This is a genomic window from Rossellomorea sp. LJF3, from assembly GCF_037046045.1.
Taxonomy (GTDB): domain Bacteria; phylum Bacillota; class Bacilli; order Bacillales; family Bacillaceae_B; genus Rossellomorea.
Window position 1 is genome coordinate 1 of record NZ_JBANLY010000009.1, and the last position, 57,507, is coordinate 57,507.

General features: G+C 43.1%; 66 protein-coding genes and 1 riboswitch (1 of these 67 only partly in view). Of the genes, 6 read left to right on the forward strand and 60 right to left on the reverse strand.

Annotation, left to right across the window (positions count from 1 at the left end; translation table 11 throughout):
• Positions 1–164 precede the first annotated feature (164 nt).
• From V8G47_RS10395 to V8G47_RS10550, 32 genes are all read right to left on the reverse strand, one after another.
• Positions 165–845 carry a zinc metallopeptidase gene (locus V8G47_RS10395; RefSeq protein ID WP_336200054.1) on the reverse strand — a complete coding sequence of 227 codons (681 nt, stop codon included), beginning with the start codon at positions 843–845 and terminating at the stop codon, positions 165–167.
• Positions 846–905: 60 nt separating this feature from the next.
• Positions 906–1,697, reverse strand: coding sequence for a sporulation protein YpjB (gene ypjB / locus V8G47_RS10400; protein ID WP_336200055.1), 792 nt, complete (start codon positions 1,695–1,697; stop codon positions 906–908).
• 62 nt (positions 1,698–1,759) lie between these two features.
• Complete coding sequence (locus V8G47_RS10405; protein ID WP_336200056.1) at positions 1,760–2,359, reverse strand: DUF1405 domain-containing protein; 600 nt, start codon at positions 2,357–2,359, stop codon at positions 1,760–1,762.
• Between the two features lie 60 nt (positions 2,360–2,419).
• On the reverse strand, positions 2,420–3,190 hold the full coding sequence (locus V8G47_RS10410; protein WP_336200057.1) for a menaquinol-cytochrome c reductase cytochrome b/c subunit: 771 nt from the start codon (positions 3,188–3,190) through the stop codon (positions 2,420–2,422).
• A 44-nt stretch (positions 3,191–3,234) separates the two neighbouring features.
• Positions 3,235–3,909 (reverse strand): menaquinol-cytochrome c reductase cytochrome b subunit, encoded by a 675-nt coding sequence (gene qcrB, locus V8G47_RS10415; protein ID WP_032087896.1) that lies wholly within the window; start codon positions 3,907–3,909, stop codon positions 3,235–3,237.
• A gap of 13 nt (positions 3,910–3,922) precedes the next feature.
• On the reverse strand, positions 3,923–4,432 hold the full coding sequence (locus tag V8G47_RS10420) for a QcrA and Rieske domain-containing protein (protein ID WP_034758386.1): 510 nt from the start codon (positions 4,430–4,432) through the stop codon (positions 3,923–3,925).
• 140 nt (positions 4,433–4,572) lie between these two features.
• Positions 4,573–5,037 carry a YpiF family protein gene (locus V8G47_RS10425; protein ID WP_336200058.1) on the reverse strand — a complete coding sequence of 155 codons (465 nt, stop codon included), beginning with the start codon at positions 5,035–5,037 and terminating at the stop codon, positions 4,573–4,575.
• A gap of 272 nt (positions 5,038–5,309) precedes the next feature.
• Complete coding sequence (locus V8G47_RS10430) at positions 5,310–5,849, reverse strand: ReoY family proteolytic degradation factor (protein WP_060672350.1); 540 nt, start codon at positions 5,847–5,849, stop codon at positions 5,310–5,312.
• Between the two features lie 131 nt (positions 5,850–5,980).
• Positions 5,981–7,222: a tetratricopeptide repeat protein gene (locus V8G47_RS10435; protein WP_336200059.1), complete on the reverse strand. Its 1,242-nt coding sequence runs from the start codon at positions 7,220–7,222 to the stop codon at positions 5,981–5,983.
• A 52-nt stretch (positions 7,223–7,274) separates the two neighbouring features.
• On the reverse strand, positions 7,275–7,733 hold the full coding sequence (locus V8G47_RS10440; RefSeq protein WP_336200060.1) for a hypothetical protein: 459 nt from the start codon (positions 7,731–7,733) through the stop codon (positions 7,275–7,277).
• A 565-nt stretch (positions 7,734–8,298) separates the two neighbouring features.
• Positions 8,299–9,591 carry a 3-phosphoshikimate 1-carboxyvinyltransferase gene (gene aroA / locus V8G47_RS10445; protein WP_336200061.1) on the reverse strand — a complete coding sequence of 431 codons (1,293 nt, stop codon included), beginning with the start codon at positions 9,589–9,591 and terminating at the stop codon, positions 8,299–8,301.
• A 12-nt stretch (positions 9,592–9,603) separates the two neighbouring features.
• Entirely contained in the window at positions 9,604–10,707 is a 1,104-nt protein-coding gene (locus tag V8G47_RS10450) for a prephenate dehydrogenase (protein ID WP_336200062.1), read from the reverse strand.
• Between the two features lie 64 nt (positions 10,708–10,771).
• Complete coding sequence (hisC, locus tag V8G47_RS10455) at positions 10,772–11,872, reverse strand: histidinol-phosphate transaminase (RefSeq protein ID WP_336200063.1); 1,101 nt, start codon at positions 11,870–11,872, stop codon at positions 10,772–10,774.
• Between the two features lie 36 nt (positions 11,873–11,908).
• Positions 11,909–12,274 carry a chorismate mutase gene (gene aroH / locus V8G47_RS10460; RefSeq protein ID WP_336200064.1) on the reverse strand — a complete coding sequence of 122 codons (366 nt, stop codon included), beginning with the start codon at positions 12,272–12,274 and terminating at the stop codon, positions 11,909–11,911.
• 57 nt (positions 12,275–12,331) lie between these two features.
• Positions 12,332–13,414, reverse strand: coding sequence for a 3-dehydroquinate synthase (aroB, locus tag V8G47_RS10465; RefSeq protein ID WP_336200065.1), 1,083 nt, complete (start codon positions 13,412–13,414; stop codon positions 12,332–12,334).
• A gap of 4 nt (positions 13,415–13,418) precedes the next feature.
• On the reverse strand, positions 13,419–14,591 hold the full coding sequence (aroC, locus tag V8G47_RS10470; RefSeq protein ID WP_261750522.1) for a chorismate synthase: 1,173 nt from the start codon (positions 14,589–14,591) through the stop codon (positions 13,419–13,421).
• 217 nt (positions 14,592–14,808) lie between these two features.
• The gene (locus V8G47_RS10475; RefSeq protein ID WP_336200066.1) at positions 14,809–15,582 is read right to left on the reverse strand and encodes a CheR family methyltransferase; all 774 of its coding nucleotides are present in this window, start codon (positions 15,580–15,582) and stop codon (positions 14,809–14,811) included.
• 140 nt (positions 15,583–15,722) lie between these two features.
• Positions 15,723–16,169, reverse strand: coding sequence for a nucleoside-diphosphate kinase (ndk, locus tag V8G47_RS10480; RefSeq protein WP_034758349.1), 447 nt, complete (start codon positions 16,167–16,169; stop codon positions 15,723–15,725).
• A gap of 101 nt (positions 16,170–16,270) precedes the next feature.
• Entirely contained in the window at positions 16,271–17,233 is a 963-nt protein-coding gene (gene hepT / locus V8G47_RS10485) for a heptaprenyl diphosphate synthase component II (RefSeq protein WP_336200067.1), read from the reverse strand.
• 27 nt (positions 17,234–17,260) lie between these two features.
• A complete protein-coding gene (locus tag V8G47_RS10490; RefSeq protein ID WP_336200068.1) occupies positions 17,261–17,962 on the reverse strand; it encodes a demethylmenaquinone methyltransferase in 702 nt (233 codons plus the stop codon).
• A 6-nt stretch (positions 17,963–17,968) separates the two neighbouring features.
• A complete protein-coding gene (locus V8G47_RS10495; RefSeq protein ID WP_336200069.1) occupies positions 17,969–18,802 on the reverse strand; it encodes a heptaprenyl diphosphate synthase component 1 in 834 nt (277 codons plus the stop codon).
• Positions 18,803–19,001: 199 nt separating this feature from the next.
• Positions 19,002–19,223 (reverse strand): trp RNA-binding attenuation protein MtrB, encoded by a 222-nt coding sequence (gene mtrB / locus V8G47_RS10500; protein ID WP_034758340.1) that lies wholly within the window; start codon positions 19,221–19,223, stop codon positions 19,002–19,004.
• A gap of 12 nt (positions 19,224–19,235) precedes the next feature.
• A complete protein-coding gene (gene folE, locus V8G47_RS10505; protein ID WP_034758338.1) occupies positions 19,236–19,802 on the reverse strand; it encodes a GTP cyclohydrolase I FolE in 567 nt (188 codons plus the stop codon).
• Between the two features lie 229 nt (positions 19,803–20,031).
• Positions 20,032–20,304, reverse strand: coding sequence for an HU family DNA-binding protein (locus V8G47_RS10510; protein WP_034758336.1), 273 nt, complete (start codon positions 20,302–20,304; stop codon positions 20,032–20,034).
• A 594-nt stretch (positions 20,305–20,898) separates the two neighbouring features.
• Positions 20,899–22,377 carry a stage IV sporulation protein A gene (gene spoIVA, locus V8G47_RS10515; RefSeq protein WP_034758333.1) on the reverse strand — a complete coding sequence of 493 codons (1,479 nt, stop codon included), beginning with the start codon at positions 22,375–22,377 and terminating at the stop codon, positions 20,899–20,901.
• Positions 22,378–22,631: 254 nt separating this feature from the next.
• Positions 22,632–23,342: a hypothetical protein gene (locus V8G47_RS10520; protein WP_336200070.1), complete on the reverse strand. Its 711-nt coding sequence runs from the start codon at positions 23,340–23,342 to the stop codon at positions 22,632–22,634.
• 29 nt (positions 23,343–23,371) lie between these two features.
• Positions 23,372–23,560 carry a DUF2768 domain-containing protein gene (locus V8G47_RS10525; RefSeq protein ID WP_336200175.1) on the reverse strand — a complete coding sequence of 63 codons (189 nt, stop codon included), beginning with the start codon at positions 23,558–23,560 and terminating at the stop codon, positions 23,372–23,374.
• A gap of 337 nt (positions 23,561–23,897) precedes the next feature.
• Positions 23,898–24,944: an NAD(P)H-dependent glycerol-3-phosphate dehydrogenase gene (locus V8G47_RS10530; RefSeq protein WP_336200071.1), complete on the reverse strand. Its 1,047-nt coding sequence runs from the start codon at positions 24,942–24,944 to the stop codon at positions 23,898–23,900.
• 16 nt (positions 24,945–24,960) lie between these two features.
• Positions 24,961–26,271 (reverse strand): ribosome biogenesis GTPase Der, encoded by a 1,311-nt coding sequence (gene der / locus V8G47_RS10535; RefSeq protein WP_336200072.1) that lies wholly within the window; start codon positions 26,269–26,271, stop codon positions 24,961–24,963.
• A gap of 172 nt (positions 26,272–26,443) precedes the next feature.
• Positions 26,444–26,635, reverse strand: coding sequence for a capping complex subunit for YIEGIA (locus V8G47_RS10540; protein WP_034758320.1), 192 nt, complete (start codon positions 26,633–26,635; stop codon positions 26,444–26,446).
• On the reverse strand, positions 26,632–27,528 hold the full coding sequence (locus V8G47_RS10545; RefSeq protein WP_261750514.1) for a YIEGIA family protein: 897 nt from the start codon (positions 27,526–27,528) through the stop codon (positions 26,632–26,634). The genes V8G47_RS10540 and V8G47_RS10545 overlap by 4 nt, the downstream gene beginning before the upstream one ends.
• The gene (locus V8G47_RS10550; RefSeq protein ID WP_336200073.1) at positions 27,525–28,139 is read right to left on the reverse strand and encodes a YphA family membrane protein; all 615 of its coding nucleotides are present in this window, start codon (positions 28,137–28,139) and stop codon (positions 27,525–27,527) included. Before V8G47_RS10550 ends, V8G47_RS10545 begins: the two co-directional genes overlap by 4 nt.
• A gap of 107 nt (positions 28,140–28,246) precedes the next feature.
• Here V8G47_RS10550 and V8G47_RS10555 point away from each other — a divergent pair, with 107 nt between their 5' ends.
• Positions 28,247–28,369: a YpzI family protein gene (locus tag V8G47_RS10555; RefSeq protein WP_336200074.1), complete on the forward strand. Its 123-nt coding sequence runs from the start codon at positions 28,247–28,249 to the stop codon at positions 28,367–28,369.
• 284 nt (positions 28,370–28,653) lie between these two features.
• Here the strand turns inward: V8G47_RS10555 and fni are convergent, their stop codons facing one another.
• The 8 genes from fni to sleB all read right to left on the reverse strand — a co-directional run bounded on the left by fni (position 28,654) and on the right by sleB (position 35,534).
• Positions 28,654–29,706 (reverse strand): type 2 isopentenyl-diphosphate Delta-isomerase, encoded by a 1,053-nt coding sequence (gene fni / locus V8G47_RS10560; RefSeq protein ID WP_336200075.1) that lies wholly within the window; start codon positions 29,704–29,706, stop codon positions 28,654–28,656.
• Between the two features lie 12 nt (positions 29,707–29,718).
• Entirely contained in the window at positions 29,719–30,852 is a 1,134-nt protein-coding gene (gene rpsA, locus V8G47_RS10565) for a 30S ribosomal protein S1 (protein WP_336200176.1), read from the reverse strand.
• A 119-nt stretch (positions 30,853–30,971) separates the two neighbouring features.
• A complete protein-coding gene (locus V8G47_RS10570; RefSeq protein ID WP_336200076.1) occupies positions 30,972–31,553 on the reverse strand; it encodes a lysophospholipid acyltransferase family protein in 582 nt (193 codons plus the stop codon).
• Between the two features lies 1 nt (position 31,554).
• Complete coding sequence (cmk, locus tag V8G47_RS10575) at positions 31,555–32,223, reverse strand: (d)CMP kinase (RefSeq protein ID WP_442970826.1); 669 nt, start codon at positions 32,221–32,223, stop codon at positions 31,555–31,557.
• A 125-nt stretch (positions 32,224–32,348) separates the two neighbouring features.
• A complete protein-coding gene (locus V8G47_RS10580; RefSeq protein WP_336200078.1) occupies positions 32,349–32,525 on the reverse strand; it encodes a YpfB family protein in 177 nt (58 codons plus the stop codon).
• A 52-nt stretch (positions 32,526–32,577) separates the two neighbouring features.
• A complete protein-coding gene (locus V8G47_RS10585) occupies positions 32,578–33,225 on the reverse strand; it encodes a flagellar brake protein (RefSeq protein WP_336200079.1) in 648 nt (215 codons plus the stop codon).
• 147 nt (positions 33,226–33,372) lie between these two features.
• Entirely contained in the window at positions 33,373–34,719 is a 1,347-nt protein-coding gene (ypeB, locus tag V8G47_RS10590; protein ID WP_336200080.1) for a germination protein YpeB, read from the reverse strand.
• A 14-nt stretch (positions 34,720–34,733) separates the two neighbouring features.
• Positions 34,734–35,534 (reverse strand): spore cortex-lytic enzyme, encoded by an 801-nt coding sequence (gene sleB, locus V8G47_RS10595; protein WP_442970830.1) that lies wholly within the window; start codon positions 35,532–35,534, stop codon positions 34,734–34,736.
• A gap of 259 nt (positions 35,535–35,793) precedes the next feature.
• Between sleB and V8G47_RS10600 the strand changes: the two genes are divergently transcribed.
• Entirely contained in the window at positions 35,794–36,138 is a 345-nt protein-coding gene (locus V8G47_RS10600) for a hypothetical protein (RefSeq protein ID WP_034758298.1), read from the forward strand.
• A 68-nt stretch (positions 36,139–36,206) separates the two neighbouring features.
• Here the strand turns inward: V8G47_RS10600 and prsW are convergent, their stop codons facing one another.
• Entirely contained in the window at positions 36,207–36,890 is a 684-nt protein-coding gene (prsW, locus tag V8G47_RS10605) for a glutamic-type intramembrane protease PrsW (RefSeq protein WP_336200082.1), read from the reverse strand.
• Positions 36,891–36,976: 86 nt separating this feature from the next.
• Here prsW and V8G47_RS10610 point away from each other — a divergent pair, with 86 nt between their 5' ends.
• Entirely contained in the window at positions 36,977–37,954 is a 978-nt protein-coding gene (locus V8G47_RS10610; RefSeq protein ID WP_442970828.1) for an asparaginase, read from the forward strand.
• A 62-nt stretch (positions 37,955–38,016) separates the two neighbouring features.
• Here the strand turns inward: V8G47_RS10610 and V8G47_RS10615 are convergent, their stop codons facing one another.
• From V8G47_RS10615 to V8G47_RS10645, 7 genes are all read right to left on the reverse strand, one after another.
• Entirely contained in the window at positions 38,017–38,985 is a 969-nt protein-coding gene (locus V8G47_RS10615) for a YpdA family putative bacillithiol disulfide reductase (RefSeq protein WP_336200177.1), read from the reverse strand.
• A 230-nt stretch (positions 38,986–39,215) separates the two neighbouring features.
• Positions 39,216–40,493, reverse strand: coding sequence for a Glu/Leu/Phe/Val family dehydrogenase (locus tag V8G47_RS10620; protein ID WP_336200084.1), 1,278 nt, complete (start codon positions 40,491–40,493; stop codon positions 39,216–39,218).
• A 386-nt stretch (positions 40,494–40,879) separates the two neighbouring features.
• A complete protein-coding gene (locus V8G47_RS10625) occupies positions 40,880–41,464 on the reverse strand; it encodes an adaptor protein MecA (protein WP_336200086.1) in 585 nt (194 codons plus the stop codon).
• Between the two features lie 68 nt (positions 41,465–41,532).
• Positions 41,533–42,444 (reverse strand): MerR family transcriptional regulator, encoded by a 912-nt coding sequence (locus tag V8G47_RS10630; protein WP_336200088.1) that lies wholly within the window; start codon positions 42,442–42,444, stop codon positions 41,533–41,535.
• 103 nt (positions 42,445–42,547) lie between these two features.
• On the reverse strand, positions 42,548–43,306 hold the full coding sequence (locus V8G47_RS10635) for a metallophosphoesterase (RefSeq protein WP_336200089.1): 759 nt from the start codon (positions 43,304–43,306) through the stop codon (positions 42,548–42,550).
• Positions 43,299–43,667, reverse strand: a complete 369-nt coding sequence (locus tag V8G47_RS10640) for a hypothetical protein (protein WP_336200090.1) — start codon at positions 43,665–43,667, stop codon at positions 43,299–43,301. Before V8G47_RS10640 ends, V8G47_RS10635 begins: the two co-directional genes overlap by 8 nt.
• 74 nt (positions 43,668–43,741) lie before the next feature.
• On the reverse strand, positions 43,742–44,377 hold the full coding sequence (locus V8G47_RS10645) for a CBS domain-containing protein (RefSeq protein ID WP_336200091.1): 636 nt from the start codon (positions 44,375–44,377) through the stop codon (positions 43,742–43,744).
• Positions 44,378–44,528: 151 nt separating this feature from the next.
• Here V8G47_RS10645 and V8G47_RS10650 point away from each other — a divergent pair, with 151 nt between their 5' ends.
• The gene (locus tag V8G47_RS10650; protein WP_336200092.1) at positions 44,529–44,750 is read left to right on the forward strand and encodes a spore coat associated protein CotJA; all 222 of its coding nucleotides are present in this window, start codon (positions 44,529–44,531) and stop codon (positions 44,748–44,750) included.
• Positions 44,751–44,756: 6 nt separating this feature from the next.
• Positions 44,757–45,017: a spore coat protein CotJB gene (locus V8G47_RS10655; RefSeq protein WP_336200093.1), complete on the forward strand. Its 261-nt coding sequence runs from the start codon at positions 44,757–44,759 to the stop codon at positions 45,015–45,017.
• A gap of 55 nt (positions 45,018–45,072) precedes the next feature.
• Here the strand turns inward: V8G47_RS10655 and V8G47_RS10660 are convergent, their stop codons facing one another.
• The 7 genes from V8G47_RS10660 to V8G47_RS10690 form a co-directional block, all read right to left on the reverse strand.
• Positions 45,073–45,528, reverse strand: a complete 456-nt coding sequence (locus V8G47_RS10660; RefSeq protein WP_336200094.1) for a DUF2663 family protein — start codon at positions 45,526–45,528, stop codon at positions 45,073–45,075.
• A gap of 770 nt (positions 45,529–46,298) precedes the next feature.
• Entirely contained in the window at positions 46,299–47,444 is a 1,146-nt protein-coding gene (locus V8G47_RS10665; protein ID WP_336200095.1) for a glycosyltransferase family 4 protein, read from the reverse strand.
• Positions 47,445–47,495: 51 nt separating this feature from the next.
• Positions 47,496–48,017, reverse strand: a complete 522-nt coding sequence (locus tag V8G47_RS10670; protein WP_336200096.1) for a phosphatase PAP2 family protein — start codon at positions 48,015–48,017, stop codon at positions 47,496–47,498.
• A 157-nt stretch (positions 48,018–48,174) separates the two neighbouring features.
• Entirely contained in the window at positions 48,175–48,879 is a 705-nt protein-coding gene (locus V8G47_RS10675) for a LysM peptidoglycan-binding domain-containing protein (RefSeq protein WP_336200097.1), read from the reverse strand.
• Positions 48,872–49,471, reverse strand: coding sequence for a CPBP family intramembrane glutamic endopeptidase (locus tag V8G47_RS10680; protein WP_336200098.1), 600 nt, complete (start codon positions 49,469–49,471; stop codon positions 48,872–48,874). The genes V8G47_RS10675 and V8G47_RS10680 overlap by 8 nt, the downstream gene beginning before the upstream one ends.
• Positions 49,472–49,480: 9 nt before the next feature.
• Complete coding sequence (locus V8G47_RS10685) at positions 49,481–50,953, reverse strand: RecQ family ATP-dependent DNA helicase (RefSeq protein WP_336200099.1); 1,473 nt, start codon at positions 50,951–50,953, stop codon at positions 49,481–49,483.
• Complete coding sequence (locus tag V8G47_RS10690) at positions 50,931–51,995, reverse strand: helix-turn-helix domain-containing protein (protein ID WP_336200100.1); 1,065 nt, start codon at positions 51,993–51,995, stop codon at positions 50,931–50,933. Before V8G47_RS10690 ends, V8G47_RS10685 begins: the two co-directional genes overlap by 23 nt.
• Positions 51,996–52,218: 223 nt before the next feature.
• On the opposite strand from V8G47_RS10690, the gene V8G47_RS10695 reads away from it, so the two are divergent.
• Entirely contained in the window at positions 52,219–52,467 is a 249-nt protein-coding gene (locus V8G47_RS10695; protein WP_034758261.1) for a ferredoxin, read from the forward strand.
• A gap of 105 nt (positions 52,468–52,572) precedes the next feature.
• On the opposite strand, the gene V8G47_RS10700 is transcribed toward V8G47_RS10695, so the two are convergent.
• The 5 genes from V8G47_RS10700 to V8G47_RS10720 form a co-directional block, all read right to left on the reverse strand.
• Positions 52,573–53,142, reverse strand: coding sequence for an ECF transporter S component (locus tag V8G47_RS10700; protein ID WP_336200101.1), 570 nt, complete (start codon positions 53,140–53,142; stop codon positions 52,573–52,575).
• Between the two features lie 155 nt (positions 53,143–53,297).
• Positions 53,298–53,432: riboswitch (FMN riboswitch) on the reverse strand.
• Between the two features lie 114 nt (positions 53,433–53,546).
• Complete coding sequence (locus V8G47_RS10705; RefSeq protein ID WP_336200102.1) at positions 53,547–54,440, reverse strand: peptidoglycan DD-metalloendopeptidase family protein; 894 nt, start codon at positions 54,438–54,440, stop codon at positions 53,547–53,549.
• Between the two features lie 222 nt (positions 54,441–54,662).
• Positions 54,663–55,883, reverse strand: coding sequence for a hypothetical protein (locus V8G47_RS10710; RefSeq protein ID WP_336200103.1), 1,221 nt, complete (start codon positions 55,881–55,883; stop codon positions 54,663–54,665).
• Positions 55,855–56,409, reverse strand: a complete 555-nt coding sequence (sigX, locus tag V8G47_RS10715) for an RNA polymerase sigma factor SigX (RefSeq protein ID WP_336200104.1) — start codon at positions 56,407–56,409, stop codon at positions 55,855–55,857. Before sigX ends, V8G47_RS10710 begins: the two co-directional genes overlap by 29 nt.
• Positions 56,410–56,665: 256 nt before the next feature.
• Positions 56,666–57,507: the 3' portion of an ATP-binding protein gene (locus V8G47_RS10720; protein ID WP_336200105.1), read on the reverse strand. It continues 922 nt past the right edge of the window; the window shows 842 of its 1,764 coding nt (coding positions 923–1,764); its start codon lies off the right edge, out of view; the stop codon is at positions 56,666–56,668.

Sequence of the window (57,507 nt, forward strand, 5' to 3'; positions counted from 1 at the left end):
GTATCTCCAATCTATACTTGTTTCTCGACAACTCAAGTATAAAAGACTGGATGATTACGTGCATTTTTTATGTTCAAATTGTGTAAGAACCCCAACAAATATTATAGAACCAGAAAAAAGCAGCCGGACTCAGGATTCTGAGTCCGGCTGCTTTTATCGTATTCTTAATCGTCACCATTCATCCCGGTGAAAATAAGTACCAGTCTTAACAGTTCAATGATCGCTACTGCTGCAGCGGCTACATACGTCATTGCTGCTGCGTTCAGCACTTTTCTGGCATGACGCTCTTCTTCATTGCGGATCAATCCAAGGGAAACGATTTGATTCATCGCCCTTGAAGAAGCATTGAACTCAACGGGTAACGTGATCAATTGGAACACAACCCCTGCCGCCATTAAAATGATCCCGAGCAGGAACATACCGGATAATTGAGTGAAAATACCGATCATCAAGAAAATCCAGGACATATTAGAACCGATATTCGCTACCGGTACGAGAGCATGGCGGAAACGGAGAAACGCATAGCTTTCAGCGTCCTGTATGGCGTGGCCTACTTCATGGGCAGCCACTGCCGCCCCGGCTACGGAGTGCCCGTGGTAGTTATCAGGTGATAACGCAACCGTTTTGGTGATCGGATTATAGTGATCACTCAGAAAACCCCTGCCTTCCACGACTTTAACATTATGCAAACCATTTTCATCAAGAATCCTTCTTGCCATTTCCCTCCCGGTCATACCCGAAGTGGTTGCCACTCTTGAATATTTTTTAAACGTACTCTTTACTCGCATCTGTGCCCCTATCGGAATAAGAGCAATCAGTAAAAAGTAAATCAAAAATCCTGCCATTATCGCAAAAACCTCCAGATGTATAGATTACCTAAATTTTATAGCGCCATCATCGTACTGTCAATTTTTTTGACGTTCGGACTTTTTCACTTCACCCTGCCCCTTATATTTTCTCCAACCTACATAAGATAATGTAGAAACAATGATACTGCCCGTCGATATGATGACCCACCAAAGAGAAGGATCCGCTTCATCCTCTGTCATGTTCTCGAATAGTTTTTGGAGATCTGTTTCCAAAGCAGTAAGCTCGCTCATCGTTTGCTCCCCTTCCAGCACGTCCTGTCGATAATGATCCAAGTAAGTGATCCTCGCATCCAGGGATTGAGCCCGTTCAACTGGAATATCCAATTTAATACTCGGTTGAATGATATTATATTTTGATAAAAATACATTCAATGTCGTTTGGTATTCATCAACGTTACCCTTTTCCGCTGCAACCTTTACACCATTAATGGCCTCCATGATCGGGTCCTCCATTTCAACCCATAAAGGCTGATGCTGACTGTTTAATGCATCCATCACCAGGCGGAACTTTGTAACGGCATTCACCTTTTGCTCAAGAGCAAGAGAGGTTTGGTTGATACTTTCCAATGCAAGATTATGTGAAATGGTAAGGATTCTAAGCTCATCCATCGAGAAGGACTGCTGGGCACTCAAAGAGGCAAATTCTTCGGAGAAATAAACTAATAGATGCTTGGCTTCTTCATATCGGCCGGCCTTTGTCATCTGTAAAGCTTGATCCGATAGATCATCAAGCTCGTTGATTGGAGACGGAGATTCTACAGCGATTAATGGATGAGGTACTAAAATGAGAAATAAGAAAAGCGTGATAAAAAATTGGATTAATTTCATACTTGTCCCCCCTAAAACTACTAATAAAGTTTATGAAGGGGTGGACAAGAGTAGACCATAAATCAGTCAAACTTATAATCGAGGGAGAGACGATTTGTTTTCTGGGTGAAATAATACGCAATGGCGATGGAGATGATGCTTAGCCAGAAAGTGAAATATCCAATATCCTGAATATACATATAGAGTCTTGAATATACAGGAAACTGCATGAAAACATAATCGATGATATCATTATGTACGGTCCAGACGGCCCCTGCGACAATATGCCACAACTTCACCCGATAAAACGAGGAATAAAGGATACCCTGAACGGCCATTGCGCCGTGTGAAGCCATCAGCATATATCCTTCCCAAGGCAGATCACCCGAAACACAAAGGGTCAACAGATTCATGATCACTGCCCAAACACCGTATTTAAACAGGGTGATGATTGCAAGCACTTCGAAAATCGGCCAATTACGATTCAGTATAAATGCGATCAATACGAAACAAAAAAACAGACTGGCTGTCGGACTATCCGGGACAAACAGTAAAAACTGGGGAGGAGTATTTCGGAGTTGTGGAATATACCAAATGTATCCATAGACGGTGCCGAAAACATTCACTAAAAGCAGCAACCATAAAAATGTTTTATTTCTTAAAATCGTCATGAGCCAGAGCATGTTTGCACCTCACTTCCAAGTAGAAAAAAAGGGCCAACAGCTGCCGGCCCTTTTTCAACATTATTCTTCTAAACCAGCGATGAATTCAGAGAGTTTTTTCAACTCTTCATCTGTTCCTTTAAATAAACCTGCAGGCATGCCCGGCGGTTTACCGTTTTTAGCAATTTTCGCAATTTCTTCAGGTGCAAGACCCGTTCCGATTAGGGAAGGACCAGCCCCGCCTTGCAAATTCTCACCATGACAGTTGATACAGCCATTCTTCTGATCAGCAAAAATCTTATATCCTTCAGATTCTTTATCGATATCCACTTCGGCACGGATCTTCCCTTGTTCCTTAGCCGCTTCCCAGTCATGAGTCGCAACGGATTCCCAAGTAAGGAAGTACGTAGCTGCGAGTGCCAATAACATGAATCCAACGGCAAAAGGACGTTTTGTCGGACGACGTTCAGGTCCTTTATCAATGAATGGTGCAAGTAAAAGTGCCCCAAACGCGATACCAGGAATGACGAACGCTCCGATCACATTATAAGGTCCGGATGCATATGTGTACTTAAGTAATTGGTATAAGAATAAGAAATACCAGTCAGGTAATGGAATATATCCAGTATCTGTCGGATCGGCTATACGCTCTAACGGTGATGGATGAGCAACCGTTAAACAAAGATAACCGATAAGGAAAACAGCTCCCACCAGCCACTCCTTCAATAAGAAGTTCGGCCAGAAAGCTTCTGTTTTACCAGGGAACTCCGAATAGTCTTTCGGTATATTCGGCTTTCTGTCTGCAGGAACCCGGGAGTCCCCTACAAACTTCATCCCTTTTCCTCGATGCATAGTGTCCCCCTCCTTTTATTAGGTTAATCATTTACAATTGTTTCTTATAGTGGTCCGGAAATACCTTGCTTACGGATCATCAGGAAGTGAGCTCCCATCAAACCAAGCAGAGCAGCAGGCAGGAAGAATACGTGAATAGCGAAGAATCGAGTCAGAGTCTGTGCCCCGACGATATGAGCATCTCCCGCTAATAACATTTTCACCTGGTCTCCGATAAATGGAGTGGCCCCTGCGATTTCAAGACCTACTTTCGTCGCGAATAGCGCTTTCATATCCCACGGCAGTAAATAGCCGGTGAAACCAAGCCCCAGCATAACGAAGAAAATAAGAACCCCTACAACCCAGTTCAATTCACGAGGTTTTTTGTATGCACCTTGGAAGAAGACGCGTAGTGTATGTAAGAACATCATTACGATAACCAAACTGGCTCCCCAGTGATGCATTCCGCGGACAATTTGTCCAAATGCAACTTCATTTTGCAGATAATACACAGATTCCCAAGCGTTTTTAATATCTGGAACATAGTACATCGTTAAGAACATTCCGGATAAAATCTGGATGACGGTTACGAAGAATGTCAATCCTCCGAAGCAGTAAACGAACGCAGAAAAGTGATGCGCCGGGTTTACATGTTCAGGAACTTCGTGATCCGCGATATCGCGCCACAAAGGCGTAATGTCTAAACGCTCGTCAACCCAATCATAGATCTTGTTCAGCACAGATTACGCCCCCTTACTTAACAAATTTATTTGGTTCTGGTTGTCCAAGATAAAGAATTCCATCTTTTACTTTTGTCGGATATGAATCCAACGGTGCTGTCGGTGGTGTACCTGGTACATTCTCACCGTTCTTGTGATACATTCCACCATGACATGGGCAATAGAACATTTCTTTATGATCCGGATTCCCATTCCAGTTAACTGTACAACCGAGGTGCTTACAAACCGGTGAAAGAGCAATGATTTTGTCTTCTTTGTTCTTATATACCCAAGCGGTTTGTGTAACTTCTGATGTGTACCACGCATCTTTTTGCTCATATGAGAAATCGACACGTACTGGTTCATTCGATAATTCTGAAACCTTTTGCTTAGTCGCTCTAAAATCTCCCGCAGCTTCCGTTTTCAACACTGGATCCACTGCAAAGCGAACCATCGGCATTAACATTCCCGCCGCCATGAAACCGCCTACACCCGTAAGTGTATAGTTAAGGAATTGACGTCTAGATACACGATGTTTGCTCATCCTTTTCCCCCCTCTATCGTAAGGTAAGTCCGTCGGACATATTTCGCACAAATATAAAACTAGGACATAACTATGATATATTAAACTCTATACAAGGTCAATAACTCTCGTATCTAAAAGATGGAAACAATGTGAAGTTTTTATGAATTTTTTTGCCATTTTTGTACAATCACATTTAACAGCTGCTTCACCTGATCTTCCATGATCGAATGTTTATATTGCTCGTCCAGGTTTTCAAGCGGGATGGACGGGACCCAGATCAAGCCTTCACCGAGTTTATCCTCAACCTTCTTCCACCGGCTGTCTGAAGTCAGGAAGAAGACGTGCTTCACACCACTCCCGGTCAATTCTCCTGCCCATTGGGATAATTCGGATACCTCGCGCTCTTCGGATGATGACAATCGATATGTGAATGAAGGGGTCATCATCATTCTTCCTTTGAATTGCCTTTCCAGGTGCAGAGTGAGTAGATTGATAAACTCTGATTGTGCTGCCGAGACTCTTATATCCTTCCCGAAATCAACAGGGACAACGGGAATGACCGCCGTATCTACATATGCTTTTTCGGCTTCAAACACTTCAATATCTTTTACGTTCCAATTCATGTATAACCCTCACTTTTTTTCTTTCATTTTCCACTTCCCATCTTATCACTTTATATCATCTCATATAAAGCGATTTCACTTTTTATACAAGTGTTTTACATACAAACGCGCTTCCCTGTCAAATACTCCCCGGGATAGGTATACTTCAGGGGATACTCCGCTCAGGGTACAAAAAGAGCCTCGTTCATAGTATGCACCATTCTTAATCTTACTATCTAAAAAGACAATAAAAAAATCGAATGAAGAGATGGTGTTTCTCTTCATCCGATTTATCAGGTCAGGCTATTCAATTCTTTGGTCAATTTATTGAAAGCCTTTTTGTCACCGGTATCCAATGCTTGATCAATGGCCTTTAACAAGCGGTCTTTCCTGAAAGTCTGCAGGCTGTCCTCTAGAAACTGTTCAGCTACCATTCTGTCTTTTTCATTGATAAGTAAATATTTCGGCATAAACGGATTTTCTTCCAGTACGGCTGCAAATTGATAACTGGAATTTGCCTTACTGAAGTTTAGCTGAATGTAAATGTCTTCATCCTTGTTCAATCGGATATCATGAAATGACTTTTCTGCGTCCGTTGTCATGATATTCTCTTTGTAGAATCGGAATGGGACATCTTCGACACAATGAGTGGACATCACCAATCCTCTTGGACAGTACTGGGATTCTTCGACAAAGTGAACCTTTTTCATTAATTGGTCATGACTCATCAGATAATTTAAGATCCACACACATTCTCTTCGTTTTAATTGATATCGGTTCAAAAACCAGCGGATAAATTCTTTCTTCTCGTTGACAGAAACAGGGGTGGTCATGGTTTTCCCTCCTCTGCAGAATCCTTTTTAAAAGGTCCGTTTTTCTTTCTTCAAAAGTTCAAGTCACATTAATAAGCTCTTTGCCATATTCATTTTCAGACAACCAAATCCCTTTAACCCACCGTCACGGATCAGTCTTGTAATCTTTCAATCAGGTCCTGCCATTCGTCATTTGAAGGATCCATTTCAATCAGGTGTTTATATACTTCTACTGCTTCACCCCTGAGTCCTTCTTCTACTAGAAATTGCCCGAACTCTAGTAAAAACTCTTGATGATTCTTAAAGTAAGTATATGCAATACGGTATTGTTTTAATGCATGATTATATTGTTCAAGCCCTTCATAAGCCTTTGCCAGATCCCAGTTGATCTGAGGCTCTTCTTCTCCTTCAACCGTCAGCATCTGGGCGATTTCCAGAACATCTTCATACCGGTCCTGTGTAAAGAACAATTTATTAATGATAAGGGCAGCTTCCACATATCCGGGGTCAAGGGCCAGGGCTTCCCGAAGAAACGCTTCTGCTTCTTCTTCAAGTCCCATCTTCAATGAAATTTTGCCTCCGAATACATTCAGTTCTTTATTGTATTCATCCTGCTTAACCCCCGCCTGAACGGCTTCCAGGCTCTCTTGTAGCTTTTCTTCCCGCTCATACGACTTCGCCAGCAGTAAATAAACAGAATGATATTCAGGATCCAGTTCCTTGACGGATACGAATTTTTCAATCGCCTTTTCGTAATAGCCAGCCTGATAGGCAGTAAAGGCATAGCCGAACAGTGTATTGATTTCCAGATGTTCTTGAAGAGCTTTTTCATAATGGGTCAAAGCTTCTTCGAAGGCTCCTCCTACACTATAGGCCTCGGCCAATCTCTGATGCACATTGGTTCCGCCAAGTTCGGTCGTTCCCTTTTCAATGAGGATCTGATAATGCCTGATCGCTTCCAGGAATCTGCCCGTTTCAGAATACAATTCCCCCAGACCGAAATCGATGACGGGTTCATCAGGCAATAACCTCTTAGCTTGAAGAAGCTTTTGTTCACTTACTTCAAACAATCCCTGCATTTGATAAAGATCTGCTAAAAGAAGAAGTGACCTTGGATAGGTGGGGTCTTTCTCATCCAATTCTGCAAGCGTCTCGATGGCTTCCTCTTCTTTATCCATCTCCACCAGCACTTCCGCCAGTTCAATGAGAAGCTCACCCTCACCCGGATAATATTGAAGGAGATTCCCGTAAAGCTCTTTTGCTTCCTCCAGAAATCCCAAATGATGTAATTCTTCGGCAAGACTGAATTTTTCTTCATGACTTCCAAATTTCAGCACTTGATTATACTGTTTCTTTGCTTCTTCTAAATTACCTTCTTCTAAAGAAGATAACATTTGTTCTTTGTATGACATGGTCAATCCCTTTCTATAAAAAGCTTGTATTCAATTAAATAAAATATCCCGGGGTTTGTATGATCAGTTCTTCACCCGCTCCAGGATAAAAATGACCTCTATTATTTATATAATGATATTTCCCTTTGTTCATAGTACATTTTAGCACATGATGATCATATTGAAATGATAATGGCTCAGTACCCGACTCACCTTCAGGCTTCATATAGAGGTTATAACATATTTCTCCACCTACCAAAAAATTTCCTCTAAGGGGATATATTCCAATTTTCTTCAATATACTTAAATTCAGTGGCTCTTTTTCGGGAATTTCAGCGTGTATATGGGGAATACCCTCGCTTTTCATCGAATCCTGCCATATTTTAAGATGCTTCATTTTGGTTTTATTGTCTATGTTTGTCGTAAAAAAAGGGACAAAAGTAATAGGGTAATCATACAATAATCCTTTGATCCATCCCCACGGAATGTCTCTGAATCCACCTGCTTCATCCATGTCGATCCAGATGACAGGTACGTTATGCCGCTTACATGCCCGTATGACATTCGGGGTAATCAGATTCGCAGTTGTTTTCAACCCAATAGTATAATCAAGGGGACTGTTGAGCAAGGAGGTTCTCCGTTCATTCAATCGTGTATGAAATTCATACTCGTACTGTATTGAAAAAGCCGTTAAAACTGTGGTGCACCCTTTTTTAATAAATTCGTCAAGGTAATAGTTCTTTACGGAGATGAAGTCACTCCCTCGGGGTACCATTAAGTCACACATGACATGTCCGGGAGTCATTATAAAATGTGACACATCCATTTTCATGTACTTGTAGTACTGAAAGCTGTTCCTGATGGCTGAAACTCTTCCGTCTTTAACCAATAGTGAAGTATGAGTCAGCTTGGTATCCTTTACCCAATTGGCATTTTCAATAATATAGGTGCTCACCCCATCATCACCTTCCTTTATAGACAAGCTATGAAGGCAAGGATGAATTCATTCCACCCACTCATTAAAAAGAGAGGCGGATTTAGCCCAAAGACCAACCACCTCTCACATAATCGATTCAGTTTTATTTCATCAACAGTTTGTTGATATGTTCAAAGAAAGTCGGATACGAGATTTTCACGGCTTCTGCATCTTCTAAATATACATCAGAGTCAGTCAACAGGGAAGCGACAGCCAGTGTCATCCCAATCCGGTGATCCCCCCAGGAATGGACTTCTCCACCGTGTAAAGGGGTTTTCCCTTCGATGATCATCCCATCGTCCGTACCCTGTATGTTTGCACCAAGCTTTCCAAGCTCCTTCACAACGGCATCGATCCGATTGGTTTCCTTCACTTTCAATTCCTCGGCATCCTTGATGACTGTCTTCCCCTCCGCTTGTGAAGCTAAAAGAGCAATGATAGGAATTTCGTCGATCAAAGAAGGAATCAGGTCCCCTCCGATTTCAATTCCTGTAAGTTTGGACGTTTGCACGAGAATATCACCGATAGGTTCTCCTTCGTTTGATTGCTCCATGACCTCAATGGACGCCCCCATTTTCTCCATGACTTCCACAATGCCGGTTCGCGTTTCATTTAGCCCGACATTCTTCAACAGTACTCTACTATCTGGAACGATGGCTGCGGCCACCATAAAAAAGGCTGCTGAGGAAATATCTCCAGGTACATAGATTTCCGTTCCTTTCAATACCTGTCCTCCCTTTACTTTAATGGTATCCCCGTGCTTCTCAATCGTTCCCCCAAACTCGACGATCATCTTTTCTGTGTGGTTCCTCGTTTGCTCTCTTTCGACTATTTCAGTCATCCCTTCAGCCTGAAGCCCGGCCAGTATGAGTGCGGATTTCACTTGTGCACTCGCCACAGGTAAAGAATAATGGATCCCTTTCAGATTTCCGCCCCTGATGGATATTGGCGTGAAGTTTCCTCCTGAACGGCCATCTATCACTGTCCCGAATTGCTTTAAGGGCTCTGTCACCCTCTTCATGGGTCTTTTTGCAATCGAGGGATCACCTATCAGGACTGAATGAAAAGGTCTTCCTGCCAGAATTCCCATAATGAGACGGGTTGTGGTCCCTGAATTTCCCACATCAAGAATGTCAGCGGGTTCTTTCAAGTGGTCCCACCCTTTACCGTATACGATCACTGCGTCTTCAGAGACCTCGATCTCAACTCCTAATTTACGGAAGCAGGAAATCGTGCTTAAACAATCCTCCCCCATAAGAAAGTTATGTATAACCGTCTTGCCTTCAGCAACCGATCCAAACATAATGGAGCGGTGGGAGATCGATTTGTCTCCAGGTACGTGAAGCTCTCCATTCAGACCACTGTTTGGATTTGACAGTCTTTTCTTCGCTTCCATCCTTATCACCCTTTATCCTAAGAATAGTTCATAATTTGTTTGTTCTCTTAAGCAGTGCAAAGCTCTTTCCCTATCTTCCAGCGTTTGAAAGCTGATCGCCAGCACTCCGTATATATCTTCTCTCGTTTCCATTATTCTGATATTCGTCAAACTGATCTTCTCTTGTGCAAGATACCCTGTCACTTCCGAGATCACACCCGGATAATCCGGGACATCCACAAATAAATCATAGAATGAAGGTATGGCCCCTTTTTCCAGGATGGGGAGATTATCCCTGAATTCTTTCGCGTCATTAAAATAATCGTATATCTTCTGTGAATCATTCATTTCGATGAGCGATACGACCTCATCCATCTCTACTTTCCACTCCTTTAAGAGAGAAAGCAGGACCCCCCTGTTCTGCATGGTGATGTCTTTCCACATCGTTGGGTTGGATGAGGCTATTCGGGTGATATCACGAAAGCCCCCTGCAGCAAGCCTTCTCAAATAAGGGTGTTCAGTCGAAGAGCCCTTCGCCTGATGAACCAGTGAAGCCGCAACAATATGGGGAAAGTGGCTGATCATGCCCGTTAACTCATCATGTTCCCTTGGTTCTACTATTAAAAATTTCGCATGGGTTCCCCTCAGCCAGTCTTTAAGCCTATCGACGTTTTCCACTGCCACACCGGATCCCGGTGTAAGCATATAAAAGGCATTTTCAAATAGGATTTCTTTCGCAGCTGCTACGCCGCTCTTATGTGAGCCTGCCATTGGGTGGCCCCCGATAAATTGAATCCCGTTATGGGTCAGCCTTTCCGAAGATCTCATAATCTGTTCCTTTGTACTTCCTGTATCGGTGATTAGGACACTTTCTTTCAAGGAAAGGGATTCAAATTGTGCGATGATCTTTTCTGTTTGAAAAACTGGTGTAGAGATAACAATAAGATCCGCTTGTTCGGCGGCAGTCTGTAAAGAAAGGGACATCTCATCGATTACCCCCAGTGATTTCGCCAGCCTTAATTCTTTATGATTCACATCATGACCAATGATCTTGGCATGTGGGTGTTCTTTTTTTATGCAGAGGGAAAGGGATCCCCCGATCAGCCCCATCCCAATGATCAACACCGTTCCATTCATCGTTTCCCCTCCATCTTCCTATTTAAAAAAAGCCGGAAAGGACCAACGCCCCTCCGACCGCTCATCATTCTTGTTTCTGAAGTGCCAGAAATTCCGTCATTTTATCGATGACCTCATCATTTTGATCATGGGATCCGACTGTTATCCTGACAGAATGAGGGTATCCGAGTGCTTCTCCAGACCGGACGATATAGCCCTTGCTCATCAAGTATTGAAATACCTCGTCCCCACTTACGCCGAAGTCGATCAAGACGAAGTTCGCTTGGGATGGGACATAGGCAAGGCCGTGTTCCTCACAGAAGCGATAATACTGCTGAAGTCCTTTTCGGTTCTCTCTCCTGCATTCCTCGATGAAGGCCTGGTCTTCTATGGCCGCTGAAGCCGCTCCCTGGGCCAGTGTATTATTATTGAAAGGTTCACGAATCGGCTCCAGTTTCCCGATTACGTCCTTATTCCCGATCCCGAATCCCACTCTGAACCCTGCCAGTCCATATGCTTTTGAAAAGGTGCGTGTAATCAATAACTGAGGATAAGACTTCAACAATTCCAAAGAATCATAATAATCATCCGCCACTACATATTCATAATAAGCTTCGTCCAAAACGACAAGGACGTGGGAAGGGACAGCGTCCAAGAAGGAAATGAGTTCCCCGTTCCGGATATATTCCCCTGTTGGGTTATTGGGCGAACATAACCAGACGACTGAAGTGCTGTCATCTATTTCTCCCAGCATTTTGGCCAGTTGATGCTTTCCCTCCGCGTCCAGGGGAACTTCACGGACCTCTGCTCCCTCAACGATGGCATTATGCTTATATTGAGGGAAGGTAGGGGTTGCCATTACTGTGCTTTTACTTCTATCCAATAAAGCCCTTGCGATAATCTCGATCACTTCATCCGATCCATTTCCAAACAATAACTGTCCAGGTTCCACAGATAAATGTTCTGCCACCTTAAAACGTAACTCCTTCGCATAACCGTCAGGATAGAGCGCATGGGAAAGGGCACTGTTTTTCAGATATGTTTCAACGTTCCTGGAGCATCCAAAGGGATTTTCATTCGATGCAAGCTTCACTACTCTCTCAAGATTGAATAACTCTTTTACATCATCCATCGTTTTTCCAGGCTGGTATGCTTTAAGATTTTGAATCTGGGATTTCCACTTCATGTTTAACTTCCTTTCAGTCGTTTTCATAATGGCGGCTTATTTCTTCTTCAAGTCAGGACGAAGGCTGACTGCATTTTTCATATAAATATGTTGGATGTCACTCTGAGGTGTTGAGGTATTGTAGTGAATCATCACTCTGATGCAGCGCGACAGTCCATGGGGTACGTCCAATTCCTGCATGCACATAACGGGGACATATTTCCACTCTTCGAATCCCCTTAATGCTTTAGCCGGAAATACGCTCGTAATGTCATCTGTTGCAGAAATAAAAACGGATGCGACATTTTCTGCCGTAATATTATTATGTAAAATCATTTCTTTTAAGAGACTTTCAGTTGAAAGGAGAACTTCCTTTTCATTATCACGATCTGCTGTAGTGGCACCTCGAATTCCCCTGATCATTCTTCCACTCTCCCTTTTTCTTGATATTCTATACTATACTCTCTTTAGTGACGGGATCTATAACTGTCGAATGTATGCATCCGCCTGTTTTAAATCCTCCTCCGTAACGTCTGCCATCACGGGTTCACCGATATTCTTCAACAACACGAAAACCGGATTGCCGTTCAGGGACTTCTTATCACGCTTCATCCCCTCGTACAATATGTCAAAACCGATGTTGGAAGGAACCTTCAGATTGTACCCAAGAGACTTGATCCACCCTATGAACCCCTCCATGTCGAATGACAGGTTGCAGTAGCGTTCACTGAGATACAAAGCATAGACCATCCCGATCATGACCGACTCCCCGTGAGTCCGATTCCCATAGCCGCTTGCACTTTCAACTGCATGCCCGTAAGTGTGCCCGAAGTTCAGGAAAGCCCGAATATTTGACTCCCGTTCATCCTTTGATACGATGTCTCCCTTAACCTGTATTCCCCTGATCAGGCAATCTGTTAAAAAACTTTCATCCATGTTTTCAGGCGATTGGAAAGAGTGCATGAGATCCTGAAGGAACTCACGGTCAGATAAAAAGGCATGTTTGATCACTTCAGCGAATCCCGATAGTATTTCCGTTTTAGGGAGGCTCGAAAAATAATTCAAATCAAAGAATACGCCTTCCGGCTGATAAAACTGTCCGACCATATTTTTCCCCAGCGGGTGATTGATTGCCACTTTCCCTCCCACGGCACTGTCATGTGCAAGGATCGTGGTCGGAACACTGATGAAAGGGATTCCCCTCATATAGGTGGATGCGATAAAGCCCGCAAGATCACCTATGGCACCGCCACCGAAAGCAATCACGATGGATTTGCGGTCTACTCTATGCTTGAGTCCGTGTGTTATCGCTTCTTCATACGTGGCAAAGCTCTTCGCCTTTTCCCCTTTGGGAGCCTGATAAATGGTTATATCAAAGAACTGACGGAGATCTTCCGAGAACGCTTCTCCATGAAGCTTATAAACCGTTTCGTCGGCAATGAGCCATAGCTTTGATACATCAGGGAAGGACTTCTTAATAAAAGAAACTATCTCATTCGTCATTTCCACTCCAATATTCACGTCATATGTCCTGGAAGCAGTTTGAATGGTTACCTGTTTCATTTCACTAATACTCCTTGGAATCCTGGCGTTGTCTGTTGATATCCTGACGGAGTTTCTCAAATTGATCACTATTGAATTGTTCGACGATGCCAGCGGCAAGTTCCCATGCCACTACGGCTTCTGCTACTACGCTTGCAGCTGGAACCGCACAGCTATCCGACCTCTCGATGCTTGCTTTAAAGGGTTCCTTCGTTTCGATGTCCACACTCTGAAGAGGTTTGTACAGAGTAGGGATCGGCTTCATGACCCCTTTGACGCGGATCGGCATACCCGTTGTCATACCTCCTTCAAATCCTCCTAAACGATTCGTTTTCCGGTAGTACCCAAGCTCTTCACTCCATGCGATTTCATCATGCACTTCACTTCCCGGCTTTCTTGCCATTTCAAAGCCCAAGCCGAATTCGACTCCTTTGAATGCATTGATACTCATGACCGCCATAGCAATTTTCGCATCAAGCTTACGGTCATAATGAACATAACTTCCCACTCCTGCAGGCATCCCCTCAACGATGACTTCCACGACCCCGCCTATGGAATCCCCATTCTGCTTCGCTTCATCTATCAGGTTCATCATTTTCCCTGCAGCCTCTTCATCCAGGCAGCGGACAGGAGACTCTTCTGTGATCTCTCTCAGTTCATTTATCGAGTCATAATGAAGCTTTTCGGCTTTAATGCCTCCGATTTCAAGGACATGTCCCACAACTTCGATATCCAATAATTTCAATAGCTTCTTCGCAACAGCTCCTGCTGCCACCCTTACAGTCGTCTCCCTGGCAGACGAACGTTCCAGGACATTCCTAAGATCCCTATGTCCATATTTCATTCCGCCGACGAGGTCCGCGTGACCAGGTCTCGGCCTCGAGATCTTTCTCTTCACTTCTTCTTCTCCGCCCTCAAGAAGAGGCTCGATTCCCATTACCTTCGTCCAGTGAGTCCAGTCTTTATTCTCCACAACCAATCCTAAAGGAGAGCCAAGAGTATATCCATGTCTCACACCGCCGACAATCGAGGCACGGTCCTTTTCAATCTGCATTCTCCGTCCACGCCCATAGCCTTTCTGCCTTCTTGCCAGGTTTTCATTTATATCTTCAGCTTCAAGCGGCATTCCAGCCGGCAGCCCTTCAATGATGGTCGTTAACTGTGGTCCATGTGATTCTCCAGATGTTAAGTATCTCATTTACTTTCCCCCTTCAACTCGTTAAAGAATTATGTACCAATATAACATAGAATTTATATTCTTTCCTAGTCCCTATGTTTAAAAACTTTTCTAATATTCTATTTTCCTGAAAAATATAAAACGATGTGAATCCATCATATTTTGAGAGTCCACTTTTTCATCAGCCTATGGGAAGATGAAAGTGATTCTTGGATATGAAGATTGACATCGTCACTGTTTATATTTTTTTGTAGAAGAAGGTGTCTTCTGTTTCGAAGCCGTATTGTGAGGGGTTGAAGATTTGTTCTGTGCTGCCTACGAAGAGAACGCCGCCTGGCTTTAGTGAACTATTGAATTTATGGTAAAGAAGGTTTTTGGCCTCTTCTGTGAAATAGATCATTACATTTCTGCACACGATCAAGTCGTATTTCCCTTCGAAGGGGTCCGAAAGCAGGTTTTGCTGCTTAAAGCTCACCGTTCGCTTCACTTCATCCTTCAATTTAAATAAAGGTCCTTCCTTGGTGAAATGGCCATTTTTCATTTCTTCCGGGATTTCAGATAGTGACCTTTCCGGATAGACCCCGTTCATGGCCCGTTGAAGCGCATTTTTGTCTATATCCGTGGCGGTGATGGAACCGCCTGAGAGGTCAATATACTTCGATAGCATCATGGAAAGGGTGTAAGGTTCTTCGCCGGTTGAGCAAGCTGCGCTCCATACTTTCAACGTTGCATTCCCATCTAACAGTCTAGGGAGGATTTTCTTCTCCAGTATTTCCCAACGCTTGTAGTTACGAAAAAATTCTGACACGTTGATGGTCATACGATCCAGAAACCCTTCCATTTCTTCTCTATCCCGATTCAACGCACCAAAAAATTCCTGAAAACTTCCATACCCTTTCTTTTCATAAAGGGCAGTCAGCCTCCTCTTCATCTGTGCTTCTTTATAAAGGGAAAGATCAATACCCGTTTTTCGTTTAACCCCTTGAATAAATTCACTATAATCATTTGACATTTCGATCCACACTCTCTTTGCTGCGATAAAGGTATAAAGCTATATTATTTATATCGAACATTTCAGGGAAAAGTTAAACCTTTATGCATAGAAAAAAAGCAAGCCGCAAATCGCGACCTGCTTCTAAATAACAAAGGCTATTAGTAAACCCACTCGTTCATTAACTTAGAATATTCAACCAATTCTTCTTCTTTGAAAAATAGACCGATCTCTCTTACAGCGCTTTCAGCAGAGTCGGAACCGTGGATGATGTTCTTGCCTACAGTCAGACCGAAATCACCGCGGATCGTACCAAGAGCGGCATCCTTAGGATTTGTCGCCCCCATCATGCCACGAGCTGTCGTAATGACGTTTTCCCCCTGCCAAACCATTGCAAATACAGGTCCGGAAGTAATGAAGTCAACAAGCTCCCCAAAGAATGGTCTTTCTTTGTGCTCACCATAATGTTCTTCTGCAAGCTCGTTTGAAATGCTCATAAGCTTGGCACCTACTAATTGAAAGCCCTTTTTTTCGAAACGTGATACGATATCACCGATTAACCCTCTTTGTACGCCGTCCGGCTTTACCATTAAAAATGTCTTTTCCATCTTCCCCACTCCTAATATGTATGTATGGAATTCCTAAGGACATCCCACGAAAATAGTAACACTGATTGGGGGTTTTGGCAACGTTTCCATTTTAAATTTTCTTAATATTTTCTCTTGCCGATATAGTTTGCGATATTTTTTAGGCTTTTCTTTACCCGGTTATATGGAAGGTGCTCCAGATCTTTCAGGGCTCTATCCAGATACATCCTGCTGAGCTCATGGGACCGGTCGATGGCATCGGTTGCCAGGATGGAAGATATGACCTCTTTCATTTCGTCCGGGGTGGTATATTCCGTCACTCTTTCAATCTTGGATTTCAAATCCGGGTTTTCCATGGCGTACAGAATCGGAAGGGTGATATTCCCTTGCCACAAGTCACTTCCCGCCGGTTTCCCGAGTTCTTCCTCACTTGCTGTAAGGTCCAGGATATCATCCGTGATCTGAAAACTCATTCCAACATTGTAACCAAATCGGTAAAGACGCCTGTGAATCTCTTCAGGCGCTCCGGAAGAAATAGCACCGAGCTGGCAGCTTACGGCAATAAGCAAGGCGGTTTTCCTTTTAATACGTAAAAGATAATTCCGCAGGTTCTGATCAAATCGATATTTATCTTCGATTTGAGCGATTTCACCCTTACATAATTCCACCAATGTGTGTGATAAAATCTGATGTGCTTCAGGAACTTTAATAGATGTCATATATTCAAGGGCCCGAGCAAAAATATAATCCCCTGTATACATCGCGATACGATTATCCCATTGGGCTTTAATCGTCGGTTTACCTCTTCTCAACTCTGCATCGTCGATCACATCGTCGTGTACAAGGGAAGCCATGTGCATCAGCTCTAATGCTACCGCTACATTTTTCACAATATTAATATCGTATTGTCCGAATTTGGCAGACAGCAAAACAAACACCGGCCGGATCCTCTTCCCACCTGCTTGAAGAAGGTGAAGAGAGGCCTCTTGTAAAAGCAGGGATTCTGACTCGATCGCCACTTCCAATTCCTTTTCAATTTCATCTATATCCGCTTTAAGAAACGAATACATCCTGTTTAGCTTCATAGTTTTTCCACCTAATTTACGAATTTCTTACTTTCTGCCGGAATGCATAGCAGCAACCCCGCCACTATACGGCTTCACATGTATGTCTTTAAAGCCTGCTTCTTCAAACATCTGTGCAAGCTCCTTCATGCCCGGAAAATCCCTGGCAGATTCCTGAAGCCAGGAATATTCATTAAAGCTCTTGGCGAAGATCTTCCCGAACAGGGGCATCACAAAACGGAAATATGCGTAATACATCTGTTTGAATCCAAACATGGTAGGTTGGGAGGTTTCAAGGCAGACGGCCATCCCTCCAGGTTTCACTACCCGGTTCATTTCCTTCAGGACGTGGAGGTAGTCAGGGACATTTCGCAAACCGAAACCAATGGTCACATAATCAAACGTGTTATCGTCGAAAGGGAGCTCCATGGCGTTCCCATGAATGAGTTCGATATTGTTCAGGTGGGACTCTTTGACTTTCTCTTTACCGATCGAAAGCATATTTTGACTGAAATCAAGACCCACCACACTGCCGGACTCACCGACTTCTTCCCCCATGGCCAATGTCCAGTCCGCAGTACCACAGCAAACGTCAAGTGCCTTGGAGCCAGGCTTCACATTCATATGCTTCATGGTATCTTTTCTCCACTTTATATGCTGTTGGAAACTGATGACGGAGTTCATCTTATCATAATTGGAATAAATTTTTTCAAAAACTCCGTGAACTTTTTGTTCTTTCGACTGCTGCATGTTGTTTTACCCTTCTTCCGCGTATAATTTGGTCATTGGTTCAGGCTCCACATAAGGTAACAGCTCCACAATAAGCTTCTTAAAATATGGCGTGTCCGGCTCGATGGTCTCTAACTGCCCTTGGACCTTTCTCTTTGTCATTTCTATGAGTTCATCTATTTGAGATAGCACATGTCCCGTTTCTTTCTTTGTTAAATGGAAGTCCGGTGAAGTCTGATCTGTCCGTTTGGATAATGTCGTCAGGGCACGGATAAAGCTCGTATACTGCGAATGCCCGAGACTAATTTTCTCCTGAACGAGCTTCTTGTAAAGCAGGGCTTCTTCTACAATCTCGATCCATTGATTGTCTTCAAAGGAACGATAGAAGTTGGACACAATCGCTGATTCTCTGGTCTTTAACTTCTTCATGAGTTCAGCGATGCTTTTATGTTCGTCCTTGTATATGGAAATTTTGCTTTCATTTATTTCTTTGATCGCTTTTGCTAAATGTGAGATAAGTTCAACATCATCTGTTTCTGCGAGGATCTTATAATAGAGGCTGCTGAAGTACACTCCAGCGAGAACTGTCAGCTGCCTTTCCTTCAAGGAATCACGTTCAGAGATTGTAACCTTTTCATGTGTATCAAGGGCTATCTGCAATAACATGGCAGTCGAAATCCACTGTACAACTTCTTTACTCATCGTCCGTCCTTCGCTTACGAAAGGCAGGAGCAGAAAATAGATCCGGTCCCGGTCAATATACGGTTGATCGATATATCCCTTTAGATAAGAGTGATGCAACTGCTCTTCTATGTATTGATGAATGATATTCGCTTGATGGTTACAATCAATGAATTTCATACCCTGTAATCCCCATTTCTACTATGTATCGGTCTAAAAATTTCAGCATTAAATATTATACCATAAAATCCTCCACAATAGGGAGCATGAGTCTCATCCCCCTTAAGGAGATTATAACAAAGGGGACGACCACGAAGCTGAAAACTTCTTAGTCCGTCCCTCCTTTATTCTCTCTATCAGCCAAAAGCAGAATAGAAGATTATTTCTTATTATCACTCTCAACCTCGCCGTAACTGGTGACGATCGTCGCTTTCCCTCTTACCTTGATGGCAGAAGTGTGATCCGTAAATTGGGCAATCATCACTTCCCCTTTATCCAGCTTCTCTGAGTGATGAAACCTGGTGTCCGTCCCTCTTGTCAGTCCGATCACATTCACGCCGTCTTCAATTGCTTTGATGACAATATAATCATTTGAATTCATTCGTCGTCACTCCTAATTCTTTATAAAAGAAAGAACTTCACTGCGTGCCTGAGCGTCTTCTTTGAACGTACCCCTGACAGCTGTCGTCACTGTACTTGATCCCGGCTTCTTCACGCCTCTCATCGTCATGCACATATGCTCCGCTTCAACGACTACCATGGCACCGTGAGGAAGAAGGGTTTCCATGATCGTATCCGCCACTGTGGATGTGATTCTTTCTTGAAGCTGAGGGCGCTTGGCAACGGATTCAACTGCCCTTGCAAGTTTACTTAATCCTGCCACCTTACCATCCCTTGGAATATACGCAACATGTGCTTTTCCGAAGAAAGGGACAAGGTGATGCTCGCACATTGAATAGAATGGAATATCCTTTACCAGTACGAGTTCTTCATGTTCTTCACTGAATATGGTTTCAAAGTATTCTTTCGGATCATGATCGAGTCCAGAAAAAACTTCTGCATACATTTTCGCCACGCGTTTTGGCGTATCTAATAAGCCTTCTCTATTAGGATTCTCTCCAATAGCTTCTAATATTAATCGAACTGCTTCTTCTATTTGGCCATGATTGACTTGTGCCATAATGTTGTCCTCCTAAAATAACTTAAAGAAATAGTAACATTGTTAATATTAGCACAAGCCCATAATGTCATCAAAGACTAGTGCTTTAGAAGTTTTATAATAATATAAAACATACGATAATAGAAGAAAACTTCATACATAATTATCAGGAGGACGCTTCATACTATTAGAGAAAAAACAAAAAGGCCGCATAATTATGCGACCTTCCCGTTACGCTCAAAGTATGTAATTATTTTACAGCTTCTTTAAGCGCTTTACCTGGTTTGAAAGCAGGTACTTTGCTAGCTGAGATTTCGATCTCTTCACCTGTTTGTGGGTTGCGACCTTTACGGGCTGCACGCTCACGTACTTCGAAGTTACCGAATCCGATTAATTGTACTTTATCACCGTTTGCAAGTGAATTTTGAATTGTATCGAAAACAGCGTCAACCGCTTTAGTAGCGTCCTTCTTAGATAGCTCAGCAGCTTCTGCAACAGCATTGATAAGTTCTGTCTTGTTCATGCCATTCACCTCCTCCCAAGGAAATGTCTCAGTCATGATTCATTTACTTTAATATCATTAGTAAACAACTTTAGCGAATTCTATACATGATGTGTAGAAAAAACGCTTGAAAACGTTGCTGAATCAATATTCAACAACAATTCTGTTAAAAGATTATCACAATAGATTAACCTTAGCAAGAACAAATCAAGAAATAATGGGAATCTTTTCTTATTTGCAACACAAATGTAATAGAATCACCATCCATCCCTTTATTCTCGCACTCTAATCAACCTACCACTTCTTTCGGATGACTGCAACCGATACCCTCATCTGTCAGGTACTCTAACTTACTTCCCAACCTGGGAATGCCTTAAACATTGATATCCGTTTCTCACCCGGTATGCATACCTGAAAGGATGGCACCCCTCTAGAGTATTACCTTCCAGAAACCCATATATACCAAGTGTTCATAGCAAATGACGTCGTTTTGATACCCTTCTATCAGACTACTGAAAATTTATAATTATGCAATGTGAATATCTACAGTCCCAGGGGGATTTGCTTAAGAAAATAAAAACAAAAAAATGACCCTCCTAAGAAGGTCAAAGACATTTATAATATAATGGCGATCAATCCACCCGATCCTTCGTTGATGATTCTTTCTAATGTATCTTTTAGCTTATATCTTGCATTTTCAGGCATCAGGGAGAGTTTAGCCTGAATACCTTCTCTTACGATGGAACTCAGGCTTCTGCCGAAAATATCGGAGTTCCAGATGGAAAGCGGATCATCTTCGAAATCCTGCATCAGGTAGCGCACCAATTCTTCGCTCTGTTTCTCTGTCCCGATGATCGGTTCAAACTTGGACTGTACATCCACTTTGATCATGTGTATGGATGGAGCCACCGCTTTCAAGCTGACGCCGAATCTTGCCCCTTGCCTGATGATTTCAGGTTCATCCAGACTCATATCGTTCAATGAAGGAGCAGCTATGCCATATCCAGTTTGCTTCACCATTCTCAGCGCGTCTGAAATTTGATCATATTCGGCTTTTGCATGTGCGAAATCCTGCATTAATTCAAGTAAGTGATCTTTCCCCCGAATTTCCACCCCTACTATTTCCTTCAGGACTTCATCATACAGCTCATCCGGGGCGTACAGGTCGATTTCAGCAATCCCCTGGCCCATATCGATACCGGCAAGCCCCGCACGTTCGATATGATCGAATTCACTGAAGTAGTGGACAACCCGATCGACATCCCGGAGTCGCTTAATATCCTTGACCGTTTCTTTCACGGCTTCCTGGTAGTTCTGTCTTAACCAATGCTCTTCTTTCAGTACCATTACCCAGCTTGGAAGATTGACATTCACCTCAAGAACCGGGAATTCAAATAGCGCTTCTCTCAGGACGTTTAATACATCCGAGTCCCTCATACTTTCTACACTCATGGCGAGGACTGGTATGTCATATTTATCCTGAAGTTTCACTCTAAGGTCTTCTGTTTCAGGAGCATGCGGTCTCGCTGAGTTGATGACCATGATAAATGGTTTACCCACTTCTTTCAGTTCCTCTATGACCCTTTCTTCTGCCTCAATGTAGTCCCCTCTGCCAATTTCCCCGATGGAGCCGTCGGTTGTCACAACCACTCCGATCGTAGAATGTTCCTGGATGACTTTCCGCGTGCCGATCTCGGCTGCTTCATGGAATGGAATAGGCTCTTCATACCATGGTGTATTGATCATCCTGGGACCATTTTCATCTTCATACCCTTTGGCACCCGGGACCGTATATCCTACACAATCTACCAATCTTATATTTACTTCGAGGCCTTCATCGACGTGAACAGAGATGGCTTGATTCGGAACAAATTTCGGTTCAGTCGTCATGATCGTCCTGCCTGCCGCACTCTGAGGCAACTCATCCTGCGCCCTTGCACGTTCTGACTCACTTGCGATGTTAGGAAGGACGACAAGTTCCATGAACTTCTTGATGAATGTTGATTTTCCTGTTCTAACTGCTCCTACCACACCTAAATAGATATCTCCGCCTGTTCTTTCGGCAATGTCTTTAAATAGATCGACTCTTTCCAAGAGATTCCCTCCCATCTTATATTCCAGGGATGTTTCATCCGTGTATTCTGTGTCTCACATTCTATATTTATGATGTTGTCCCAATGACTTATGACTATTAATATGCTTTTTTTCCCTCCTTATGATGAAAAGTGAAAAATTTATTATGTCTTTAGCATTTATGATCATTTGTTTTGATGAAATAACCCTATAAAGGATGACATAAAAATAATAACCCTTCCCTTACAATATATTTTGCAAGAAAAGGGTTATGCCTATTTTGTCATAAAGACAGGTTCGTTATTTTCATCAACCGTATACGGTAAAGAATATGCAGGAACAAAGTATGTATCTTTTACTAGTAAATCCCGGATATCTTCACCTTTTTTAAATTCTTTATCCCCCGATTTGAGTTCTTCAAATAAATCCATTGAATAATCCACATAAATGTCTCCGTCCCCGTTGATGACAAGGGGAAGATTTTTGTTGGAATACGGGCTATTGACGTAGACTTCTTCGTCATAGCCAAGCTCCTTATAATTCAGTGTATAGACATTGTGTGCTACTTCTTTTTTGAACGGAGGATAGTCTTGTGCCTGGATCCTGATTTTCAATTCCCTTATCTGTTCAGCCATTCGAAGATCGAATATCTTGACTTCCGGCTTTTCTTCCACATTCACCAGAACATATTGAAAGATTCCGCCATTTTCAAAGGCATTCCCCGGGATTTCGGGTAAGTATCGGGGGGATAATTTCCTGAAATCAATCGGATATTTCTGATAGATGGGGGTATCCTGATCCCGGGTCTTGATCGGAAGCAGTCCACTATTGTCTTTCTGATAGGTTTCCACTGCCTCCTGTACAGCCTTCACCTGGGTTTCATAAGGAATCTGATTCTGACTTAACTCTTCATCCGGATACAAACAACCTGAAAGTATACTCATCGTCAGTATGAGGAGTAGTGCTGTTATACTATAGCGCTTCAATCTAAAACGTCCTTTCAATCGGGCGGATCCTAATTGGTAGGTCCGCTGAATACTATATAAATCATCATGAGCCCACCAGCGATCATCAGTATGTATGCCATGAAAGCTGTGATAAAACGCAGGAATTTCTGCTTAATCTTATACCTGCTGAAATAGATCGTTAATATGGCAAAAACCATGAATCCCATTGAGGCAAACGAAATCCACATCTTCATCATCGAATCCAAAGTACATCCCTCCTGTTATCGAATGTATTATATCATAAGATTTTTACTAAAGAATAGAAAAGAATGGTTGTTCAAGAATCTGTTACAACCATATTGGGGAGGATGGATGGAAATCAAAAAAAAGCTTCTCAAGTATTTCAACATCAAAGACGTCAACATACTAAGAGAAGCTCTAAATAAGGGAGACCTACCCATCCATAGGCAAAGCTGTATATATTCATGACAGTGTATGCAGAAAGATCAGTGTACGCATCCTCGAATGCCTATAAATCGAGGAATATTTGTGCATTATGCAAAAATAATCATTTTTACGTGCCTATTTTCCGGATCAGGTTAAGCGTTCATCCAGAATATTCACAAGGTCTTCCATTTCATTTGTTTTCACTCGACCCATCAGATGATCGACGGCTTCTTTCGCTTCAACTTTATTGAAGAGGACATCGTAAAGTGCATCCGTAATCGGCATATTCACTTCATATTTCAGAGCAAGCTGATGGGCTGCTTTCGTCGTGCGCACCCCTTCTACGACCATGCCCATGTTGGCCAGGACCTCATCCAGATTATGACCCTTACCGAGCATATTCCCGGCTCTCCAGTTTCTCGAGTGCACACTTGTACACGTCACGATGAGGTCACCGATTCCCGTTAACCCTGAAAACGTCAGGGGATTCGCACCCATCTTCGTTCCTAAACGGGCAATCTCAGCAAGTCCGCGTGTAATCAGAGCCGCTTTGGCGTTATCTCCGTACCCCAAGCCGTCTGTAATTCCGGCAGCAAGGGCAATGATATTCTTTAGTGCCCCACCAATTTCAACCCCCAGGAGATCCGGGTTTGTGTATACACGAAAATTCATGTTCATGAACATATCCTGAACTTCTTCGGCAGCCTTCATATCCTTAGACGAAACAGTCACGGTGGTCGGATGCCTTAAGCTCACTTCTTCAGCGTGGCTTGGTCCTGATAGTACCACTACTGTATGTAAATTCTCAGGTGCCATTTCATCTTCGATCAATTCCGAAATTCTGAGGAGGGAATCAGGTTCAATTCCCTTACTTACATGGACCACGGTCAATGGTGAACGTTGAACCTCTTGAATCTGCCCCAGGACCCCGCGGATCGCTTTCGTTGGAACAGCCAGAATGATGGTATCAACGCCATCCAATGACTCCCCAAGGTCGTGATAACCAATAATGGATTCAGGAAGTTCGATGTCTTTCAAATACTTTTGATTGGTATGCTTAGAGTTGATTTCATCGATTTGTTCTTTTTTGTGGCCCCATAACCTAACTTCCAGTCCATTATCAGCCAGTACCATCGCCAGGGCTGTGCCCCAGCTTCCTGCTCCGACTACCGTTACATTTTTTGAACTTTTCATTTTTACACCCACCTTATTATTTTCTAGCACGCGCAATAATACGAATAGGAGTTCCTTCAAATCCAAATGCATCACGGATTCTATTTTCCAAGAATCTTTCGTAAGAGAAGTGCATTAATTCAGGGTCATTGACGAACACAACGAAAGTAGGAGGCTTTACAGCCACTTGTGTCGCATAGTAAATCCGTAATCTCTTTCCATTATCCGTCGGTGTCGGATTCATGGCAACAGCATCCATGACCACTTCGTTCAGCACACTGGATTGTACACGCATGGCGTGATTTTCACTTGCCGTATTAATGATAGGCAGCAAGGTGTGAATGCGCTTCTTGGTTTTCGCAGAAAGGAAGACGATTGGAGCATAGTCCAGGAATTGAAAATGTTCCCTGATATTCTTTTCCCATTTATTCATCGTTTTCTCATCTTTGTCCACGACATCCCATTTATTCACGACAATGACGACAGCACGACCGGCATCATGTGCATACCCTGCGATTTTCTTATCCTGTTCGATGATTCCTTCTTCACCGTCTATGACTGATAGGACGACATCCGATCGCTCAATGGCTCTGAGAGCTCTTAACACACTGTACTTTTCAGTGGTTTCATACACTTTCCCTTTTTTCCTCATGCCCGCTGTGTCAATGATGACGTAATCCTGTCCATCATACGTATAGGAGGAGTCAATGGCATCCCGTGTCGTGCCTGCTACATTACTGACGATGACACGGTCTTCTCCTAATAAAGCGTTGACTAAAGAAGATTTCCCTACATTCGGACGACCGATCAAGGAAAATTTGATGACATCTTCCGCATAGTCCTCTTCCTCTTCCTGTTTGAAGTTCTTGACGACTTCGTCGAGTAGATCTCCCAGACCAAGTCCATGGGAACCTGAAATAGGATACGGTTCGCCAAATCCTAGAGAGTAGAAATCATAAATCATTTCCCTCATTTCAGGATTATCGATTTTGTTTATCCCTAATACGACCGGTTTCTTTGATCTGTAAAGAATTTTGGCAACAATTTCATCTGCGGCTGTGACGCCTTCACGGCCATTCGTCAAGAATACAATGACATCGGCTTCATCAATCGCAATTTCAGCCTGCTGTCTGATCTGATCCAGGAATGGTTCATTTCCCAGTTCAATCCCGCCTGTATCGATGATATTAAATTCATGCGTCAGCCATTCTGCAGAACTATATATACGGTCCCTTGTTACACCAGGTACATCTTCAACGATGGATATTCTTTCCCCAACAATTCTATTAAAGATCGTGGACTTCCCGACGTTCGGACGCCCTACGATTGCTACTACTGGTTTAGTCACGTTCATCACCCTTTCTGTAAGAAGTTGTTTCGTTCTTACATTTCCTCTTTTTAAGCCTGTTCAATCATTTTCATTAACTGGCACAAGAAGGACCGGCCCTTAAGGTAATGTTTCCTTATGGGACAGTCCCCCCTAACTTTACTATTTTATCAGTAAAAGAATAAACTGGCAATCAATGTTTTACAATGATGAACAGTCCCTCATCTAATTCATGGGCAATCCCGTCCAGAATGGCTTCCAGGTTTGCGCAGATTTTTTGTAATTCATCATCCGTTTTACAATAAAACACACTTGTGCCACTCGGTACTTTTTCAGGTGTCGTCGTTACGGTTGCAAGGATGAATTTCTGTATGGTCGTACTCATTTTAACTTACTCCCCTCCTGATTCGCTTTCGACTCAGACGGCATCCTTATGGCATTTTCGAGAGTTGGTACCTGCCCAAGAATGGCTATGGCCTTCTCTACGTCCTTTCGCTGAGGAAGGACAAATACCCCGACTCTTCCATCATCCAGATCCCTCTTGGCGAGCGGTGTCAAAGCAGGAGTTCCCGAATCCTTAAAAATCCCGAGGGAAGTGGACATATCATGGAGAATGGCCTGTCGCTGACCCAGATTGGCGAGTGTCGACCTTGCATCAAACGATTTGGGTGAAAGGATGAACCCCATCCCATATCGGAGGATCTCTTCCTGCCTTACTTTAAGCCCTATATTCATGATGTAAATATTATCAACATATAATCCTGCTCCATCAAAATGAGGCTTTACATATTCAATGTCAACGATATCCTTCAACCGCCCACCGGCCATTAATTTATGAGCAAGCACCATGCAGATCGCACTGATCCCTAAAGCGGCATATATATTAAAAACGATGTAGGCGATCGTAGCAAGAAGAGAGGTGAAAATAACCAAGTAATTTCGACTTTCAAATGCAATGGCTATCCCCTCAATGTAGGTAGCTCCTCTAGGGACAAGCTCATAAGCATCCAGTTCTGTCAACGTGTTTCTCTCCATATTTCTCACATCACGGAACTGAGAAGCCGCAACCGTCAAGAACGTTATCGCCGTGAAATTCTCCTCCAATAAAGCAGGGATTGCAATGGTGCCAAGTCCCGCCGCAATGAATCCAAGGGCTATATGTATGATCTTACCATGAAGATACGTTGGATATTGACGATAGTCAGTGCGAAGCATATAGATCCTTGTAAGGGTCCCCACCACCACGCCAAAGATCACCGGATACACATACACATTCATAGATTCTTCATTTCCCCCTTATTTGTTTGCGTCTTGATGTGAACAGCCTGATTTATTTCCACCACTATTTTCAAGGCTGATAAAAGCCCGATGGTTAAAGCAAGTACGTCCAGGTAAGCAGGACCTCCAATCGAATAGTAGAAACCAACCTTGTTTAATGGGATGCTCAGAAAAAAGTCACCGATCACACTGCTTAAAGCGACCGCAATGAGACGAAGCCTAAATTGGGAGGAGTGGCTGTAGAAAAGAACACCTACGAGTACCAACGACAAAGAAAGGATAATATTCCGATCTATAAACATAAGTACCGGGTCATAAATGGAAATCAATGCGATTCCCGCATAGAGCATCCCTATGGAGAGAACAGCTACGAGCATATATAACTTCTCTCTCAAGCTTAATTTTCGTATATAAACAATACAAATGAGTGCAAGTACAATAATTGGGAACGATACTTCTACAGAACCGGCCATCAATCCATGTGGAAATACACATATGAGCAATAAACACAGAAACGAATAACGAAAACGGTCCGGATGCGTTTTTCTCAATATAAATGTCGTATATACCCATATTCCCCACAGTAACCATAAATACAATATGCCATCCATCAGCACACTCTCCTTCCTATTATCTCCATTATGGAAAATCTTTATGTATCTCATTCATGTATGAATCAACTTTCCAAAGAAAAAATATAGAAAGGAGGTGTTTTCAAATGGGTAAAGACCGACAAGAGAAAAAGCTGAAACAAAGCAAGCGAGTGGAATCAGACCGTGACCAGGGCGTACATTACAACGGAGCGACAAGCCTCGAAGGACCGGAAAAAGCTAAACGCTAAAAGCATGAACGGATAGATTGAAAGCGAGAAGCCTAAACACTATCGAGGGCTCATATCCATCAATTGGTAGTAATCCGGCCGAAATGGCCAAAAATTCAGCCATTTTGAGTGGATATCCTGCGGAAATCGAACGGAATCCGGCCGTTTTGAGGGAAAATCCAGCCGTTTCATGTTGAAATCCAGCCATTTAACAAAAATATCCAAACAGAACGGATCAAAACCAACAAACTAAAACCCACGCAACAAAAAAAGAACGAATTCTCACTCATGAGAATTCGTTCTTTTTACATACACCTATTGCTGTACCCCCGGGGATTCAACCCTCTCGTTTCAAGCCAATGGTATACGTGGCCGGATAATACCATGGGTACCTTATGAAGATCGTCAATCCGTCTACATCCAAGCGCACTCATTAAAAACTGAATATCAGTATGAATTTGATTCACTTCATCAATGGTATCCTTCAAACCCGATTCCAGCAGCCGTTTGAGGATGACACCGGCCATTCCAACAGCAGATGCCCCTAAACCAAGGGACTTAACGATGTCCAGGCTGTTCTGGATGCCACCGGAAGCAAGGATCGGCTTATCTGAGACGCCATGGCTCTCAACAATCGATATCGCAGTGGGAATCCCCCATTCATCAAAGAAATCCAACATACGCTTTCTCCGTTGGTTCTCGATTTTCGAAAAGTTCGTTCCGCCGAATCCGCCTATATCGATGGCTGAAATCGTTGAGTTGGACAAGGATTCAGCAGCCTCTTTACTGATCCCAAAACCCGTCTCTTTCACAATCACAGGTACTGAAAGATTCTCAGCAATATGCTGTATCCTCTCCAAGGCCCCCCGGAAGTCACGGTCCCCTTCAGGCATCGTCAATTCCTGAATCACGTTCAAATGAATCTGCAGGGCGTCGGCTCTGATCATCTCAACGGCATCTCTTGCCTGTTGAACAGTGGCCTCACTCCCCAAATTCCCGAAAACCATCCCATCCCGGTTGTGCTTCCGAACGACTTCATACGTTTTTCGTTCAGCAGGGTCTTTAAGAGCTGACATTTGGGATCCTACCGCAATGGCCAGCCCCGTTTCCCTGGAAAGAATCGATAATTCCTGATTGATTTTTGTAGTGGATTCTCCACCTCCACCAGTCATAGCATTTATGAAAATTGGCGAACTCCATGTAAGTTCGCCAATTTCAGTCTGCAGATGAACCTCATCTACTGCTATATTCGGTAAGCTTTGGTGGACAAAAGCCACTTCATCGAAACCGGTCTTCCGTTGTTGACCGGTTGATAAAGCATAATTAATGTGGTCTTGCTTTCTTTGAGCTCTCGTCACAATTCATCACCATTACTTAAGATCTTTTAATTTGTCTCCAATCATTTCACCTAATTGGAACCCGGTGCTTTCTTCGGGCATTTCGTAATCCGTTACTTCTTCCTCTTTTTCCTCAAGAGCCTTGATGCTTAAAGATAAGCGTTGATCATTTTCATTCACGTCAAGCACCTTCACTTTTACATCCTGGTTCTCCTGAAGCACTTCATGCGGAGTACCGATATGTTTATGTGAAATTTGAGAGATATGAACAAGTCCTTCCACTCCAGGGAACACTTCTACAAATGCACCGTAAGATACAAGGCGTTTTACGACACCATCCAACACGCTTCCTTTAGGAGCCTTGCCTGTGATGTCACTCCATGGCCCAGGAAGGGTTTCTTTGATGGATAATGAAATCCGTTCGTTATCACGATCGACACTCAGGACCTTCACCTGTACTTTTTGTCCCTCAGTCACGACATCAGAAGGCTTCTCTACATGTTCGTGGGAGAGTTGGGAAATATGAACAAGTCCGTCCACTCCACCAATGTCTACGAATGCACCGAAATCCGTAATCCTCTGGACCGTCCCTTCAAGAACGGCACCCGATTCGATATCTGTCAGCAGCTGTTTCTTCTGTTGCTGCTTCTCTGCTTCAACCACAGCACGGTGGGACAGGATCAATCGATTCTTCTCCTGGTCCAGTTCAACGATCTTGAACGTTAACGTTTTATCTTTATAATCGGAGAAATCCTCGACATAGTAATCTTCCACCAATGATGCCGGTACAAATCCCCTTACTCCGAGATCAACGACAAGACCGCCTTTCACAACGTCCTTCACTTCAGCTTCGAAGACGTCTCCATTTTCAAAGCGGACCTTCATTTCTTCCCATGCTTTTTCGGCATCCACTTTACGCTTGGATAAAACCAGCAGTTCTTCTTCCACTTTAGTCACGATTAACTCAAGTACATCCCCTTCACTGACTACATCAGAAGCTTTTTCGATATGAAGGCTTGAGAGTTCACTAATTGGAATGATGCCATCCACTTTACTATCTTGAACGTCTACTAAGACTTGTTTTTCTTCAACCTTAGTGACTGTCCCCTTAACTTTTTCACCAATTTCAAGATTCTTCACTTCAATTCCATTCATGTCTTCCATTATGTACTCCTCCTTAATCCATGACTGCAAAGATTTTGATTATTGTGAGACTTCGCAATTTAAAATATTCTTTCTACTAACTTCTAATAAATACTACTTTTTGTCAAGCGGGAAACCTTATATTATTGATTCGCATGTATGAGGTCTTCAATATGACTCATGATGATTTCCGTCGTTTTCTCCGCATTTAATCTTTCTTCACGGATACTATCCATAGGGATCGGCGGTCCGAATACAACCTTCAATTTCCTGAATGGCTTGTATGGGCCGATGATGGCACAGGGTACGACATAAGCTTCAGATCTTAATGCAAAGAAGCCCGCTCCTGCCAATCCCTTGCCGATTTGCCCTGTCTTACTTCTAGTACCCTCTGGGAACAGTCCTAAAACATCTCCCTGCTTCAGGACCTTTAATCCTTTACGGAGTGCTTCCCGGTCGCTCATCCCTCTTTTCACGGGGAATGCTCGTAGATCAGGCAGCAATTTGCCTAATACGGGAACATTGAAGAGTTCTTCTTTCGCCATGAAAGACACTGGCCTTGGGGCTGAGATCCCTACAACGGGGGGATCCAGATTATCAATGTGGTTGGCGCATAGTAAAACACCCCCATCTTTCGGGAAATGCTCCAGCCCCTTCACCTCTATCCGGTACAAAGGGGAAAGGATCGACTTAACGAGACCTCTGGCAAAGGTATATAGGTTCACTTTAACCTTTCCTTTCTACTAAAAGCATGATTTGGTCCACCACTTCTGAAATGGAAAGGGAAGTGGTGTCTATTTCCGTTGCATCCTCGGCTTTTTTCAAAGGGGCCACTTCTCTTTCAGAATCGATCTTGTCACGGCGGGCGATTTCTCCTTTTAATTGCTCCAGATCACTCGGATATCCCTTCGAGAGATTCTCCTCGTGTCTCCTTTGGGCGCGTTCGTCCACACTCGCGAGTAAGAAAACCTTGATTTCCGCATCAGGTATGACGTGGGTGCCGATATCCCTTCCATCCATCACTACAGCGCCTTCTTTTGCAAGCAGCTGCTGTCTCTTCACCATTTCTTCCCTCACACCTGAATGAACGGCCACATGGGACACTGAATTGGTCACGGAAGCCTGACGGATTTCATCTGTTACATCGTTTCCGTCCAGGTATACAAGCTGTCCCACTTCAGAAGGTTCAAGTTCGATCGTCGTTTCGGACAATAATTGATTCAATTCATTCTCATCATGCAAGTCTACGTTGTTGCTCAAAGCTTTATACGTTAAAGAGCGGTACATCGCCCCGGTATCAATATAAAGATAAGATAATTTTCCTGCCACAATTTTTGCAACGGTACTTTTCCCTGCAGCCGCAGGACCATCGATTGCAATTCTTAATTTTTTCAATTCATCCACCTACTTAAGTTCCTAATAATTTTCTTACCCATTTTAACATAAATCTCGCTGTTCGTTTATAGATTCTTACTTTCGGAATGTTTTTCAAAAAAAAGAGCAGGGATTCAGCTCCTGCTCTAACGTGATAGGGTTTCTACGATTTCACTGTACTCCATTTTCTCCACTCCTTCGTAGAAAACGAGCTTATGAAGCTCGGGAAGGACATTCAGTTGATGAAATACAAACTGGACCGCTATTAATAATATGACATGGATGATGGCTAATTTAATTAAAATTCTTTCTACCGTTTTCACTGAGATCACCCTTTTTCTTTACTAAGAAAAAGTATGTGTACATTTTGGTTTTTTATTCAAGTAAGCCTTTTTTTCTTAAGTCGAGCTGTCTTTCGAAACAATATCTTAAAATATGCTGCCTCTGATTTTCAGTTAAATGAACAAACTCGATGCTCGCTATTTGTTTGTGCTCCTTTTCCCAGACCCGAATCACTTTTCCTTCGATTTCCGCATACCGGCACTCCCCTGTCTGCATGGGGAGGACGATGATGGTGGACAGCTTGACGCCACTTTTCAAATCCATTCCCTTCCTGACCACCACAGCACATCCTCCTGCACTTAGATCTTCCGTGATCGTCGGGTAAAACTGACCATTGATCTTTAATGAAACGTCAGTACTGGCTTCTACACGAACGAATTGCCTTCTTTGGACTTTCATTAACCCTTCATCTCCGGGATAGTGCAGGTGGATCATCGGTATCTTGGATAATTTACGGCCCATCACTTCCGTTTCAAACATCAGGACGGTCTGCTCATTGACGGTGAAGCTTGCTTTCATCTGTGTTCCATCAATTAAAAAAACGGCTTTCTCCGTTTTGGTATGGATGGGATAATCTATAAAGATCCCCTCCTCGGAAAGTTCGACCACCCTGCATCTATATCGATCAAATGTTTCATTATGTATAGGCTCCAATTGCAATGTGGTACCTGCTTTTATCATAGTCCGAAATTCCCACTTTCCCATATTATGTATCTATATTATGTCACGAGATCCCTCACCTTTCCATACCTTTTTTAACTCCATTCTGAATTTTCGAATAAGAAGAGAGGGACGGACCTCCAAGTAGGAGGTCCGTCCCTCTAAGTGCTAAACGACTTCTTCATAAATGGGCTCTGCTTTTTTGAGCCTTTCTACTTTTTCTTCTTCTCCTGTGTCTGCATTGACGAATATTCTGTAGGTATCTTTACCCAGCATGCCCATGAATTCATAGCAAAGCACTTCTTCGTTCAGGTCGTTTACGATCACTGCCTGGCGCTCTTCCATTATCTTCAGTTTGGGGTTCGTCGTTTCCTTCGCCTCTGCCTTTGTAATGGAAGCTTTAGGGATTTCTCTATCATGATTATTTTTTAAGTATTCTTCAGCAGCAAAACCGACAATCTGTCCATTATCCAGTGCTACTTTAATTTTGACTGAATCAGGATAAATCCTCACTCCATCCAGGACCGTCACGTATGTGAAAATACCGATGTTATCATATTGCGCACTCTCAAACATCTCAAGCTTCTGGAAATCATTTTCCTTCAGGAAAGCCGTCGCTTTTTCAGCTGCCTTGTTCAAGCTGATCTTTGGTTCCTTAATTTTACGATTATTGATATACCAGATCGGATACCCGCCTTTTTGGGTGATATCCATGCTCGCTTCGGTATTTCCATTTCCGATCGATACACTATAGAATTTGTAGTCGGCCCCTTTCCCGCTTTTTGATACTTTTGCATCTTTCGATTTAGGGATACCGGAATACCTCCTCAATATCTTGACTGCTTCCTCTTTGGAAATCTCTTTCCCTTTTAACTTTTTAAAGTTTTGATCTTTTTTCTCCGTGTTGACGAAGGTGGTCGTTCCAAAGTTCGCTTCATCATAACCAGAGACATTTTTTTCGACGGTCTTGAAGCCATCGATGATGGTATTGTCTGCCTGTTCATTCCCTGATGCCAAGGCAAGTTCAACGTCCATCCATCGTAAATTGTTCTCCATGACAAGATGCTGTACTTTTCTTAGCTGGTTCTGTATATCGGCACTTTGTTCATACAAATTTTCCAATGACTTATACTCTTTATCCGTTAATGGATTTTTATCTAAATCCCTTACAGCTACCCGATAACTGAAGTCACCGATATTACTCAGGAATTCCTCCGTCTTGTTAAACGGGAGCAGAGTTAAAGGAAGCTGTCCTACGTCACTGTGGGCCTGTGACGTTAATCTCCACACATCGGCTAGTGCGGGTGACAGCGATTTCCTTGAATTCATGGCAAGAGTGGAACCGATTTTGTCATGAAGCAGATCCACCTGGTAGGTTAACTCATGAAACGCACGTTGATAGTTATTTTCTGCATTGATCAGTATCGCATTCTTTTCCTGATGTTCCTGGTACCCCCAAAAAGCGGTCCCGGCTACACCGAGGACGAGCACCGTAATTAGAATGACACGTAGCAATTTACTTCACCTCTTTAACTACAGAATATGTGTTTACCAATTTTCTTGATTTGTGGACGCGACCATATCCACTTGCTTGTTGCTGTCGCAGGATTAAAGTAATATAGGGCACTGGACGAAGGATCCCAGCCATTTATTGCATCTAAAACCGCTTCTTTCGCCCTTTCATTAGGCGTCAGCCAGATTTGTCCATCCGCCACGGCTGTAAAGGCGCCAGGCTCAAAGATCACACCTGCTGCCGTATTCGGGAAAGCAGAGCTGTCTATCCGATTAAGAATGACTGCCGCAACAGCGACTTGCCCCTCATATGGTTCTCCACGGGATTCTCCATAGACTGCATTTGCCATCAGCTGAATGTCATTTTGGGAAAATCCATTCGGAGTATTCACCGCCGTAGGCTTAGAAGGGGCCGGCTTGTTTTGAGCAGGGGCCTTTCCTCCTCCCCCACCTGTCGAACCTTTTTGTTTATCTAAATCTGTTCCGCCGTAATGGCTGAAGTCATTGCCTTTTTCAATTTGATTTTTCACATATTCCTTATTGTACTTTGATGCCTTCACAAGTTTTTCTTTTGTTTTCGCACCGGCAAGGCCATCGATCGGAAGACCGAACTCATATTGAAAGTTTCGGAGTGCCCAATAGGTCCCCCATCCAAATACACCATCAATATCGCCGTTATAATATCCGATATATTGAAGTCTGGATTGAAGCTCGATTACATCCTCACCCGTTGCGCCATGCTGAATTACCTGGTTCGTAAAAGCGTCTGCCTTCTCCCCTTCAGAAGAGATCATAAGAAGAGAACACATAAGCACCATGACGACTGAAGTAGAAACCCATTTGAAACGACTATTCATAATGCCTTAACCTCCATATCTTCAATTAACATTAACTCTAGTTTTTGTAGAGGCTCCCATTTTATACAAGTGGAATCATTAAAAATTTGAAAACAGGAAAAAGCACCTGCACAAGTGAAGCACTTTGATAAGACACTGTAATGTCTCAGCAAAAAGGATGTAAACAAGTAAGGTTATAATGAGTGAGGGATACTTCATTAATTCAAACAGGAGGGTCATGATGGAGGACTATTTAGCGAAATCTTTGGATGAATGGAAAGAGGATATTTCGGAGGTATTGGATCAAATCAATACAGATTATGAGGAAGTAAAAAAAGAACTGAAGGTCTATTCCTATAAATACGGAATTACAAAGCAGGTCATTCAGTCCACGGTGAATGAAGAAATCATTGAAAATATCAGGGAAATGTATCATAAGCCATTTGAAGAAAAGTATAGTGAACTGAAAGAATACATACGCGACTTGGATGAAAAACGAAAAGTATTTCAGATGTTTGTGAACAAAATTGATGAAGTGAAGCGGAAAGAATCCCCAAAAACTGATCTTGCTGCTGCCTATAAATAAATTGAACCCCCGCATTTAGCGGGGGTTCTTCTAATTCAATGGAAAAGACGCCCTTATCGTGAGCGTCTTTAAATGACTTCTTTCTTCAATTCCCTTTTGTACTTCTTCTCTGTAAGCTGGTGGGCACTCTTCACTTTCTTTAATCCCAGCCACCATAAGAAAAACATAAAAGGAACCATATAGTAAACCCAGTTTTTCTCAGAAAGGAAAATATAATTGTAGGTTCCATGTAACAAGATTGGCACCGAAATGGCCAGAAAGAGCCATTTATGCCTTTCTTCTTGGGATGAGAACTTGGCTTTCCCTAAATAATATCCCATGATGACCCCGAAAAGGGCATGACTCGAAACAGGGAGTACCGCCCTCCCAAATGCGTGCTCAACGCCATTGGCGATCAAATATAATATATTTTCTACTGTAGCGAATCCAAGAGAAACACTGGCACCATACACAATCCCGTCATATGGTTCGTTAAAGTCCACGTGCTGGAAGATGGCAAACATTAAAATAAACCACTTAAAAAACTCTTCGAGGAACCCGGAGGAAATGAAGGCTGTAGACCAATTGGAATCAATAATCCCTTCCACTTCCAGGACATATTGTAAAAACATAATCGGAAAGGTAATAAGGGCCCCGAACATAAACGTTTTAAACACCAATGTAATGGGTTCGGCATCGTATTGATCCCGTAAATAAAAGTAACTTAACAATGCTAATCCTGGTGCTATACCCGCTGATAAAATCACCAGCATAAAAAGTCCTCTTTTCTTTCGGTTTTCTTAATCGTATCATGTTAGTGTAGGATTGGAAATAGGAATTTAAACGGTTGGAGGAATGAATGATGAAGAAAGATATTTTAGTCATACATACAGGCGGCACCATCTCGATGATGGAAGACGAACAGACAGGAGCCGTTTCACCGGGAAAAGAAAACCCGCTCTCTGTGCAGACATCGATCGTTTCGAGTCTGGCGAATCTGAGTGTAGTAGAAGCATTCCATCTGCCCTCCCCTCATATTACGCCTCTGCATATGCAGCAGTTGAAAGAGATCATCGAAGAAAAGTTTCAGGAAAAGCCCTTCCACGGGGTCGTGATTACCCACGGAACAGATACATTGGAAGAAACAGCCTATTTCTTAGACTTGACCCTCTCCCTCCCCATCTCGATCGTGGTGACAGGGGCAATGAGATCAAGCAATGAAATAGGTGCTGACGGCTTATATAACCTGATTTCATCTGTACGGGTAGCAGCGGACGACAAATCCATGAACAAAGGGGTTTTGGTTGTCCTGAATGATGAGATCCATTCTGCGAAAAATGTGACCAAAACCCATACGAGCAATGTATCCACTTTTCAAAGCCCACAGTATGGACCGATTGGGATCGTGACGAAAAGAGGGGTCCTCTTTCATCACCAGCCAACCTCCAACGAGCACTACGAGGTGTGTGACATTTCCAAGAGGGTGACCCTCATCAAGGCATACGCAGGAATGGATTCAGGCTTACTGAGGGCGATAAAGGATCTTCAGTACGACGGGGTCGTCATCGAAGCATTGGGTCAGGGGAATTTACCTCCGGAAACGGTTACGGGCATCGAGGAACTGTTAGAAGCGAATATTCCCGTCGTATTGGTTTCCAGATGCTTCAACGGGATTGTCCAGGACATTTACGGATATTCAGGTGGAGGAAAACAACTGAAGGAAAAAGGGGTCATCTTCTCTAACGGCCTAAATGGACAAAAGGCCAGGATCAAGCTTGTTGTCGCCCTTTCCCAAATCCTTGACATGAAAGAACTGGAAGCGATTTTCAAAAACTAGTAAACGGCTAAGAGTAAATAGACGAAAGAAAGAGGCTCCTCTGTGAGCCTCTTTCTCATTCTTTATTCTTTTTTCGTTTCCATGATGGATCCGGCAATCAGCCCTCCATGCAAACGACCGTTTTCTATGAAGATTTCATTGGCGTTGTTTCCTGCCGCAATGACCCCTGCGATATAAACTCCGGCTACATTTGTTTCCATCGTTTCGGGATTGTGGGCAGGACGCCCGGTTTCCTTATCGATTTCTATCCCCATCTTCGTCAGGAAGCTGTGATCGGGATGGTAGCCGGTCATGGCAAACACAAAATCACTCTTAACTTCTTTCTTTACTCCATTAACGTTGTAAAGAACCGAATCCCCGGTTATCTCATCCACACATGCCTGAAACTCCATCGTGACCTCACCGTTTCTTACAAGGGCAGCAAAATTCGGTAGGATCCAGGGCTTGACACTTTTGGAATATTCACTTCCACGGTATAAAACCGTGACCCTTGCCCCCGCTTTATTCAGTTCGAGTGCTGCATCAACCGCGGAGTTTTTCCCTCCGATGACCACCACATCTGTATCAAAAAAAGGATGGGCTTCTTTAAAATAATGAAACACATTCTCTTGTTCCTCTCCCGGGATATCCATATAATTCGGGTTATCGTAGTATCCGGTAGCGATGACAATCGACTTACTTTCGTATTGGCCTTTAGAAGTCGTCACCGTAAAGCTCCCGTCGTGCTTCTCTACTTTATGGACGGTTTCAAACCGGTTGATCCTCAGCTTTTTACGCTTTGCCACTTCGCGATAATACACCAACGCCTGATTCCTTCTTGGCTTATGTTCTTCAATGACAAAAGGCACATCACCGATCTCAAGCTTCTCACTCGATGAAAAGAAGGTTTGATGGGTAGGGTAGTGGTAAATCGCATTGACGATATTCCCTTTTTCGATGATCAAAGGATTGATTCCTTTTTCTTTCAGACTAATGGCAGCAGACAACCCGCACGGTCCTCCGCCTACAATTATGCATTCTTCCATTTTCAAATTCAGACACTCCTTCAATTCCTCTATCTGAATGATCAAGTTCATCCGTACACTTCAGATTTTTAAAAAGTCTTTACTCAGTTATTATGGAATAAGATTGCGTCCAGGTCAAAAAGGAGCCCTCGGTCTCCCGGGTCCACACTCATATTATTGTTTCACGGATAGCAATGGATGTGATTCCAATAGAAAAAAGGGTAGATGCCATGCACCCCACCCTTTTTAATATATCGCTAAATCCACCCTCTGAACCTGCAGGCTTCCGCCATTTTCCTTACCCCAACCATATAGGCGGCGAGCCTCATATCCACTCTTCTTGTTTGTGACGTTTCATACACATTATTAAAAGAGCTGACCAGGATCTTTTCCAGTTTCTCTTCCACTTCTTCTTCTGTCCAGTAATACCCTTGATTGTTCTGAACCCACTCGAAGTACGAAACCGTCACTCCTCCTGAGGACGCTAACACATCTGGTACCAATAGAATACCGCGTTCCGTCAAGATCTTCGTCGCATCCAGTGTTGTCGGTCCGTTGGCCGCTTCGACGACGATGCTAGCCCTGATATTGTGGGCATTCTTGTCCGTGATTTGATTTTCAATGGCAGCAGGGACTAGAATATCACAATCCAGCTCCAGTAGTTCTTCATTTGTGATCGTATTATTGAACAACTTCGTAACCGTCCCAAAGCTGTCGCGTCTGTCCAGCAAGTAATCGATGTCCAAGCCGTCCTCATCGTGCAGGCCGCCGTAGGCATCGGATATCCCGATCACCTTCGCACCGGCATCATGCATGAATTTGGCAAGGAAGCTTCCGGCATTTCCGAAGCCCTGAACGACCACCCGTGCCCCTTCGAGTTTGATCCCCTTTTTCTTCGCCGCTTCATGGATACAGATTGTCACCCCTTTGGCAGTGGCCGTTTCACGGCCGTGGGATCCTCCCAGCACCAGTGGTTTCCCGGTAATGAATCCTGGAGAATTGTATTCATCAATCCGACTGTATTCATCCATCATCCACGCCATGATTTGCGAGTTAGTGAAAACATCCGGTGCCGGAATGTCTTTGGAAGGTCCGACAATTTGGCTGATGGCACGCACATATCCACGGCTTAATCGCTCTAACTCCCTAAATGACATATCCCGGGGGTCACAGATGATCCCGCCTTTACCTCCCCCATATGGAAGATCGACAATTCCGCATTTCAAGCTCATCCAAATGGAAAGCGCTTTAACTTCCTTCTCCGAAACGTTCGGATGAAAGCGGATCCCGCCCTTTGTCGGTCCGACCGCGTCATTATGCTGGGCACGATAGCCCGTGAACACCTTTACTTTTCCATCGTCCATCCGGACTGGTATTTTAACCGTTAACATACGAATTGGTTCTTTCAATAATTCATAAACTTCTTCTGAATACCCTAATTTATCGAGTGCAAGATGAATAACCGTTTGTGTAGATTTCAGCACATCATGCTGCTCTGAACTTTGATGATTTTCTTTCCCCTTATCGGCTACCATATATGTAAACCTCCCAGTATCCTTCACTGTTTAGCAGAACCTCGTCCGCTTTCATGACATAGTATACACGTTTGATTTCCACTTGCAAAGAAGGAAAATTCAATATAGGGCATTTTTTTGAAAACGCTGTCATTAAAGAAAAGCGGAGGCGGCTTGGTCAGGCCCGACAAACATAAGGCGAAGCGGACAGAAAGACGTTCTTTGCCTTTTTGGCCGGTTTGACTTATGACCTCGAGCCTCTAGCCACCGGAGCTGGACACATCGAAAACCAAATCAAAAAGCACCCCCAGGATTGACCCTGAGAGTGCAAAAAACAATTTCCTTATAAGATCCAGCATAAAACATATATTCAAAGGGGGTAAAGATTCAATACCTGGAGCAACGAGTCAAAAATACTGCAATATCTTTTTAATGGAATCCCTTAGTAACACAACTCGGCCATATTCCATCAGGATATGCTTTGTGATCGTCGAGTGTTGACCATATTCGGCGCAAATCGCTTCAAGGACGAAGCTGTCGCTTTCAAGCAAATTCTCTATAAGTACGTAATACTTTTTTTCATAGTGAAAAATACTGCATTGAATGAGGGAATGGCTCAGCTTTCCTATCTCATTGAGGCGTCTGAGAAGGTTGAGTAAGTCCTCGAAATCATTGAAATACACGAGAACATCGTGATCGTTCATGGATTTCATCATCTCGGTACCTTCTTCCCAGTCGGAAAAGTCGTCTTCTGACTCCAACGTGAGGATCAGACAGATTTCCTGATCATCAAATGATTCGATTTCCACTGTGATTTCCATTTGCGTTTCGATGCCGAACTTACCTTGTACTTCATCTAACATGTCTTCGAACAGATCATGCCACATATAGGAATCTTTCCATTGGTCCTGTTCAAATAACCCTTTTTGTTCCAACTCTTCTACACTAATGGAAAATTTTATTTTATTGTCCGAAATTCTTTCGAGCTTCATCTTCGTACCCCCTAGAGTGTGACGATTTATCATCATACTATGTAAGGGGCAAAAAACAGTGCATGCTCTTATAATTTACTTTTGAGCCAATGTTCCCATTCCGATTTGGTTTGTCCCACGATGTGTTCATCAAATTCTGCTTTTACGTCTTTGGGCAGATGATCGATGGCGAATCCGCCCATGCCGATTACGAGATCCTTCCGCTCGTTCTTTAAGGATGTAACGAGTGAAAGGAGGTTATCAACATTGTCAAGCAGTGTGCAAGAGAAGAATAAAAACTTCGGATCCACTTCATCCAGTACGATGTCAATATCATTCTCTTTTATGCTCGATCCCAGATAGATGACTTCAAACCCCTTTCTTCGTACGTAAAGGGTGAAGATCAATAACCCTAATTCATGCCACTCCCCAGGGCCGCAGACAGCCACTACCTTGGGCAATATCCCGTTATGGGGGAATGAATGCATGATGATACCGATACGGGACCTGAGGATGGAAGTGGCAAAATGCTCATGGGCCGTGGTGATTTCATCGTTTTCCCATAAATCCCCGATCCTTACCAGGAGGCTGCCGAGAATGTCGATGACCACCTTGTCGATGGTATACACCGAAAACGACTGGTTGATCAATTCATGAGCTTTCGTTTCATCAAAACTCAATAAAGCCTTTAAGAGATCATCGGAAATCGTTTGGGTGCGATCCTTCTGTTCAGAAGATGCCGTTTCATTCTCTTCCAGTTCCTGTTTGTCCAGTAACGCAACGGCCTGGCTGATGGTAAATCCTTGATCGACCTTTTCAACAAGCCACTTCAATATATTTAAATGCTGTTCGGTATACAAACGGTGCCCGGATTCATTCCGCACCGGCGCAATGATCTGATACCTTCTCTCCCAGGCCCTCAATGTTCCCGGTTGAATCCCTAAAATGGTAGAGACAGCCTTAATGTTGTATTTGCCTTCCAACTTCTTTTCATTGCTCATAAATAGTCCCCCAAGTATTTCTCATCTCTCTAAAATTATAACCCGAGAAACCTCATTGTGTAAAATTTGTATAGGCAATGGATAACATTTGTTCATTCCATCCTTAATGCATCACCAACAAATGGGTTTCAGCCGGGGCACCCAGCCGCAAAGGAATGGCGGTGGTTCCGTAGCCATTGCTCACTAATAGGGTGGTCTCCGGGAGAGTTTCAAGTCTTCCTTTTTTATACATCCCCCAACCGAACAGACGAATCTGCCCCCCATGTGTATGACCGCTTATCATGAAGTCGATTCCGTGGTTTTTCTGAACCTGATTCACAAGTCTTGGATCATGACTGATCAAAAGATTGAATTCATGAGGGTGCACCCTTTCAAGTGAAGCCTCATAATTTGCACGTTGGGTACTTGCGTCATCCACTCCTATTAAGTTCATGACACCGTTGTGAATCTTTACCTTCACTGAAGAATTGACGATTTCGACGATGCCTTTTTTCTTGAATATCTGTTTTAACCTGCTTGTATTCACTTCATAATCATTATTTCCCCATACGAAGTAAACGTTCCCCAATGTCAGGAGTTTGTCAAGATTTCGTTCAACCCTTGAAAAAGGCACCCCTTTTTCCAAGAGGTCCCCGCCGATGATGACCAAATCCGCTTTCCCCTTCACTTCTTCGATGATCTCATTCGAAATTTCCCGTTTATGTATATCGGAAATAAAAAAAAGGGAGAAGGGCTTCATGTGCTGGGGATAGTGAGGCAGCTTAACCTTTTCAATCTTTACGACGTTGCGTCGTGCTTCATATAACATATAAAAGAGGAGGCTGACTCCCCCTGCCAATAAAATAATACTAAACTCAAGCATTGTGGCCTCCTTGACGGCGAAAATCTATTGAAATGATACCATAAAAAATGGCTGAACAGGAAAAAATCATGGTTTGCCATATGCCATATCCGCTTAACACGTAGATCACCGCTAAGTGAAATGGAATGAGGATTGATTCTTTTTGTAGTTTTCCATTCCATAATTGAAGGATAGAAAAGATTTCAGCTTTCAGAACATTCACCTGAACCAATATTCCCATCATAAAAGCAATGGACGCAGCGAAGAACTGTACCGGATTGAGGACCATCTCCACAATGAATTCTGGATTTGTAAATCGTTCGGATGCCGGAAACCACGTAATGAATAGATACCCTAATAAAAACGTAATTATCAGTTTCATGAAATGATTGATCAAAAAAATCCCTCCCATAAATCTTATGAGGGGGATTTTTTTTCATACAGGGATTTATTCAATTATTCATCTTCATGTATATCGAGAATCCGGAATCCCGATTTCTCTAACTTATTAAGGAATTTATCCATATTATCCTTCTTTTCCACCTTCAGGACAATACGGCGTAATAATTTATCGGATTCATCGAACGTTACAAGTGATATCACAGATTCTGAATATTGTTGGATGATGTCACCGAGCCTCGCGATCCGTCCTTCCGTTTCTACAGAAGAGAAAGCGATGCGGACTCCTTTCTGATCCATGCCGAATGCACTTCTGAATTGATCCAGGACGTCAAAGCGCGTAACGAGTCCCAGGAATTTATTATTTTCGCCTACCACCGGGAGGATCGGCGAATCCTTTAATTCGATCAATGCATTTTCAAATACATCCTTTTCAGTCATATATTTGTCCGAATCTGTTATGATATCACTGACCTTTTTCTCTTTGAGAAAGGTTTCCTTGTCCATTCCGGAAAGGAAGAAGCTTTGATAGATATTGTAACGGGTTGCTACGCCTTTAAACTCTTCATTCGAAAGGACAGGTACCCCGTCGATTTTATGGTGTTCGAGCACCGTCAGCGTCTTTTCAACTGAATCGTTTACGTCCACTACATAGCATTTGTGTTTCGGTATCATGGCATTTTTAACAAACATTTGACCACCTCATCATTAATTTCCTACACATTATGTATTCAACATTTCCCTTGTATTTCCCTTCATTCTTATGAATTTATATAAAATAACATGTTCCCTTTCCTTCTATCATATGTTGTTACGAAGGAATTCATTTAAAGGAGGTATCCGTATGCATGAGTTCTATAAAGCTTATTACCCGTATATAAGTCCCAATGATCCGTGTAAACCGATTACACGAAAGGTATATTCGACTCCCCCAAACCTGTATCTTGGATTCCAGCCCCCTAATTTAGAACAGTATACACCTAAAGAAGCTTTGCAGAAGGGTACATTGTGGAAAGTATTTTATGATCCGTATTACAGTCCCTACGAAAAAGCGAAGGGAGAGTGATCCCATATGAAACAGCTTCCCACCCATTATTATGACATGTTGGAAGAACTGCAGGCGGTCGATTTCGTCATTGTTGATCTGACTTTGTACCTTGATACCCACCCGGAAGATTATGAGGCCATCTCACAGTACAATATGTATGTAAAAACCCGAAAACAAATTAAAAAGAAATTTGAAAAGGAGTTCGGTCCACTGACGCATTTTGGGTACAGCTACTCCAATTACCCGTGGGCTTGGAAGGAAGCACCCTGGCCATGGCAAGTGTGAGAGAAGTGCATGTCTGTAAAATTCACTCCCAGTGGTTCCCTGAAACACTGGGTTCTCATTTACTCCCATGGAACAGATTGATATCCCATTCTTTTTTCATTTTATCGTATACATGATGCCTCTTTTTCCAGGCTTCTTCTTTCCATAAATCTTTACTGCGATCGATGATTTCACATCTTAATGCATGAAATTCTTTTTCTTTTTTTTCCTTCTTTTCATATAATATTTTCGCAGCTCCGAATAGCACAACTAGAAAAAGGGCCATGAATAAATGAATGGAATCTGCTACAAAGCTGGAGAACATTGCAGCAAACGAGTATGAATATGGGCCTAACACGAACTTCGTCAAATAATATAGAAAAAAGAAAGATGCAAACATTGCCCCCCATATTGTATATAGGTGAAGGGCCTTCGCCCTATCAAATTTTTGTTTTTTTTCAATCAGGTTATAGAGCATTTGCTCGGTGGCCTGATCTGTCCACTCCCCAAATTCCTTTCCTCCCCGTTCCATCCTTATCCACTCCTCCCCTCCCTATAGTATATGAGCATGTCCAGGGAGATAGAATCAGCACCTGAAAAAGAGGTTGGGACAAGGTGTTTAGTTAAATGAAAATCCGAACGATCAACGAAATTCTTTTGAAAATCGAAATCGTTCGGATTTATCATATAGCTGTTTACGTAAATACTTTGCTTTTGGATGTAGTAAGTAGAGGTTGATTTCCGCTCCAGTTGCTCGCTTTCCGCGGGGCTGGCGGTGAGCCTCCTCGGGCAAAAGCCCTGTAGGGTCTCACCTGTCCAGCGTTTCCCGCAGGAGTCGAGCAACTTCCTCTCCAATCAACTATCCAATCGTAAGGGTTTCACTATATTGTAATGTCGAGATTCCTCCACCATAGCATACAACAACTCTTATTCTACTAGTTGCTATTGCCGATGACCGTTACTTATACAAATACTCTTTCTTACCTGATGTGAATGACTCATTCTGCTCCGACACACCCCAAGTGACCGAACACTCGAACACTATAGTGGGTGTATGAATAACGAATAACAACAACCTGGGTGAAATTGCCCTTTCATTATTATTGCTAAAGCATACACACTATATAAAGCAGGGTCTAGCTTTTGATTGGAGTGCAAGATGAAGACTCCTTCCGCCCGAGGAAAGCGTAGTCTTGCACGGAAATCAATAGCGGTGCAACAAGTGATCCCAACTAATTTTTTGATTGTTCGTTTTTGAGGAAATGGATTTAGAAATGTCTCAACCTTTTCATGAATATTTTTTCAGCCGTACCGCTGCGTTTGGGTATGGAAGGAACTCATTTCCCTGAATTCAGTTATGAGTCCTTCAAAGATAGCATCCCAGGATTGACTTTCTGCCATTTGGAGTGCTTTTCGTTTCATGTAGATCAGCCGGCTTTCATCCAGCGATTCAATGATATGGTGGATGAAGGATTGATATCGATGAGCTTCTGCAACCCTGCCCGTATGACCATGCTCGACGATATTCGTCACGCCTCCCCTGTCTGCGACTACGGCAGGCAACCCTGATGCCAGTGCTTCCAGTACGACATTCCCAAATGTTTCAGAAGCTGAAGGGAAGACAAATAAATCGGAGGAGGCATACGTTTCTGCAAGTTCTTCCCCTGTCAGATAGCCTGTGAAGATGACATTTTCACCCTGGGTCTTATCCATGAGCTCTTTCTTTAGTGGCCCATCGCCGACGATGAGCCATTGGACTCGATCCTTCACTTCCCCAGGAAGGTGTTTGACCGTTTTTTCAAGTGTATCCAAGTCTTTCTCTGGTGCCAGCCTCCCTACGTAAAGGAGGATATATTTCTTATCAATCTTGAATTTTTCCTTAAGGGAGGAGTTTCGCTTCTTGGGTGAAAACGTCGCACAATCGACCCCTCTCCCCCATATGGACAAGTCGGTAAAGCCCTGCTTCATCAGATGCATCCTCGTTTCTTCAGAAGGGACGAGGATTCGGTCAGCATGTGAATAAAACCACTTCATATATTTCCATAATAATGGGGCTGCCCACATCATTTTGTAATAATTCAAGTACACATCAAAATGGGTATGATAAGAGGCCACAAGGGGGATGTCCAATTTCTTTGTACCACGGATTCCATAAAGCCCCATCGTCAGTGGCGTGGTAACATGAATCAGTGTGGGAGAAAAATCCTTTAGCTGCTTTCGGATTGTCTTTGGATTTACTATGGCCGTCCGGCATTCAGGATAAAGAAAGAAGGGGAAACTCATGAACGAGTGCACATTAGGATAATTCTCCCCTTTATCCTGAAGATCAGGTGTGAACACTTTGTATTCAATCCTTCTCTTATCATAATGATCAGTCAGCTTTTTTAAGGTCCTTGCCACTCCGTTTACCTGCGGATAAAACGTATCAGTAAAAAGCGCCACTCTCATTACCCTTCCCCCTTTTTGTTTACATGCAATCTTAGCTTTCCGTTAGCTTCTTTAGATAAACAAGATGGCCATTGTCGTGACAAATGCCAGAAACGCACCTGCCAATACATCTGAAGGATAATGGACACCGAGAACGACTCTCGAATACCCAACGAGCCAACTCAACGGGAACAGAACGAGCATGGTGATCGGGTAGTGGATCATAAAAGGGATGGTGATGGAGAAAATAGCCGTTGCATGGCCTGACGGAAATGAGTGATCCTTGAAATGATAGCCATGAATGATGGCACCCGGTAATGTCAGATACGGACGAATTCTTTTGACACCTTTTTTCAGCCATATCATCAGGATATGGCTGATGATCAGGGAAACTGAAGCCATGATGACCGTATTCATGAGCCAAATATAATACTGACCCAGGATGAATAAGGTGAAAATGGCTCCCACAGTGAACCTCGCCCCGCCCAAATGAGTTACATATCCAAAGAATGAACGATACAGCTCCTTACTACCATTGATTCTATAAAACAACTTGTCATCTGCATGACGAAAGCGCGTCAGCATATTGTCCATTCAATCCACCCCTTCTCTGTACTGATATGTCAGTTTCATTATATTTTCGGTATGTAACTCTTCTACTAATTCCATGTAAATTCTATTTACGATTGTTGCAAATAAATGTAAATCCCCGACAAAAAAACACCCATCCCCATATTCTGGGGCGGATGTTTTATTGATCTAGCGGAATTTCCAACACTTGGCCTGTTTGAATGTCGGTATCCTGAATCTTGTTCCATTCTTTTATCCGGTCAACGCCTGATGGGGAATGATAGTAATTCATGGCGATCCGGTATAAGGTTTCCTGTGGTTTAACCGTATGATACACAACCTTGACCTTTGGCTCTTCTTTCTTTATTTCTTGAGGTTCTTCTTTTGGTTCTTTTTTAGTCTGTCCCTCCGGCTTTTCTTCTACTGTTTCTTTAGGTGGTGGCGCCGAGGCTTGTTGATTCTTCTCACCAGTAGAGGAAGCAGACTCTTTTGATGAGGCATTTTGCTGTTCCGTTTCAGGAGGATCCTCTTCCTTTTGAGGGGCGACGGCAGCCTCAGCATCACTATCTTCTTGTTCATCTTCAGATTGGTCATAACGGACTTCAACCACGTCATCTACATCTTCAGACATGACGACGAGGGGACCATTTCTGTGATCGAGATAAGAATAAATGCCAAAAACGGTCAAAGGCAATAAAATAAAAAATAAGAGCAGCATACTGATCAATGGGTATTTCATTTTCCATTTGTTCTTTTTATGTTTCTCTCTATGCAGCTCACTTCTTGGGGGAAGCGGCTCCCTTTTTTTGACGGGTGGTTCCTCAGGGACTCGTTCAATTTTTATCTTCCGTTTCGCTGCCTGATCTCGATATGGGTCTTTACTCATGTGACATCCCTTCTTTACTTCTTTGTCTTCCATTCTTACGCATATGTAATCCAAGTAAAAAATCGATGACAAAGTGCATGATGATCGTAACCAATAAATTATCTGTGAATTCATAAATGAAACCGATCCAAAAGCTGAGCAATACGATATTGATGATTAAAAACCAGTGAGCCCAATACCTGAAATGAATGAGTGCGAAAATAATGCTTGAAATGAGCAGTCCAAAGTGAAATTGGAGCACACCCCTGAATAAAACCTCTTCACTAATACTGATAAAAAGAGCTAAAAGGGCAATTTCCCCCATGCTTCTATTAGTGAATATCTGTGCATTGACCCCGCCATCGTCGTAATATTTAGCAGGCAACACCTTCATCAGGAGGATATCGATCAGGACGATCAGGAGACCGCTCGTCATCCCGACCGTAATGATGGCAGGGGAAAACCTGATCTGATTCCAGAATTCAGACGTTGTGTCAAATAAAAATATACCCAACACACAGGCAATCGTTAATAGTAAAAATTGAGTAAAATACAAATGGAAAGTTAATTGCTTCTTAGAAAGCTGTTGAATGATTTCCCCTTGTTTCTTCATTGATACCACTTATCCTAATAATAAATTTTCTAACCTTTTCTCCCAGTTTGCAGTGCCGTTTTCTTGTACATTTAACGCAAATGGCTCAGTCTTGAAATCATCGAGTGAGTCACTGCAAATATCACAACAATATGGGTTATCGACATTCTTTTTTTCATTGAAATAATGGAGCAGCTTCTCACGTCTGCACGTAGCGGCCTGAAGCCAGTCGATCATGGAGTACAGGTTGTCCTTCTTGTATTGTAAACGATTGTTCCGGATTTGTTTCACTTTTTCTAGTAATCTACCTTGATCAATTGGCATGCCCCGGGTCAACTCATCTGTATAATATGTCAGGAATCGATACTGCACCTCCGTAAGCTGAAGCTGTTCGATTAACTCCTTTGACTGACCCTTTCTGTCCTCTCCGATAAACCCCTGAATTTGATCATCTTGGGGCAGCTCACTTTCGATGAACTGAAGGGGCAAGGAAAGATCCTGTTCTGAGTATAACACGACAGAAACACTACTTTCTCCATCGCGGCCAGCCCTTCCAATTTCCTGTAAAAACGCTTCGATGCTGGAGGGGAAATGAAAGTGAATGACGAAACGGATATTTTCTTTATTCACTCCCATTCCAAACGCCGAGGTTGCACAGATCATTTTAAGCTTCCCGGAAAGGAATTGCTGCTGAATCAAGATCCGGTCCTCCTGCTCCATCCCCCCGTGGTAATGGGCAACTCCTGACACCCCGTTCTCTGACAGCCAGAGAGCAACGTCTTCAGCCATGCGTTTACTTGAGAAATATACTACCCCCGGACCATCCCACGCCCTCACACATTCCAACAAAGTGTTCAGCTTTTCATTTTGTCCGGATACCCTATTAACAAATAATCCAATATTTCCACGATCGACTGAATAGACCATTTCAACAGCATGATCCATTTGAAGCACCTGCTTGATGTCTTCCCTGACTTCCTCCGTCGCCGTTGCCGTCAATGCCAGGGTGGTCGGGTTGTGTAGCAGCTCCTTCAGTTCCCCGAGCTTTAGATAATCCGGCCTGAAATCAGGTCCCCACTGAGATATACAGTGGGCTTCATCGATCACATACAGGGAAATATCCAAAGATTGCAGGGAGGATATGACCCCTCGATTCATTAACATTTCAGGGGAAATGAAGATGAACTTATATAAATGCAATCGTTCCAAAGCCTCTCTTCTTTCCAAATAGGGCAAAAAAGAATTCAGTGCGATGACCCGCTTTTCCCCCATCACTTTCATCTGCTCCACTTGATCCTGCATTAAAGAGAGCAGTGGAGAAATGATCAACACATGCCCATTCATCAGATAACCGGGTAGCTGATAACACAGTGACTTTCCTGTTCCCGTCGGGAGCATAGCAACCGTATCCTGTTTATTCAGCACGGAATGGATGATTTCTTCCTGCCCTTCCCTAAAGGAAGAGTAGCCGAATCTTTCTTTAAGTTCTCGTTGCAGATTCACGTATTTCACCAGCCTTTGCGATTGCCACACGGATTTGAAAATAGCTCAAATGAGGGAGCTTTTCTTTAATGGGCTTAAGTCTTTTCGTTTGTGCTTCCTTCATCACTTTCAGTACGTTTGCATATTCTTCCCGGGTAATGAAGGGATCAATGCCCAAACCTTCTTCTGTTAGAATTAACTCGATGACATGGTCCTCAATGGTATTGAGTTTCAATTTACGGATCCGGGCGATTTCTTCAAGGGAATGCCCTCTCTTATACAAGTCGTAGGTCTTGCTGGTCGAGATGGTCAGGTTCTGTCTGTGATCATTTTTCAATCCCATGGAATATAATAACGGATAGCCTTTAGGGTCCTTTTCTATTTCTGACAACATACCGTGGAGCAAATTCAGGAATCGGAAGCGGCATTCTTCAGGATCCATGTCCAATTTCTCTGCCACCTGAAATTCCGTCCAGCCGTAGTCTCTATATCCGGTTAATCGATACACCAATAGAGATGGATCACTCCCCTGGATATTCAGCAAGGTGGTCAGCTCTTTGAACAATAGGGACGAGAGATTGTCACTGTTAGGATTGGCCCTAAAACAATTCTTGACCCATTCCTGTATATGTCTGTTCCGCTGAACCGGGTAATAGAGGAGTTCCTGACGTTTGGCATTCGAAAGGACTTGAACCAGGAGACTTAATCTCATCCAGAATAAACGGGCTTGATCACCATGGATGAGGCCGTTCATTTCTGAAGGGAAAGCCTCATCAAGAAAATATTGTTTCACGGCTTTAGAGCCCTCGGATGAAACTTTGGCAATATCATTTTTCCCAACGGTTATCCATCCAGCCTCTTCCAATTCATTCACCTTTTGATTGAAATATGGCCGCTTCAACTTCGGTAAAGAAAGGAAAAAGGGTTGCAGATGAAAGATATGTGCATCCTGAATCGATTGGGAAGATTTCTTCCCTTTTAAAATATGAAATACCGAGTAAATGGAGCGCTCTCCATTAATTTGCGAAAAACAATATAGGATCACATAATTAAGATAGGTCAATGCTCTCCTCCTTAATATGTAGGTTATTGTCAAATATTGTACCATGAAATTGGCTTTTCACCATGTTTTGTTTTTCATATATAGGATAAAAATAAAAAGAAAGCACCTAACTATTGAAAAGTCATCCAATCCTCTATAAAATAAACATTAAGTGATTTTTCACAAATTGACATTGTGTATAATGATGAATTATATAGAATTATTTATTCGGGAGGTTTTTTCTTTGCCAAAATATACGATCGTTGACAAGGACACATGCATTGCATGTGGAGCATGCGGGGCTGCCGCTCCAGATATTTACGACTATGATGATGAAGGTATTGCATTTGTAACATTAGATGATAACCAGGGAACGGTTGAAGTTCCTGACGTATTGGAAGATGATATGATCGATGCATTCGAAGGTTGCCCGACAGATTCCATTAAAGTATCTGACGAACCATTCGACGGAGATGCACTGAAATTTGAATAGTAAGAATGAGGGCTAAGAAGATCTATCTTCTTAGCTTTTTTTTATGAAATGGAAGGCAATAGAAAAACCCCTCAATATGGTTGAGGGGTTCATTTTATATGATCACTATGCCGCTTTGTTTAAGGCCACCTGTCTTGATAGCCAGCCTTGAAGGCGGACAAACAGTAAGGTAAATACGGATGTCACCAAAATCCCTTTCAGGATGTTGAATGGAACGATTCCGGTAATGATGATTTCAGCCGGAAGCTCAAAATTCATGAAGTATTTATAAGCAGGTAGGAACACAAAGTAATTCAGGATCCCCATGCTGATACTCATGACGACGGTTCCTGTGATCAGGCCGACCAACAGACCTTTTTTCGATTGAAAACGTGAATAGATGTAATACGTCGGAAGTATCAAAAGGACTCCCGCAATAAAATTGGCTGCATGACCAATCGGAACACCTGTGTCGCTTCCGGTCATGACATAATCGATCACGTTTTTAAACAGTTCGACCAATATCCCTGCAAGCGGTCCCAGTGTAACCGTCGCAATCAATGCAGGTACATCACTGAAATCAACCATTAGAAACTTTGGAAATGGTGGAATTGGGAAGTTGAATAACATTAGTACATACGATATGGCACTTAGCATTCCAACTGTGACAAACATTCTCGTATTCATTTTTTTCATAACTCTCTCTCCTTTAGGAGATTCATCTCAAATCGAAGACGGTTCAAGCGAAAGGTAGCATTAAAAAACTCCCGGATATACATATATCCCGGAGAATGAAAGGCATACCCTAATAAACGTTTAGCTTCCCATTTTCTAAACGTTGTGGCCATCACCTTCATCTTCTCCCATCCAGACTATACTGTCGGCTTTGGAATCGCACCAAATCCTGCCCCAAAAGGCTCGCGGGCTTAGAAACACGTGGTTTCATCACCGCCGGTAGGGAATTTCACCCTGCCCCGAAGACGAATCTTTATTTTTTTATACATTCTCATTATACATAAAGTGGAGGGTTATGTGAAGAAAAACAGTTCGAATTCGAACTAAATATGTTGAATCCCTTTCCCGCGGTGTTCATTACATCCTCAATCCACCTTCAGCACCTGCTGGGGATAAATCGCCGTTGCCGGGTTCAAGTCATTCCTCGCCACCAGTTCTTCCATATCGATCCCCTGCGCCATTGAGATCGAATAAAGCGTGTCCCCTTGCTTCACTACGTACTGCCCTTTAGGGGATGATCCTGGAATCATCAATCTCTGATTGACCTTTAACCCCGAGCTCTTCAATCCATTTTCCTGCATTATATCTTCAATTGACACATCGTATTTTCGTGAAATCCCCCAAAGGGTCTCACCTTTATGGACGATGTGCACCCCATCCGCTACACTTTCATCATGAAGCGATTCTGGATTCCCTGAGACCCCGACTGCCTGGAAAGGATCCTGCTCTTTGGCAAACACAAGCTGCCCGACTTCTCCATGACCGAAAACACGATAGGGATCGATTGCGTTTTCTTTATCAATCGTCCACTCCCCCCTGTGTACTTCAAAATGGAGATGGGCACCCGTTGATCTTCCTGTATTTCCTAATCGTCCAAGTTGTTGACCTTGTGCCACTTCCTGATTTTCATCTACAAGCCTGCTTTGAAGATGAGCATAAACGGTTTCATATCCATTTTCATGCCTGATGAATACAACATGCCCGTAGCTCTCTGAAAGATAAGATTTGATCACTTTTCCTTTAGCGACAGAATACACAGGCGACCCGATTTCCCCTCCGATATCCATGCCTTTGTGAGAACCCGACCTTGTACCATATGAATCTGTTATCATGCCTTCTACGGGAAATGTCCAGGACGAAGTGTCCCCTGCCACCTTATCCCCCTCTGCTTTTACCACATTACCGGTTAAGAACATCATGAATACACATAACGTTAAAAGAAAAACGATGAACAGCCTTCTTGCATAATCGAAAATCATGCTTGTCCTCCTTCGCTCTTATTGACAGACGTGCCTCGACTTCTATATGTATTACACCATTCTAACCTTTTCCCCCTCATCCCATGCATCGGCATACTTTTTGAGATATTTTTCCTTTGTGTAGTTTGTCTGTGTATGGGGTAAATATTCGTTTTTATCGCTTTATAAATAAAAAAGACCAGATTCGGAGGTCAAATCCGCTTCTGATCTTTTCCATCATATTTAGTTTACTAAGCTCTTTTTATTCGGGCTGATCGGTGTCTCGATGGGTTCTGTGAAGTCGAAGCCGTTCCAGCCTTCCTGTTTGATGTTTTCAAACCGGGCACTCGCAAATCCAGAGCTCCTGCTCGTCAGTAATATTCCTTCAATCATCTCCTGTGCGATTTGTTCATCTAAAGAGGTTAAGTCCAATTCGTTTAAAAAACTGATTGTTACCACCTCATCTGCTTCTGTCACGTTAAAATTGATGTCTTTCGGGATGACACTTTGAAAAAGGCCAGTTTCTGCACTTTTCATTGCTTGGATCGACTCCTTGATCCCCCCTCTGTTTATATTATCCGGTACAAGGAAGCGATCCGTCCCATTGGGTGAGTATAGATAGTATGCACTGTGTGTATCTTCATTCAAATCAACGCTTGAGAATTCTCCCGTCGAGCTGAATTGAGGGACCGAACCATCATGATTTTTCAGTACAACCTCTTCTAACCCTTTATGCTGGAATGAATATTGAAGAGAGTGATAAAAAGCGTATTCGACTGCACTGCTGCCACTGTAAGAATGATCGGGATCGAGGGTGAAGATGATCTTATTTTTGGCAAGAGACACATCTCCATTTAAAGGCAGATAGTCTTCAAGTCCCCAATCGGTTTCCGGCAGTTTCTCGCCAATTTGCTCGTGTCTTGTTAACCAGTCTTCCTGTCCCTGTTCTTCCACAATCGTTACAGGTACAGGTACTGCTTCGGGAGAAACAAGTCCAAAGGAATAGAATTCCTTTCCCTTTAGATCTTCTTCATAAAGAGAAAGCCTTTTTGGGGATTCTTTTAGATCCTCCGACATCGTCCGCTTGCTGTTTCCTTTTGGATCAGCCTCCGTCGCAGCGATTTTTTCTTCTTTACTCGATTGGGGAGGAAGTGCACTTTCTTTCTGCAGAGAAGCGATTTCCCCTTTATTTTCTGAGCTGCCCGGTTCCGCACCCGATCCGGATTTCTCCATACTGTTGTTATCCGTTAGTTGATTTAGAACGGTGGGGGCGAGTAGGACCATGATGAATATGGCGGCAAGTGCTGCGACTGCCGGTATGAATCGTTTAAATGAGGTTTGAGCTTTCTTTTTTCTCCTTTCCATTCGTGCATGGATATAGTGAGAAGTTCGATCATCTTTGATTTGAGGAAGCTTTTTGATGAGGTCCTCGATATCACGATCTTTCCATTCTGACTGGTTCAATGTCTCTTTCCTCCTTTGGGAGCCGTTGATTCATTTCAATCCTCAACCATTTGATGGCCCTATGCTGGGTCGTTTTCACTTTGCTTTCTGACCAGCCAAGCACCTCAGAGGTTTCAGAGATTGAAAGTTCCTGTAAGTAACGCATGATGATGACCATTCGAAAGTCCGTTGTGCAGTGTTTCAAGCATTCATACAACACCTGGATTTCTTCATTGGCAACGGCGATCTCATCGGGAAGTGCCCCGTCGTCTGTTACTTCATTGCGACTCCAATCGAATTTATCCAGAATACGGTTTTTCCAGTTTTTTTGTTTTCTGAAATGATCGATGGCAACATTTTTCGCAATGGAAAAAAGCCATGTCTTTTCGGAGCTTTTCCCTTCGAAATTCTCATGAGATTTAAGCACCCGGATATATACTTCCTGAGCCAGGTCTTCTGCCTGCTGTTTATTTTGTACCATGTATATGAGGAATTGGAATACATCCTGATGATAAGCAGAGTATAATTTCTCAAAAACGGAGTTCACTTTATTCCCTCCCCGTCAAATTATTAGTCGTTCACTATGTAAAAAAGTTACACACTATCAATATAGTATTATTTAGGCGAAAAGGAAAGACCCATATTGACCGGGAAGCCGCATGAAAAAAGCCAACAGGATAAATCACCCTGCTGGCCCATTTTCTCTTTTTCAACAACCTTTTTGAAATAGAGCAAAAAATAAAGAATGTTTCCCATGTAACAAGAAAAATCGTCATGTTTCTATGGAGATGATCGATAATTGGCTAAATAGGGAGAAAGAAAGTGAAGGTTGTCCCTTGATCGACTTTGCTTTGCACCTGAATATGCCCCTTATGAGACTCAATGATATTCTTGGCGATGGCAAGACCGAGACCTGTTCCGGACTTCCCTCTTGTTCTGGCTTTATCAGCTTTGTAAAAACGCTCGAATACGAAAGGAAGGTCTTCTTCAGGTATGCCGGAGCCCGTGTCCCTGACATGAAACAGATATCCGCCTTTCTTTTCCGTCAGGGAAACCGTCACTTCCCCTCCCGTCGGCGTATGCCTCAGAGCATTATCGATGAGATTCGTTAATACTTGTTCAATTCGATCGGGGTCTATGGAGATCTCCTTATTTAATCCCACATCACTTTCAAAGTAGATGGATACCTTTTTTTCCTTGGCCAATCCGATGAACTTGTTTGTCACTCTTTCCGTGAAAGGCATCACTCCGATAACATCCTTGTTCAGGGTGATATGCCCGGCTTCCATGCGGGCGAGATCCAGGAGATCATTGACGAGCCTTCCCATGCGAAGCGATTCATCATAGATGATGCGGGCAATTTCTTTCTTCTCTTCTTCGGATCCTGCAATATCATCCACGATCGCTTCACTATACCCCTGAAGCATGGAAATGGGTGTGCGCAGTTCGTGGGAGACGTTGGCAATGAAATCCTTCCGAAGCTTATCCAATCTCCGTTCCTCTGTCATGTCACGAACCACCGCGACCGCTCCCCTGATAGTGTTATTATTATACAGGGGACTCACGATCACCACATAGGAACGCCCTTGCAGACTCAGTTCATCAGTCTGTTCCATTTCGGTTACGACCACACTCTGCAATAATT

Excerpts from the sequence above, each read along its gene's own strand:
- V8G47_RS10395 (WP_336200054.1), bottom strand. The coding sequence starts at position 845 with ATGGCAGGATTTTTGATTTACTTTTTACTGATTGCTCTTATTCCGATA.
- ypjB (WP_336200055.1), bottom strand. The coding sequence starts at position 1,697 with ATGAAATTAATCCAATTTTTTATCACGCTTTTCTTATTTCTCATTTTA.
- V8G47_RS10405 (WP_336200056.1), bottom strand. The coding sequence starts at position 2,359 with ATGCTCTGGCTCATGACGATTTTAAGAAATAAAACATTTTTATGGTTG.
- V8G47_RS10410 (WP_336200057.1), bottom strand. The coding sequence starts at position 3,190 with ATGCATCGAGGAAAAGGGATGAAGTTTGTAGGGGACTCCCGGGTTCCT.
- V8G47_RS10420 (WP_034758386.1), bottom strand. The coding sequence starts at position 4,432 with ATGAGCAAACATCGTGTATCTAGACGTCAATTCCTTAACTATACACTT.
- V8G47_RS10425 (WP_336200058.1), bottom strand. The coding sequence starts at position 5,037 with ATGAATTGGAACGTAAAAGATATTGAAGTGTTTGAAGCCGAAAAAGCA.
- V8G47_RS10430 (WP_060672350.1), bottom strand. The coding sequence starts at position 5,849 with ATGACCACCCCTGTTTCTGTCAACGAGAAGAAAGAATTTATCCGCTGG.
- V8G47_RS10435 (WP_336200059.1), bottom strand. The coding sequence starts at position 7,222 with ATGTTATCTTCTTTAGAAGAAGGTAATTTAGAAGAAGCAAAGAAACAG.
- V8G47_RS10440 (WP_336200060.1), bottom strand. The coding sequence starts at position 7,733 with ATGGATGAAGCAGGTGGATTCAGAGACATTCCGTGGGGATGGATCAAA.
- aroA (WP_336200061.1), bottom strand. The coding sequence starts at position 9,591 with ATGGAAGCGAAGAAAAGACTGTCAAATCCAAACAGTGGTCTGAATGGA.
- V8G47_RS10450 (WP_336200062.1), bottom strand. The coding sequence starts at position 10,707 with ATGAATGGAACGGTGTTGATCATTGGGATGGGGCTGATCGGGGGATCC.
- hisC (WP_336200063.1), bottom strand. The coding sequence starts at position 11,872 with ATGAAGTGGAAATCCCAGATTCAAAATCTTAAAGCATACCAGCCTGGA.
- aroH (WP_336200064.1), bottom strand. The coding sequence starts at position 12,274 with ATGATCAGGGGAATTCGAGGTGCCACTACAGCAGATCGTGATAATGAA.
- aroB (WP_336200065.1), bottom strand. The coding sequence starts at position 13,414 with ATGAAACAGGTAACCATTCAAACTGCTTCCAGGACATATGACGTGAAT.
- aroC (WP_261750522.1), bottom strand. The coding sequence starts at position 14,591 with ATGAGATACTTAACATCTGGAGAATCACATGGACCACAGTTAACGACC.
- V8G47_RS10475 (WP_336200066.1), bottom strand. The coding sequence starts at position 15,582 with ATGTCAAATGATTATAGTGAATTTATTCAAGGGGTTAAACGAAAAACG.
- ndk (WP_034758349.1), bottom strand. The coding sequence starts at position 16,169 with ATGGAAAAGACATTTTTAATGGTAAAGCCGGACGGCGTACAAAGAGGG.
- hepT (WP_336200067.1), bottom strand. The coding sequence starts at position 17,233 with ATGAAGCTAAACAGGATGTATTCGTTTCTTAAAGCGGATATAGATGAA.
- V8G47_RS10490 (WP_336200068.1), bottom strand. The coding sequence starts at position 17,962 with ATGCAGCAGTCGAAAGAACAAAAAGTTCACGGAGTTTTTGAAAAAATT.
- V8G47_RS10495 (WP_336200069.1), bottom strand. The coding sequence starts at position 18,802 with ATGAAATTCATTGATTGTAACCATCAAGCGAATATCATTCATCAATAC.
- mtrB (WP_034758340.1), bottom strand. The coding sequence starts at position 19,223 with ATGAATTCAAATGATTATATTGTCATCAAAGCAATTGAAGACGGCGTG.
- folE (WP_034758338.1), bottom strand. The coding sequence starts at position 19,802 with ATGGCACAAGTCAATCATGGCCAAATAGAAGAAGCAGTTCGATTAATA.
- V8G47_RS10510 (WP_034758336.1), bottom strand. The coding sequence starts at position 20,304 with ATGAACAAGACAGAACTTATCAATGCTGTTGCAGAAGCTGCTGAGCTA.
- V8G47_RS10525 (WP_336200175.1), bottom strand. The coding sequence starts at position 23,560 with ATGATGAAGATGTGGATTTCGTTTGCCTCAATGGGATTCATGGTTTTT.
- V8G47_RS10530 (WP_336200071.1), bottom strand. The coding sequence starts at position 24,944 with ATGAAAAGTTCAAAAAATGTAACGGTAGTCGGAGCAGGAAGCTGGGGC.
- V8G47_RS10540 (WP_034758320.1), bottom strand. The coding sequence starts at position 26,635 with ATGAGTACGACCATACAGAAATTCATCCTTGCAACCGTAACGACGACA.
- V8G47_RS10545 (WP_261750514.1), bottom strand. The coding sequence starts at position 27,528 with ATGAATGTGTATGTGTATCCGGTGATCTTTGGCGTGGTGGTGGGGACC.
- V8G47_RS10550 (WP_336200073.1), bottom strand. The coding sequence starts at position 28,139 with ATGGATGGCATATTGTATTTATGGTTACTGTGGGGAATATGGGTATAT.
- V8G47_RS10555 (WP_336200074.1), top strand. The coding sequence starts at position 28,247 with ATGGGTAAAGACCGACAAGAGAAAAAGCTGAAACAAAGCAAGCGAGTG.
- V8G47_RS10585 (WP_336200079.1), bottom strand. The coding sequence starts at position 33,225 with ATGATAAAAGCAGGTACCACATTGCAATTGGAGCCTATACATAATGAA.
- sleB (WP_442970830.1), bottom strand. The coding sequence starts at position 35,534 with ATGGTGCTTATGTGTTCTCTTCTTATGATCTCTTCTGAAGGGGAGAAG.
- V8G47_RS10600 (WP_034758298.1), top strand. The coding sequence starts at position 35,794 with ATGGAGGACTATTTAGCGAAATCTTTGGATGAATGGAAAGAGGATATT.
- prsW (WP_336200082.1), bottom strand. The coding sequence starts at position 36,890 with ATGCTGGTGATTTTATCAGCGGGTATAGCACCAGGATTAGCATTGTTA.
- V8G47_RS10610 (WP_442970828.1), top strand. The coding sequence starts at position 36,977 with ATGATGAAGAAAGATATTTTAGTCATACATACAGGCGGCACCATCTCG.
- V8G47_RS10620 (WP_336200084.1), bottom strand. The coding sequence starts at position 40,493 with ATGGTAGCCGATAAGGGGAAAGAAAATCATCAAAGTTCAGAGCAGCAT.
- V8G47_RS10625 (WP_336200086.1), bottom strand. The coding sequence starts at position 41,464 with ATGAAGCTCGAAAGAATTTCGGACAATAAAATAAAATTTTCCATTAGT.
- V8G47_RS10630 (WP_336200088.1), bottom strand. The coding sequence starts at position 42,444 with ATGAGCAATGAAAAGAAGTTGGAAGGCAAATACAACATTAAGGCTGTC.
- V8G47_RS10635 (WP_336200089.1), bottom strand. The coding sequence starts at position 43,306 with ATGCTTGAGTTTAGTATTATTTTATTGGCAGGGGGAGTCAGCCTCCTC.
- V8G47_RS10640 (WP_336200090.1), bottom strand. The coding sequence starts at position 43,667 with ATGAAACTGATAATTACGTTTTTATTAGGGTATCTATTCATTACGTGG.
- V8G47_RS10645 (WP_336200091.1), bottom strand. The coding sequence starts at position 44,377 with ATGTTTGTTAAAAATGCCATGATACCGAAACACAAATGCTATGTAGTG.
- V8G47_RS10650 (WP_336200092.1), top strand. The coding sequence starts at position 44,529 with ATGCATGAGTTCTATAAAGCTTATTACCCGTATATAAGTCCCAATGAT.
- V8G47_RS10655 (WP_336200093.1), top strand. The coding sequence starts at position 44,757 with ATGAAACAGCTTCCCACCCATTATTATGACATGTTGGAAGAACTGCAG.
- V8G47_RS10660 (WP_336200094.1), bottom strand. The coding sequence starts at position 45,528 with ATGGAACGGGGAGGAAAGGAATTTGGGGAGTGGACAGATCAGGCCACC.
- V8G47_RS10665 (WP_336200095.1), bottom strand. The coding sequence starts at position 47,444 with ATGAGAGTGGCGCTTTTTACTGATACGTTTTATCCGCAGGTAAACGGA.
- V8G47_RS10670 (WP_336200096.1), bottom strand. The coding sequence starts at position 48,017 with ATGGACAATATGCTGACGCGCTTTCGTCATGCAGATGACAAGTTGTTT.
- V8G47_RS10675 (WP_336200097.1), bottom strand. The coding sequence starts at position 48,879 with ATGAGTAAAGACCCATATCGAGATCAGGCAGCGAAACGGAAGATAAAA.
- V8G47_RS10680 (WP_336200098.1), bottom strand. The coding sequence starts at position 49,471 with ATGAAGAAACAAGGGGAAATCATTCAACAGCTTTCTAAGAAGCAATTA.
- V8G47_RS10700 (WP_336200101.1), bottom strand. The coding sequence starts at position 53,142 with ATGAAAAAAATGAATACGAGAATGTTTGTCACAGTTGGAATGCTAAGT.
- V8G47_RS10705 (WP_336200102.1), bottom strand. The coding sequence starts at position 54,440 with ATGATTTTCGATTATGCAAGAAGGCTGTTCATCGTTTTTCTTTTAACG.